Consider the following 42,307-nt stretch of genomic DNA (forward strand, 5'->3'; position numbering starts at 1 on the left):
CGGGCGGATTAGCGATATCGACGAAGGTGAACGGAATGGCTTCAAATGCGCAGGCCAGCATGGCGGCCGCCGCATCCAGTTGCTTGTGGCCGTAAATCATCACGCAGTGTGGCTTGTGCTGTTGCAGCGCCTGCCGTATGCCTTCCACCCGGTATCCCAACTGCGCGAAGGTATAGCTGCCGCCGTCGTTGATGATGGCGAGGCGCTGCGGATGCTCCCGCATCCCGCTCTGGATAGGATTAAGAACTGACGAAAACATAGCGTTTGCCTTTATCGAGCGCTTGCTGCGTGACGCGCCGGCGGTCGAGCTTACTGTTGTGGTTGAGCGCGGCGTGGTCCACCGGATACCAGAATTTGGGCACCATATAGAGCGGAAAATAGCGGCGCAGGTAGTCCGCCAGCGCCGGCAAAATATCCGGCTGACTGGACAGAATAAACGCCTGTAGACCCTGGGGCGTATTGTGTAATAGCCACGGGGTGACGATGGCATCCTGTACCTGCGGATGTTCCCGCAGCGCGTTTTCGATGTCGTCGAGAGCGATGCGGTAACCCTGAATTTTTAATTCGCTGTCTTCCCGTCCGTGAAAATAGAGCAGGTTATTGCGCAGCGAGCCGATATCGCCGGTGCGGTAGCGCCGCGTGCCGTCCGGGTCGATACTAAACCGCGATGCCTGAGCCGGCGACGCGTTCAGGTAGCCTTCGCTGACCGCCGGGCCGGTAATGACGATTTCCCCGCGCTCGCTGTCTGCCGGGGCATCAATGTGCAGGATGACGCCGGGGCGAACATAACCCAGCGGCAGCGGCGTATCGTCATCCAGCATGTCCGGCGTGATGTCGCAGGCGGTCACGGCGACCGTGCACTCCGTCGGGCCGTAGGTATTGACGATACGGCAGCCCGGAAACGCTCGCCACAGCGCGCCGACCAGCTCTTTTGTCAGGACTTCGCCGCAAAAGATAAACGTGTTCAATTGCGGCAGGTTGTCGTGACGGAACGCGCGATCCCGCAGATAACTTCGGGTTAGCGACGGTGTGCTGACCCAGGTTTGCACGCCGGTATCGGCGTGGCGGGCGATCATTTTGCGGGTATTGATGACGTCGCGGTAGTCGAGTACCGAAATCGGTTGGCGATAATGCCATGCCAGCCACAGCTCGTACTGGGCGACGTCGAAGCAGTAGCGAATATTGCCGCTGATAGGGCCGGGGGCGGGAAAAGCGTCCGCGGCCCAGCGCACGAAGTGCGCCAGATTGGCGTAGCTCACCTGGATGCCTTTGGGCGCGCCGGTGGTGCCGGAAGAGAACATGATATAAGCGATGCCGTTGACGGCGTTCCGGCCGAACGCCAGCCCCATCTGGTGACAGTGTTCAGCCAGTCGGGCGGCAGGCCGGTTGTCAGCCGGATCAATATCATCGGCCCCTGTCACCGTCAGCGACGGGATGCCGATTTCGGGTGCCGTCCGGTCGGTGGCGTTGAGGAGCAACCCTGCCTGAATGCTGCCGGCGATAAAACGCAGGCGTTCGTCGGTATTATCGGTTTCCACCGGCACCACCGGGTGACCTGTCAACAGGCAAGCCCACCAGGCAATCAGACATGCCGGGTGTTTGTGCCCGAACAGTATGACCGGTGCCGGTTGACGACGCCCGCCGGCGATATGTCGCGCCTGTAGTTGATCCGCCAGCGCCAGTGCGCCGAGGTACAACTGGTGGTACGTCAGCGAACCTTCAATGTGATGGCAGGCGGGGGTATGCACACCGTCGAACCGTGCCAACAAGGTGGTCAGGTATTGCCACGAGGCGATCATACACAAGGTACGCCAGGCTCCCGTTGCGAGTGAATAAAACGACCGAGCGAATCAATGGTACTGAGCTGCTGGCTGTCCAGCGTCACCGGATCGATGGATAACCCCTCTATCATCTCCTCCAGATACATCATCAGTTCGATGAAAATGCCGCTTTCGAATCCTAAATCCCGTTCCAGATCGGTATGTGGATGCAGTTCCGACAGGTCATCCGTTTCCAGCACCATGCCGATCGCCGTGACGATCTTCGGGTAGTAAAAGTCCGGGTCGTAGCCGGTTATCGGGGTGTAAGCAGTATCACATGACATCGGCGTTACTCCATTAAGCCGGGTTGCGCAGAAGCCTGCATCGTCGTGCCGGCCATCAGTTGCTCTTGCAGCAGAGAACGGTTGATCTTGCCGTTCGGGGTCAGGGGGAGCTGGGGCATCAGCCGGAAACGGTGGGGCACCATATACGATTCCATCTGGGTTTTACTCCAGCGCGCCAGCGCTTTTTCGTTCAGATCGCCGCGGGTTACCACGCAGGCGATGATTTCATCACCGTAGATCGGGTGCGGTACGCCGATTACCGCTGCCTGCACCACCTGCGGATGACGGTTGAGTACGGCTTCCACCTCTTTCGGTGCGACTTTTTCACCGCAGCTTTTTAGCATTTCATCCTGACGGCCGACGAAATAGAGCAGCCCCTGTTCATCCAGCCGACAGATATCGCCGGTGTACAGCACTTTCTCACCCGGTAGCAGGCCGGGACGCAGTTTCTCAGCGCTCTTTTCTTCATTGCGCCAGTAACCGCACATCACGGTTGCGCCGCGGATGACCAGCTCGCCGGTGGCGTTGCGGGTCTGCCGTTGCCCGTTGTCATCCACCACCCAGAGTTCGGTGTCGGGGATAGCGATGCCGACGCTTTGCGGGTGGGTGGCAAGGTATTCCGGCGGCAGATAGGTACAACGGTGGCACTCGGTCAACCCATACATCGAGTAGATGCGTGCCTGTGGGAAAATATGGCGTAACTGATCAATATCGTTGATATGCAGCGCCGCGGCGGTATTGGTGACGGTGCGGATGGCGCTGAAGTTATAGCGGGAAGCCAGTGGCGCAATCAGACGCAGCATGGTCGGTACGAGCGGCAGCACGGTCGCACGCAACGTGACCATGCGTTGCAGCGACAGCAGCGGCCGCCGAAAATCGGGCTCCACGATCAACGTGCACTGCGCCAGCGCCGACATAATGACCTGATACAAACCGTAGTCGAAGCTCATCGGAATGAACGACATAATGCGATCGTCGTCGCGCAGTTGCAGGTAACCGGCCACCGAACTGGCGGCGGTAATCATATTGCGGCGGCTGAGCATCACCCCTTTGGGATGGCCGGTAGAGCCGGACGTGTAGAGAATACACGCCAGATCAAGATCGATGCCCGTCGTCTTGCGCTCGCATTCGGCAGCGATGCGATACGGTTCATCGGCCAATACGGCCATGACATCACCGCTAAAACAGATGCGGGTACGACGGTTGTATTGCTGCCAGTGTTCGCTGGCCTGTGCGATGTTGATTTCGTCCGCCAGCGCGTGGTGGGTTATCAGTAATCGGCAACCGGCATTATCCACCAGCCAACTCAGTTTGGCCGCTTTGGTTTCCGGGTTCAGCGGAATGAAGATGGCGCCCAGATACTGCAACGCCCAGAAATACAGCACGAACGTCAGTGAGTTTGGCAGGTAGACGATCACCCGATCTCCCTTTTCCACCCCTTTTTCCCGCAGATAATCCGCCAACTGGCGGGCTTGCAGACGCAACATAAACCAACTGACTTCGCGATCGGTATCAATGATGGCGGTTTTATTCGCCGCTTCTTTGGCTGCCCGGTCAAGCCAGGCGGTCAGGTGGGTAATGTTCGTCATAGGCATCCTTATCAGGTACAGGAAGGAAGAAGAGGGCGCGGCCGGGCATCGTGCGGTTGGTAACGCAATACGCAGACGGTGAGATGGCGCTTTTCCGGCACGGCTAACAGGTAACGTTGCCCCGGCTCCGCATGTTGTTTCAGGTAGACGAATGGGGCGGCGCACAACAATGAGGCCGGCACATTCGCCAGACGAAGTTCGGGGAATGCGCCTTGCAGCGCGGTGACCAGCGACGGGCGAGCCAGTAACGTCAAGGGTAATGCATCCGTCATCGGCAAGCGTGAGAGCAATTGCCGCAGGGTCGCCGCCAGATCGCCCTGCTCCGCGTAAGGCTGGCGATAATACCCTTCAAATACCAGCCCGATGGCCTCATCGGCCGGACGTTTTTCCATTCGTATCAGGCAGCAGTTCTTTTGAGGATGCGCCTGGGCCAACTGTTCGCTGGGGTACGGCGCCACATCCTGATCGGCAATCATCAGCAATGCTTCGCGCCGGTTGTCGTCACCGGCCAGATAGTCATCGATGGTGTGCAGTGCGAACAAGGGCGCCGCCAGCCCACGATCCGACACCGACAGCCCGAACGCGTGGCGAGCATCGCAGGCATGGATCAACGCATTAGAGACGGCGCAGCCGAGATCGCTGTCCGGGGTCCAGTGGGCGAATACCACTAAATCAAGTTGCTGTAATGTGCCGCGCGCCTGCAATTCAGGCAACAGCGTCTGCATCATGGTGCTAAAGCTGTAACGGCCGCTATTTAGCCAGCGGGTCAACAGGGCGTTGTCCGGTTCTCCCATTTCGCCATGAGAGCGAAAAAAAGCGCGCAGGTAATCCGCCATCAGATCCTGATTAGGATGCGGCGCCGGTAATACGGCGTCGTTCTCGGGCGCGAAAGTGCGCCATACCAGGTCATCCGGCTGGATACACAACGTCATGGTTCATCTCCGTGCCAGAGATCGACCGGTTGCTGACGGGCCAGCCACTGCGCAGTGGTTTCCGGCTGGCGAATCTGAATCAGGCGGCGTCCATCCACCATCGCTTCCGCCGGATAACCGAAGCTGAGAAATGCGCCGGGAGAGGCGGTTAACCCGTATGCACCCGAGTGGGTGATGCCGATCAGGTCGTTAACCTCCAGCATCGGCAGCAGCACATTGTCGCCCAGCAGGTCGGTAGGGGTGCATAACGGGCCGCTGACCTGATAAGGCTGTAACGGCCGCGATTGGTTATCGCCCACTCGCAGCAGCGGAAAGTTTTTACGCAGCATACTGTTCAACCCCGCCGCGGCACTATGGCAATTAGCGCCGCCGTCGCAGATAGCGAATGTTTTTCCGCCGGCGGTTTTCAGGTTATTCACCCGGGTGACGAACAGACCGGCTTCCGCCACCAGATAACGTCCCAATTCGATAATGATCTGCGTCGTGGCGGCCTGACGGCGGAAATCCGCCATGACTGGTGCCATTGCTTCGCCCAGCGAGGGCAAATCTAACGGTGTTTCCTTGGGAAAATAGGGGACGCCAAAGCCGCCGCCAACATCGATAAAATCCAGCGCTAACTGGTGTTGATCACGCAGATTCAGCGCCATTTGTAGAATATTGCGGGTGTTATCGGCGATAGCCTGAGCATTAAGGATGCGGGTGCCCAGATAAACATGAAAACCGCGCAGGGCAACGGCAGGCCAGCGATGCAGGCAGGGCAGCACGGTTTGCAGCGTATCGAGCGTCATGCCGAACTGGGTGGGTTTACCGCTCATCACCAGCCGGGCGTGTTCGCTGCTGAAGTCTGGATTAATGCGCAGCGCTACCGTTTGTATCGTACCGGCTTGTGCGGCCAGCCGGTTAATTGTCTCCAGCTCGGCGACCGATTCCACGACAATTGCCCGGATGCCGCAATCAATAGCCCGCGCCAAGGCCGGTACGGATTTTCCCGGCCCGACATACAGAATATGTTGCGGTAGTACGCCCGCTGCCAGCGCCGTATCGAGTTCCGCCGGTGAGCAGACCTCACATCCCGCCCCTTGTTCCACCAGCGTTTTCACCACCGACAGGTTCGGATTCGCCTTCAGGGAATAATAAACCGCGGTATCGGCAGGCAGTTGCTGATAGAGCTGCTGAAGCTGGCGGCGCAACTGCCGGGTGCTGTAGACATAGAAGGGGGTACCGATACGGTCGGCAATATCGGTAATCGACACCTCTTCTATATAGCCGTTCGCAAAGAGTGCTTCAGGCTGGATCAAGGGGTGAACAGCGTCAGCCATGGGGAAGCCGCTCGCGCAGGTAACGCGTCAGACTGGTCAGGTTCTGGAAAGCCTCAAACACACGATCGTCCGTCAGATTGAACAGGTCGCCGGTCAGGTGGTAAGTCGTTTCACAGTGATCGCTGAGAACGGCAATCAGGCTGACGATATTGATGGAATCCAGCAGCCCCTCTTCACCAAACAGTGAAGCTCCCTGAAAGATCTCGGTGATACGGCCGTTATCGACGCCAATCGCGGTGAGTTTTTCACGCAGGAGGGTGTGCAACGTCTCATCGTCATGATGGGTAATTACCGGATATTCCATTCTACTCCCCTTATCTTTATCTCTGACGGGAGTATAACCAGCGTTTTATTCGGGCGTTTTGTTTGAAATTGCACGCGAATCGACGTCGTTGTGAGCGAGTCTTCAGACAGGCGGCAAAAGACGGATAACTTATTCCGAGAGTTGTATTATCGCGGCTTTTACCTGGCAAATTTGTTCATGGTATTAGCGAGACGCTGGCGTGAAATATCAGACAAGGAATAATCGTGGGGGAAGAGAAAATCACCTTTCTCTCTCCCGTGAACCAGAACAGGAGAGAGAAGGGCTAACAATACAGAATAACGTTATATGCCCTTCATACTTCAAGTTGCAGGTGTGTTGGCTGCGTTCGTTCACCCGAATCACTTACCTCAGTAAGCTCATCGGGATTCACTCACTTGCCGCCTTCCTGCAACTCGAATTATTTTGGGTATAGTTAATGAACTAACAGGTATTTCCCTGGTGTGCGCCAATTTGGCTTTCCGATCTTTAAAATCGACCGGAGGTTTTTATTTTTGTGTTTGATGTTATTTTTTGAAAATTCTAAGGATTTTGTATCGGGAAAGATAGTTAGACTTAGGTATAGGTTGATACTATACTTTCGTGCCGTTATGGTCAGGTTGGGCTGTCGTATGCGATTTTGGGAGAGTTAGATGTCTATATCATTCTCTAACGTTGACTTCATCAATAGCACAATACAAAACTTTATTGACAGGAAGTTAAAAAGTTACGGCGACCTTAAGTACGCCTATTTGATCATGAACAAGAAGAAACCGACGGATGTCGTGATCATTTCCAATTATCCGCCGGAGTGGGTTGATATTTACCGCAGCAATAACTATCAGCATATTGACCCGGTAATACTGACGGCGATTAATAAGATATCTCCCTTCTCCTGGGATGATGACCTGGTTATCAGTTCAAAACTGAAATTCTCCAGAATATTCAACCTTTCCAAAGAATATGACATTGTTAACGGTTATACGTTTGTCTTACATGATCCGGGTAACAATTTGGCGACGCTGTCTTTCATGGTTGAGGAACACCGCAGCAGCGAGCTGGAAGAGATTATTCAGAATAATAGAGACAAGCTGCAAATGCTGTTGATCTCGGCCCATGAAAAGCTCACCTCCCTTCATCGGGAGATGAGCAGAAACAGGCACAATAGTAAACCACAGGAAGCCGATATTTTTTCACAAAGAGAAAATGAAATTCTCTACTGGGCAAGTATGGGAAAAACGTATCAGGAGATTGCGCTTATTCTTGGTATTACCACCAGTACTGTAAAATTTCATATCGGTAATGTCGTGAAAAAACTGGGTGTGCTGAATGCCAAACATGCGATTCGACTTGGCGTTGAAATGAACCTGATCAAGCCAGTGGAACCAGTAAAGGCAAGGTCTTAAGCTGTTCGGACTCCGCGTTCGTCATTTGTGTTATGCGTTCAATCAGCGCATGTCGGCTTTCATCGTCAGCGGGCAAGTGCAGCAGATAAATACGCTCTTGTTTTTCCGATAACCCTTGCTGGATGATGGATATACGCCAGCCTGAACGTTTTAACAAGGTTAGCATCGGGTGGCTGACAATGGTGAGTATCCCATCGTAGCGACATTTTCTGGCGTAATTGATCATGGCAAGGAATAGCGTCAGACAGGCCGGGTTACGGGTACCAATCAAATTTCTTACCCGGTCACGATCAACGAAGAAGCGGCTGGATTCGATATAATTACCTTCAGGGATTTTGAGATTATCGAAATAAGAGAAGAATGTGCCGGTAATCATGTTGGGATACTGCATTTCGATAAATCTGACGCTACAAATAACTTTTCCTTCTTTGATACCTAAAAGATAGGTTGTCTTTTCATTATCATACTCGTCAAACTCCATCCCGTTAATACAGTTAACAGCCCAGTCCAGACGGTCCTTAAATGTATCTTTGCGTAATGTAAACACCTCATCCAGCTTGTTATTTGACATTAAACTAAAACTCACATCAAATATTTCTAACATTTGTCCTCCTGTTATCACTTTTATGTCTTTTGGCATGGAAGTTTGTCTGATGGTATATATGGTAACGTTTTTACCACTTACTTTTCCAGCGTGATTATTTTCATCCGTTTAGGAAACTTTGGGGTTTGTTCGTTGACATTCCATTTCCTTTTTTATCTTACGCCGCGACCAGGTAATCTGTTTTTATTACATAATGTATGCCCGACTCGTTGAACGGTAATTCACAAAAGTCATTATTATTCTGGTAATGGTGTGAATGCTTCCTGCGTGATGCGCACGTATTGTGTTATCGGAGATAGGGGAAGCAAGAGCGTGATGGCCGCCCCCCGATACGCACGGCAGGGATTAAGGTAATAAGTTCCATGAACATCTCTTACTACCCCGGTGGCGTTTCTCTGGCCTCTCTGCGTATATAAGGTGCGTTGGCCTATCAGGGAAGACGCACTCTTTCCTCAGCATGTTGCTCTCCTCAGCATGTTGCTCTCTTCAGTGACCGTTAGCTTTATTAACACTCCTTGTTCAGCATCGGCCTGATCGGATGCAAAAAAGTGATGTCGGTAACGTGATGAAAAAAAATAGTTTTCATCTTCCTGGCATAGGAATGTGATATGGATCGCACTTTTTGTGAAATGCGATATAGTTACTATAGTGATAATTGACTTGTCATTTACGAACCCATCAACAACGAAAACGTAAAAAAGGAAACCACCATGAATATGAAAGCTATCTTTACTGCCATCGCACTGAGCACTCTGTCTGTCGGCGCTTTTGCTGCAACTGAAATCCAATACCCGCAGGGCCAGGAAATGGGGAGTGTCTCCGCCAGTGCCAACACGCTCGACAGCCTGCAGGCTAAACTGGCTGCGAAAGCCGATGCCGCTGGTGCCAAGTCGTTCCAGATAACCGCTGTTCAGGGTAACGACACACTGCACGGCAACGCTGTTCTGTATAAATAATGTGACTGATGAGGTTGGGAAACATTTCTTTCCCCTTCCTCAATGATCATCATCAATCATCACCCTCCCTGTGTCTGTTTTTTATGCTGTTGTTAACCGGGCTTCGGCCCGGTTTTTTTATGGGTGCAAGCCGGTAACATTGTGTTGAGGGTGGTTTCAGACGTGGTGCAGAGAAAACGATTCGGGGGGCACACCCGGTGGAAAACCAGGCAAAAAGATGAGAATACCGGGCAAGGGGCTGAAACAGATAAAAAAACGGCTCCGAAACGGAGCCGTGGTATGCCGGGACGGGAGTGGAATCAGGCCTGGCCTTTGGCTTCAGCCGCTGCTTTGACGATGACCGCGAACGCATCGGCTTTCAGCGATGCGCCGCCCACCAGAGCGCCGTCGATATCCGGCTGGGTGAACAGCTCGGCTGCATTGGCGGCGTTGACCGAACCACCGTACTGAATGATCACTTGCTCAGCGACCGCCGCGTCCTGTTTAGCTATGTGGTCGCGGATGAATTTATGCACTGCCTGCGCCTGCGCCGGGGTGGCGGACTTGCCGGTGCCGATGGCCCATACCGGTTCATAGGCAATAACGGTATTTTCGAACGCTTGCGCACCCAGCGAGTTCAGCACGGCATCCAACTGACGTGCGCAGACGGCTTCGGTCTGGCCCGCTTCATTCTCGGCTTCGGTTTCACCGATGCACAGTACCGGAATCAGGCCGGTTTCTTTCAGCACGGCGAATTTTTTGGCGATGAATTCGTCGCTTTCGTGATGATAGGTGCGGCGTTCGGAGTGGCCGATAATGATGTACTTGGCGCCGATGTCTTTCAGCATGGCGGCGGAGGTTTCACCGGTGAAGGCGCCGGCAAGATTGACGTCGACGTTTTGGGCACCCAGTACAATACGGCTACCTGCCAGCAGGTGTTTTGCCTGATCCAGATAAATGGCTGGCGGCGCGATGGCTACGTCGCAACCGGTGACGGTGCTCAGTTCGTTGCGCAGGCCGGCGATCAGTTCGTGAACCATGCTGGTACTGCCGTTCAGCTTCCAGTTGCCCATGACTAAGGGGTGTCGCATCTTGTTTCCTCCAGGCGAATTGCCAGTTAATCAATGCATGGCTGCGTCAGGCAGCCAATCTGACGATGATACAAAACTGACGATAGTATAGAGTCGAAATGGCCCGGTGGCTCTGTTTTTCGTGCCTAATTCTCGATGCGATCACGAATCAGATAGTGTTAGCTTAATCGGTTCAACAGCGAAGGTTAGCCCTTTTTCTCCATGATCCGCTACAACATAGCGTAATGCTCCCTCAGTTTGCTGGTAAAAGCGCTGACCTTTGCCTTTTTCCAGCAAGGTCTCGATTTTTTTCAGACTTTGCTCGTTGGTTAACGACGGCATAAACGTGCGAACCAGTGCGGCCATGTAGCTGATGGCCTGCTTGCGTCGCCCGCTTTGGTCAGGGTCTTTCAGCTTGGGGATCCAGGTAATCTGCATGGTTTTGATCTTGCCGGTACCTTTTTCCAGAGCGGTAGAGGAGTACAGATGGTCGTTGATGCGGCTGGCTGCTCGCGTCAGGTTAGGTGAGTCGTCGCCGGTATCGACGACCCGGTATTCACTAATCGGCAATGAGGGATTGCTCAGATTATAGTGAGTGCGAAACTGGACGATGTTCATGTCGAACGTGGGGGAGCCAGCCAACAGGTAAGGCGCAGCGGTCGGGTTTTTGGGCTGGAACAGGCTGTCACTCCTGGCGAGCAGGGGACAGAGTAGGCCAGACAGGCAACAAACAATCAACAGGGCATTTTTCATCATCAATTCATTAGTATCGTCACTTACCGTTGGCATACTGTGTGATTAAAACGGGATTCGGGATCGATTGTCAAAACGTGCGGTAAAAAACACGGCCTGACTTAAGGTAAACTCGCGCCCGTAGAACCGTATTCGGGGATAAAAAGTGATGACGATACAACAATGGTGCTTTTCGTTTCGTGGCCGTGTTGGCCGCCGGGATTTCTGGTTAGGGATGGTGATCGTGCTGGCGCTGATAGTGGGATTGTTCGTGTTGGCCGGCACCGGCTGGCTGGAAACACAGAAAGCGGCGTTCATGCTGGTGGTGCTGTTATGGCCGCTGACGGCGATACTGGTTAAGCGATTACATGATCGCAATAAAAGCGGCTGGTGGGCGTTGGCGCTGGTGTTGGCCTGGATGCTGGGTAACGGTAATTGGGCAATGCTGCCGCCGCTCGGCCAGTGGGGCGTGGGGCGTTTTCTGCCGACGCTGATTGCCGTGATGATGTTGCTGGATTGCGGCGCGTTCGGCGGTACGACGGGCGCAAACCGTTTCGGACCAGCGGCGGAACCGTTGCGGCTCCGCGCTTCCTGAATCCAGCCCGTGGTTACCAGTAGTGCTCGCTGGTCATATGACCGGGGCGACGGCGCAGGTGTTTGCTCATCTGCCGTGTGTCTTTGAGCAACTGCTGGGTATCCCGCACCATCTGCGGGTTGCCGCACAACATCACGTGGCTGGTCGCCGCGTCTAGCGGCAGGCCGACCGCCGCTTCCAGCGTGCCGTTTTCAATTAACGCCGGCACGCGGCCGATGAGCGAACCAGGCGGTTCCTCGCGGCTGACCACCGTCTGGATGCGCAATTTGCCGTCATAGCGCTGTTCCAACTGTTGCATCAGCGGCAGATAACTCAGATCGCGGGCGAAGCGGGCGGCATGTACCAGCACAATATGTTTAAACCGCTCCAGGCCGCGCCCTTCCTGCAGAATCGACAGGTACGGGCCAATGGCGGTGCCGGTCGCCAGCATCCATAGGGTGTCGCAGTCCGGGATCTCGTCGAGCACGAAGAAACCGGCGGCTTCCTGTGTCACCAGCACCTCATCGCCCGGCTGGCAGCGATGCAGATGCGGGCTGAGCTTGCCGTTCGGCACATTGACCAGATAGAACTCCAGCAGGTTATCGCTGGGGGCGTTGACGTAAGAATAAGCGCGCTGAACCCGCTCGCCGTCCAGTTCCAGTGCCAGTTTGGCGAACTGCCCGGCGGTAAACGGTGCCACCGGCGCTTCCAGCCGCAGACTGAATAAGTTTTCCGTCCAGTGTTCAACCTGAATAACGTTGCCGGTCACCCACTCTGCCATGGTTCTCTGCTCCTGTTTTGATCTCTCGGGCCTCACAAGGCTACATGCAGCCAAACCTTACGATACGCGATCTGTTAACAACAGTGAAACAATTCGTGCCCTCCGAGGCTACAGCAGAAAGTCGTGCAGCGCTTGATCCTTGCGGTCCAGATAGTGGGTGGAGCTGATGCGGCGGATGGTACGCGACTTACCACGAATCAGCAGCGTTTCAGTGGTCGCGATATTACCGCGGCGTGAGATACCGTTGAGCAGGTCGCCCTTGGTGATGCCGGTGGCGGAAAATATCACGTTGTCGTTACGCGCCATATCGCCCAACGCCAGCACCTTACCTGCTTCGATACCCATCTCACGGCAGCGCGCCAGTTCCTGCTCGCCCAACCGGCGGTTTTCCGCATTGTCTTCCTTCACCTGATGACGAGCCAGCAGGCGTCCTTGCATATCGCCGTCCAGCGCGCGGATTACGGCGGCGGAGATAACGCCTTCCGGCGCGCCGCCGATGCCGTAGAGCACGTCGACTTCGCTTTCCGGCATACAGGTCAGAATAGACGCCGCCACGTCGCCGTCAGGAATAGCGAAGACTTTTACCCCCCACTGCTGCATATCCGTGATGACCTGGTCGTGACGCGGTTTAGCCAGCGTGATGACGGTCAATTCACTCAGCGGTTTGCCCAGTCGTTGTGCAATACGCTTCAGGTTATCTTCCAGCGGCTGATCGAGGTCGATGACCCCTTTGGCCTGTGGGCCGACAATCAGCTTTTCCATATACATGTCGGGGGCGTGCAGGAAGGCGCCCTGTTCACCCACCGCCAGCACCGCCAGCGCATTAGCCTGCCCCATGGCGGTCATGCGGGTGCCTTCGATAGGATCAACCGCGATGTCCACTGCGTCGCCGTGGCCGGTGCCCACTTGCTCGCCGATGTAGAGCATCGGGGCTTCGTCGATTTCACCTTCGCCGATGACAATCCGGCCGTTGATGTCGACCTGATTGAGCATGATGCGCATCGCCTGTACCGCGGCGTTGTCGGCGGCGTTCTTATCGCCGCGTCCCAGCCATTTGTAACCGGCCAGTGCAGCTGCTTCTGTCACGCGGGAGAATTCGATGGCTAATTCACGTTTCATGGATACCTGTCCTGAACGGGGAGTAAGGAATAGTCGGGGCATTATGGTAACACAGGCGTAATGGCGGACGAGGGAGCGAGGGGCGGGAAAAAGGGCGCGATAGCCGCGCCCGATCAAGGATAGCGATGATTTTATTCGTCGTGGTCTTCCCACGCCCGTGCGCGTGCTACCGCTTTCTGCCAGCCGCGATAGCGGAAGTTGCGTTCCACGGTTTCGATGCTGGGGCGGAATTCACGCTCAATGGTGGCTTTGCTCTTCACTTCGTCCAGATCATTCCAGAAGCCGGTGGCCAGGCCGGCCAGGAATGCGGCGCCCAACGCGGTGGACTCGCGTACTTGCGGACGCTCTACGCGCGTACCCAGAATGTCGGACTGGAACTGCATCAGGAAGTTGTTGGCGACGGCGCCGCCGTCCACGCGCAGCGACTGCAGGCGGGTATCGGCGTCGGCCTGCATCGCGTCCAGCACGTCGCGGGTTTGGTAGGCGATGGATTCCAGCGTGGCGCGGATGATGTGATTGGCGTTAGCGCCGCGGGTCAGGCCGAAAATCGCACCGCGGGCGTATGGGTCCCAGTAAGGCGCGCCCAGACCGGTAAACGCCGGCACCACGTAGACGCCATTGGTATCTTTCACTTTGGTGGCGAAGTATTCGGAGTCCATCGCATCGCCAATCAGTTTCAGTTCGTCGCGCAGCCATTGGATCGACGCGCCGCCGATGAATACCGCCCCTTCCAGCGCGTAGTTCACTTCGCCACGCGGGCCGCAGGCGATGGTAGTCAACAGGCCGTGTTTAGAACGTACCGCTTCGGTGCCGGTGTTCATCAGCAGGAAGCAGCCGGTGCCGTAGGTGTTTTTAGCCATGCCGGGCTGTACGCACAGCTGGCCGTACAAGGCGGCTTGCTGGTCGCCGGCGATACCGGCGATAGGAATGCGAGTACCGCCTTTTCCGCCGATGTTGGTCTGGCCGTAAATCTCGGAAGACGGGCGTACCTGCGGCAGCATGGCGCGCGGAATGTCCAGCACGTCGAGCATACGTTCGTCCCAGTCCAGTTTATGGATGTTGAACAGCATGGTACGCGAAGCGTTGGTGTAATCGGTGACGTGGACGCGCCCTTGCGTCATCTTCCAGATAAGCCAGGTATCGATAGTGCCGAACAGCAGTTCGCCGCGGCGAGCGCGTTCACGCGATCCTTCTACGTGATCGAGTATCCATTTCACTTTGGTGCCGGAAAAATACGGGTCGACCACCAGACCGGTATTCGCGCGGATGTACTCTTCCAGCCCGTCTTTTTTCAGTTTTTCGCAGATATCGGCGGAACGGCGGCATTGCCACACAATGGCGTTATAAATCGGTTTGCCGGTCTCTTTTTCCCATACCACGGCGGTTTCACGCTGGTTGGTAATACCGATGCCGGCGACTTCGTCGCTGCTGATGCCGGCTTTCGCCAGCACTTCTACCAGCGTGGAGCTTTGGGTGGCCCAGATTTCCATCGGGTCGTGCTCTACCCAGCCCGCTTTGGGGTAAATTTGGGTGAACTCCCGCTGAGATACGCTGACGATGTTGGCGTCATGATCCAGCACAACAGCCCGTGAACTGGTAGTGCCCTGGTCGAGCGCGACGATGTATTTTTTTTCCTGGTTCATAAACGTAATCCTGTTAGCGGAGTAGGGTTAGACCTTACGGGTTTGGGCTGAGGTTGTGGTATCGGTATCTGCATCAATGGCGCAGACATCGCAAGGCAAATTGCGGCCAATCAGGCTGCGATAACCAAATGCGCCCAGACAGGCACCGACGATCGGGCCGAAAATCGGTATCAGTATATAAGGGATGTCACGCCCGCCGGTCAGTGCGATCTTGCCCCAGCCGGCGAGGTAAGCAAACAGCTTCGGACCGGCATCACGCGCCGGATTCATGGCAAACCCGGTCAACGGCCCCATGGACGCGCCAATAACCGCGATCAGAATCCCTATCAACAGCGGTGCCAGCGGCCCGCGCGGAATGCCGTTACCGTCGTCGGTCAGCGCCAGAATCAGACACATCAGGATAGCGGTGATAACGGTTTCCACCAGAAACGCCTGCATCACCGAAATGTGCGGGTTAGGATAAGTGGAGAAGACGCCGGCCAGGTCGAGGCTTTCCACGCTGCCGCGCACCATATTGTGCGTCTGTTCGATATTGTCGAACAGGTTGTGGTAGAGGCCGTAAACCAGTGCCGCCGAGCAGAATGTGCCGGCGACCTGTGAAACGATATAAGGCAGCACTTTGCGGCCATCGAAACAGGCAAACAGCCACAGGGCAATGGTCACCGCCGGATTGAGATGGGCGCCGGAAATCGCGGCGGTCAGGTAGATCGCCATCGCGACGCCCAACCCCCAGATAATGCTTATTTCCCACAGCCCCAGACTGGCGCCGGCCAGTTTCAGAGCCGCGACACAGCCAACGCCAAAGAAAATCAACAGGCCGGTACCGAGAAACTCGGCGACGCACTGGCCTTTAAGGGTAGAAAGTTCAGATTGACTCATAATGCTTGTTCCTGCTTGTAGGCTACAGCATGGTGGTTAACGCAGACTTGTCGAATGGTCTGCGCGTTTTCTGGTCTGTCTCGCGACTCTTAGCGGGTTCACGGCCAGACTCTTTTTGTATTTCGGATGTGAATTTATCGTTAATGTTCGAAAACGAGAAATATCGAAATCAAAATGTGTGTGACGCGTCAAGAAAATGCGCGCATTCGCGTAATTAGACACAAAAGCGTCATATCGCCGCCGGTCAGGTGTTAATCAGGGTGTTAAATTTATTAACATTAGTGTTGTTTAACAATAATTCGGGCGATTTTCAGTCTGTACTGATGGCGTATGGGTAAAAAAGCGGGCAGAGTCACTGTTTTAGCGGCAGTGCGCTGGACACGCCTGATCCGGCTACATACAATTTGGCTGGCGTTTGCGTCCGGTGTTGCCATCGCGGGACGCAAGCCGAGGGCGTGAAACGCCACGAGAGATCTGTTTGTGAAACCGTGCTGGTGAAACATCTGTTCTCGAGATACCGTTGTTCGCGAGATACCGTTCGTGACACACCTGTTCGTGATACATCTGCGTTAACCGGCTGAGGCCGTGCGATCAAAAGGGGTTAGAAGTTATGTCATTTGAAGTGTTTGAGAAGCTGGAAGCGAAAGTTCAGCAGGCGATTGACACGATCACGCTGTTGCAGATGGAAATCGAAGAACTGAAAGAGAAGAACAATTCGTTGTCGCAGGAAGTAGAGAGTATGGCGGGCAACCGTGATGCACTAATGAGCGAGAACGAACAGCTCAAGCAGGAGCAACTGGTATGGCAGGAACGCCTGCGCGCACTGCTGGGTAAAATGGAAGACGTTCAGTAATCGCCGAAGTCAGACAGACGGATGCGCACAGGGCGTCTGTTGACGCCCTTGGGTATGCTGCTGGTTATTCCAGATCCAGCGGATCTTCGGACAGGATAATACCGGTGTTGTCGGCATAGAGATGATCGCCGGAGAAGAAGGTTACGCCGCCGAAATTCACCCGAATATCGGTTTCGCCGATGCCTTCGCTGGCGGCGCCCGCCGGTGTCGCCGCCATCGCCTGAATGCCGATATCCAGTTCCGACAAGTCGTCTACCTGGCGCACCGCGCCGTAGACCACGATGCCTTCCCATTCATTCTGTGTCGCCAGACGCGCCAGTTCGGCATCAACCAGCGCCCGGCGCACGGAACCGCCGCCATCCACCAACAATACGCGTCCGCTGCCGTTTTCTTCCAGCACGTCGAACAGCAGGCCGTTATCCTCAAAGCATTTTACCGTGATGATTTTGCCGCCGAATGAACTACGCCCGCCAAAATTGGAGAAAAGAGGTTCAACCACATTGACCTCTTCATGATAGATATCACACAGTTCGGAAGTATCGTATTTCATAGGAGTAACGTCTATTGCCGCGGAAAGTGTGAGACTGAGTATATCCCTTTCTGTTTGTTGTTGGCAAAATCATCAGCCGCGGCTTTGACCCGCATCAGTAATCGGTCGTGATTTTGCCAATCCATACAAACGCTTTGCCTGTCTAAGGCTAGCTTAGCAGCACACCCACGGCGAACAGCAGGTTGGTCAGCAGCGCGCCTTTCACGGTTTTTTCCAGCATCGGACGCATACTGAACGCGGTGGTTTCACGCATGACGTAGCGGCCTTGTTTCACCAGCAGCGGCAGCGCCAGAATAAACAGCCAGCCGGCCAGAGTATGCAGGTAGAGCATCGCGAAGAGCGCCAGGCACACCGGCGCCGTCATCAGTAGCACCATGTGGTAGCGGCGGGCCTTGTGCGCGCCGAGTCTCACCGCCAGCGTATTTTTGCCGTTTTCCCGATCGCTATCGATATCACGCAGGTTGTTGATATTCAGGACGGCGACGGCCAGCAGGCCGCAAGCCGTCGCGGGTAGGATCACACTGCTGTCGAAATAGCCGGTTTGCAGGTAGTACGAGCCTGCCACGCTGAGCCAGCCGAAGAAGATCAGCACCGAGATATCGCCCAATCCGATATAACCGTACGGCCTGTTGCCGACGGTGTAGGTAATCGCCGCCAGAATCGCCAGCAGACCGAGCGCCAGAAACACCACGATATCTACCGGCTTTTCGCAGGCCAGCGCCACCAATGCGCTGCCGGAAACCGCCGTCAGCAGCACGGTGATCAGCAGTGCCCTGCGCAGTTCCGACAGCGTGATGGCACCGGTCTGGATGCCGCGCAACGGGCCGATACGGTCTTCCTTGTCGCTGCCTTTCACAGCATCGCCGTAGTCGTTGGCCAGATTAGAGAGAATTTGCAACAGGCCGGCGGTAATCAGCGTTAATAGCGCGACGCCCGGCTTAAAGTTGCTGTGCCAGCAGGCGATGACGTTGCCGGTAACAATGGAGGCAAAAGCCAGCGGCAGCGTTTTGGGACGCAGGCTGTCCAGCCAGGCTTGGGTTTTGCTGCTATGTGTCAATTGGGTCATGGTGTTAATAGAATCATGGTATCAATGGGCCATGGAATCAGCCAGGTTGTGACGCGTTCAGTTCAGGAAATAATGCCTTGGTGACGGTAATAAAAATGCCAGTGGGAGGCGTTGGCCTCCCACTGGTTTAGTCATCAGTGCGATCCGTGAGCGGATTATAAGATAAATCGGCTCAGATCTTCATCTGCTACTAACTCATCAAGGTGACTGCGTACGTAATCTGCATCAATCGTCACGGTTTGGCCGCTCATTTCGCTGGCGCCATAGGACACCTCTTCGATCAATCGCTCCAGTACCGTATGCAGGCGACGGGCGCCGATATTCTCGGTACGCTCGTTGACCTGCCAGGCGGCTTCCGCAATACGGCGAATACCGTCGGGCTGGAAGGTGATGTTAACGCCTTCGGTTTCCATCAGCGCCTGATACTGACGGGTCAGCGAGGCGCTGGGTTCGGTCAGAATACGTTCGAAATCTTCAGTGGTCAGCGCTTGTAACTCGACACGAATCGGCAGACGGCCCTGCAATTCCGGGATCAGGTCCGACGGGCTGGCAACCTGGAACGCGCCGGAAGCGATAAACAGGATATGGTCGGTTTTCACCATGCCGTGTTTCGTGGACACCGTGCAACCTTCCACCAGCGGCAGCAGGTCGCGCTGGACGCCTTCACGCGACACGTCCGGGCCGGAGGTATCGCCTCGTTTGCAAATCTTGTCGATTTCATCGATGAACACGATGCCATGCTGTTCCACCGCTTCAATCGCTTGCTGCTTGAGCTCTTCCGGATTGACCAGCTTGGCGGCTTCTTCTTCCACCAGCAGCTTAAAGGCTTCGCGAATCTTGATTTTGCGGCTCTTTTGTTTCTGACCCGCCAGATTCTGGAACATCGATTGCAACTGATTGGTCATCTCTTCCATGCCGGGCGGGGCCATGATTTCAACGCCAACCGGCGCGGCGGCCAGATCGATTTCGATTTCTTTGTCATCTAACTGACCTTCACGCAGTTTCTTGCGAAACGCCTGACGGGCGGCAGACGGTTCGTGACTCTCTTCCGGCTGGCCCCAGTTGTTTTTGGCCGGGGGAATCAGTACGTCCAGAATCCGCTCTTCAGCCAGCTCTTCGGCGCGATAACGGTTTTTCTCTATCGACTGCTGACGCACCATTTTAATAGCGACATCGGCCAGATCACGGATGATGGAGTCCACCTCCTTGCCGACGTATCCCACTTCGGTAAATTTGGTCGCTTCCACCTTGATGAACGGGGCGTTGGCCAGCTTGGCAAGGCGACGGGCGATTTCGGTTTTCCCCACCCCGGTCGGGCCGATCATCAGGATGTTTTTCGGGGTGACTTCATGGCGCAGGTTCTCTTCCAATTGCATACGGCGCCAGCGGTTACGCAAGGCAATCGCCACGGCGCGTTTCGCTTTATGCTGTCCGATGATATAGCTATCAAGCTCGCTGACTATTTCGCGCGGGGTCATTTCAGACATAGTGGGATCCTTACGCCTTGGAGGCTAATTCTTCAATCGTGTGGAACTGGTTGGTGTAGATACAGATATCACCCGCAATGCCCAGTGATTTCTCGACAATTTCCCGGGCGCTTAATTCCGTGTTTTCCAGCAAGGCGCGTGCCGCTGCCTGTGCATAGGGGCCGCCGGAACCGATAGCGATCAGGTCGTTTTCCGGCTGAATCACATCGCCGTTGCCGGTAATGATCAGCGAGGCATTTTCGTCGGCAACGGCCAGCAGTGCTTCCAACCGGCGCAGCATACGGTCGGTACGCCAGTCTTTGGCAAGCTCCACCGCCGCTTTCACCAAATGGCCCTGATGCAATTCCAGCTTGCGCTCAAACAGCTCGAACAGAGTAAAGGCATCGGCGGTGCCGCCGGCGAACCCGGCGATAACCCGGTCGTTGTACAAACGACGTACTTTGCGTACGTTGCCTTTCATTACCGTGTTGCCCAGGGTGGCCTGCCCGTCTCCGCCAATCACCACCTGACCATTACGGCGTACGCTTACAATTGTTGTCACGAGTTTATCCCCGTTACTGAGAAAAAGGCCCCCGCGCGGACGCGGGGCATATTGACGATGAAGATGGGGGAGGGGGGCGGGGTTTTCAACCCCCGCTGGCTAACGGGATGCAGTTGGATTGACCCATGCCTTTGAGTTTTTGTGCCATTTTGTCGGCCACGGCGCGGCTATTGTACGGGCCAAGCATGATCCGGTGCCAACCGCCGCCGCTGGCAATACGAGTTTCGACACCGGCGAATGCCAACTGGGCTCGTATAGATTCGGCAGGTTCCGCCGTTTTGAACGAGCCGCATTGCACCATCCAGCGCTGCTCCTTCTCCGGTTTGCTCTCTGGTTTAGTGTTATCCGTTTTGGCCGTTTCTTTGGCTACCGGCGCAGGCTCGGTTTTGGCAACCTCTTTGCGCGATTCCGCCTGCGCCGGCTTCTGAGCCGTTTGCGTCGGCGTGTTGACGGCCGGCGCGGCATGGTGTTGATTCGCTGGCGGCGCTGCAGTGGTCGTGCGAGGCGTCGCGGGCAGCGTCATCGTATTGGTATTGGGAACGGTCGGCACAACGGTTTGCTGTCTGGATGTATTCAGCGAGCGCGCCGGCATCTGGCTCTGATCGTTGTAAGGCACTTCCGCCAATGTGGTTGGCTGGCGCTTCATGTCCGACTGCATCTGCTCGAGTAGTTGCCGTTGCTCGTCGGTAAGCTGGCCTGCCGACTGAATTTCGCCTCCTGCCGAAGGTTCGGTCGGTGAAACAACGCCAATCTGGCGATTTTCCAGTTCTTTGATATAGCGCCAGCGTTCTTCCGGCTTGGGCGGCAGCCCATTCCCTTTGGTGCCCTGATGCGGCAGAACCGGTGATTCGTCTGGCTTATTGTGGGCGATAAAATAGAGCCCACCGGCAAACGTGACCAGCACGGCAACGGCCAGCGCCACCATTGTTTTGGAGGCGCCCGAGGTCCCTCCTCGTTTACGGCTGGATGTTTTTTTCCGGCGCGTCCCAGAACGTCCCCGGCTGACATAGTCTCGTTGTGCCACAATCGTTTCGTTGCGAAGAAAATAAGTAACAGGTCGCCATGTTACTGAACCCTAAAATGTTTGACCAGCACCTGAATTCTTAAAGCCTGTAACACGCAGGGGTGGCGCGGCGGTACTATCGCGAACGACCAACTGGCTGGACATCAGTTGCGACCCTCGCGGCACCTTGTGCTGCTGCAGTTGAGCCAGCAGTAACAGCATGGCTTCGCGGCCAATATCATAGCGTGGCTGCGCGACGGTGGTTAGTGCCGGAAAGCAGTGGCCGGCTTGCTCGATATCATCGAATCCGACCAGCGACAGGTCACGCGGCACCTCCAGACCCATTCTGCGCGCCTGGGTTAATGCGCCCAGCGCCATGACGTCGCTATGACAGAATATTGCCGTGGGCGGCGTAGGGTGCGACATCAGCCGGTTTAAGCCGCGCGAACCGGTTTCGTAACTGAAATCCCCGTGCACGATGTACTGGTTGTCGACGACCAGCCCGCAACGCCGTAGCGCCTGAATATAACCTTGCAGCCGGTATTCGCTGAGCGGAATCTGTTCCGGCCCGGCGATACAGGCGATGCGCTGGTGCCCCAGTTGGTGGAGATAACTGACGGCCTCAAACGCGGCGGTTAGATTATCAATGTGTACGGTGGGCATATCCAGTTCGGGGGCGAATTCATTCGCCATCACCATCGGAGGAAGGTGGCGACGCTCGTCCTTGCCGGCATCAAACGGCAGTTGTGACCCTAATAGCAGGATGCCGTCGATCTGCCGGGTGGTGATCAGGTCCAGAAAGGTTTTTTCTGTTTTGCGCTGGTGAGCGCAATCGCCGATCAACACCAGATAACCACGTTCCGCGGCGGTTTCCTCAATGCCGCGCAGCATTTCGCTGAAAAAGGGATCACAGATATCGGGAACCAGCGCCAGAATCGTTCTTGATTCATGCCGCCGCAGATTGCGGGCGAGATTTTGTGCAGAGTATCCCACCGTCAGCGCTGCCTGCTCCACTTTCTTGCGGGTGGCGGCCGAGACCTTCTCCGGGGTGGTTAGGGCCCGCGACACCGTTGCAGTGGATACGCCGGCCTGATCGGCAACGTCTTTCATGGTTGCGGGTGAGATGATTTTTTTCTGCTCCAACGCATTTCCTCCTTGCGTCAGCGTTTACTGGCGCTGTAGTCAGGGGGGCCGTTGTTATTATCGGTCGGCCGCCGTTTTACAGAATGTCTGTTCCGCTGTATGGGCAAGTGCGGTTATGTCAGGTATTGGGTGGTGTGCCAACTGCCTGATCAGCATACTGCTTCCGGCATCACTCTTAACAGATTGCGTCCAGGATTTATCGAATAATTTACTTCTGTGCCGCCTGAATTATCGGTTTTTCGGCATTGTTCGCAAAAAACGCCGCCACTGCTGGCATCGGGTATTTCGGCGGCGCAGAATCGGCTCAACTGTCGGTCGGGTCAACGTCCATCACCCATTTCACCTTGCGCGTTTGCGGCAGCGTATCGATCAGCAGCATCGAGTTGCGAATGAGCCGTTGCAGCGTGGCGCGCGATGGGTGTTGCAACAGCAGTTGCCAGCGAAAACGTCCGGCACGTTTCGGCTGCAATGCGGGGACCGGTCCCATCAGCCACAACGCGTCGTCACGCAGCGGGCTGGCTTCCAGCAGATTGCGCAACTGCTGCAGGAACAGGCTGGCCTGCTGATTATCATGATCGTCCGCCCGGAACAACACATGGCTGGTAAACGGCGGCAGGAAGACGCTCTGGCGCTCTTTTAACGTCTGGCCGGCGAAGGCGTCGTAGCCTTGATGTAGCAATGTTTGCAGCAGCGGATGCTCCGGGTGATGCGTTTGCAGTACGACTTCACCCGCTTTGCCTGCGCGCCCGGCGCGCCCGGATACCTGAGTATAGAGCTGGGCGAAGCGTTCGGTAGCGCGAAAGTCGGCGGAGAACAACGCGCTGTCGACATCCAGCAGCGCGACCAGCGTGACGTCGGGGAAATGGTGCCCTTTCGCCAGCATCTGGGTGCCGATCAGGATGCGGGCGCCACCCTGGCGAACCTGCGCCAGTTGCTGTTCCAGCGCACCTTTGCGGCTGGTGGTATCGCGGTCGATTCGGGTGATGGGGGCGTCGGGAAACAGCGCCGGTAATACCTGTTCCAATTGTTCGGTCCCCAGACCTACCGGCACCAGATGGGTGGAGCCGCACTGCGGGCACTGCTGCGGTATCGGGCGTTGGCTGTCGCAATGGTGGCAGCGCATCATCCGCTGATGTTGGTGCAAGGTGTAGTAGCTGTCGCAACGCTGGCACTCGGCGATCCAGCCGCATTCATGGCACAGCACCACCGGCGCGAAACCGCGACGATTCAGGAACAGAATGACCTGATTGTCTTCGGCCAGATGATGGCGGATGCGGTTTATCAACGGCTGCGACAAGCCGCTGGTCAGCGGTAGCCCTTTCAAATCCAACAAGTGTTGCTGCGCCAGTCTGGCATTGCCGGCGCGTTTGCTCAGACGTAGCTGGCGGTATTTGCCAATCTGTACGTTATAGAGCGTTTCCAATGCGGGCGTGGCGGACCCCATCACGATAGGAATATTTTCCTGTCGGGCGCGGAACACCGCCAGATCGCGAGCATGGTAACGCCAGCCTTCCTGTTGCTTGTAAGAGCCGTCGTGCTCTTCGTCGATGACGATCAGCCCCAGCCGGGCAAAGGGGGTAAACAGTGCGGAACGCGTGCCGATCACGATGGCGGATTCACCTTGCCGCGCTCGCAGCCATACCGACAGCCGTTCGCCGTCGTTCAGACCGGAGTGCAGCGCTTCTACCGGGGCGTTGAACCGATCGCGAAAACGGGCGATGGTTTGCGGCGTCAGGCCGATTTCCGGTACTAACACCAAGGCTTGTTTGCCTTGTGCCAGGATATTTTCCAGCACGCTGAGGTAAACCTCGGTTTTGCCGGAACCGGTGATGCCCGCCAGCAGCCAGGCGGCAAAATGGTCATCTTCACTGCGTATGGCGCCGACCGCGGTGGCCTGTTCGGTATTGAGACGCAGGCGTTCGCCCGCGAGGCTGAAAGTATTACGCCAGTCCTGCACGTGCCTGGGCTGCGCGCGCAGCTCGCTCAGTCCTTTTTCGCGTAGCGCCTGCAACGCGGCTTCGGTCAGTTCGGCTTCCGCCACCTGATGACGATAAATTGGCCCCTGTAACAGCGAGGCCAGCGCCTGCTGTTGCTTCGGCGCGCGTTTCAGCGCATTCAGCGGTGTGGCGCGCCCTTGCTCGGTGGCAAACCATTGCCAGAGCGGCGCACTGTGCGCCGGTTTTCCCTGTCGGAGTAAAATCGGCAGGGCGTGAAACAACACTTCACCAAGCGGATAATGATAATACTCCGCCGCCCACAGCAGAATGCGCCACAGGCTGTCAGGAAATAGCGGAGCGTCGTCGAGTACGTCATGCAGCGGTTTGAGTTGTGCCAGCGGCAGTTCGCTGCCGGCGCTCAGCGACGTCACGATGCCGATCATCTTGCGGTTGCCGAAGGGAACGCTTACCCGCACGCCGGCTACCGGTGGCGTCACGCCCGGCGCCAACCGGTAATCAAATGTTCGCGTCAGCGGTACCGGCAAGGCAACCTGAACAACGGGCATGGTCTCTGCGTTCAAATAGGTCATGAAGGTTTTCGGTCGTGCATGAGGGTTTGTCTGCCGTCACGGTACTGTGCGCGAGTACATTGTGCAATCTTGCCGGTGTTGTGTTGACGCGTCGCCGCGATCCCGGCACGGATCCAATTGCATCAGGTGGTTAATTTCTGTATGATCCGCCGCCTTTGTACCTTGTGGTATGAAGAACATTTCACTCAACTTCGTGTGGTGTCTGGCGGAACAGGGCCGGATAGCGACACGGCCTTAAACAGAGGTTTCCCATGAAAGAAGGTATTCACCCGAATTACGTTGAAATTACCGCTACTTGCTCTTGCGGTAACGTCATCAAAACCCGTTCTACCGTTGCTCACGACCTGAACCTGGACGTGTGCGGCGCTTGCCACCCGTTCTTCACCGGCAAGCAGCGTGTGGTTGACACCGGTGGTCGTGTTGAGCGTTTCAACAAACGCTTCAGCGTCCCGGGCACCAAAAAATAACTGGCCTCTGCGCCGGGACGGAAAATCGGCTAACCGGTTTTCTCGTCAAAACAAAGGCACCTGCGGGTGCCTTTGTTGTTTCTGTCGTCCTTTCCCATTAACCGGGCGGTCTGCTCAGTATTCCCATGTATCCGGGTCAATCCCCATTTCACGCATAATCGCTTTGGCGGCCTCAGGAATTTCATCGCCGCGTTCTTTACGCAGGTCATCGTCATTGGGTAAGGGTTGGCCGGTAAAAGCGTGCAGAAACGCTTCGCACAGCAACTCGCTATTGGTTGCGTGACGCAGGTTGTTGACCTGACGACGGGTACGCTCGTCTGTCAGTATCTTCAATACCTTCAAAGGGATAGATACGGTGATCTTCTTAACCTGCTCGCTCTTCTTGCCGTGTTCAGCGTATGGGCTTACATATTCGCCATTCCACTCAGCCATGGGATACCTTAAATATTGATCGTGATAAAAACAGTCACTGCCACAAAACACCATAATTCTAACGATTATTATAGGGATGCTCAATCTATACGCAAAGAAGTTTAGAAGTCCAGATGTATTGACGTCTATATTGTCCGGGTTTACTCTTTAACTTCTCTACTTCAGTCTTCCAGTCAGGAAAAGCACCGATGACGCGTAAACAGGCTACTATCGCAGTCCGCAGTGGGTTAAACAATGACGAGCAGTTCGGTTGCGTTGTTCCCCCGATCCATCTCTCCAGTACCTACAATTTCACCGGTTTTAATGAACCCAGAGCGCATGACTATTCCCGGCGCGGCAACCCGACGCGTGATGTCGTCCAGCGGGCGCTGGCAGAGCTGGAAGGTGGAGCGGGCGCGGTGATGACCAGCAGCGGTATGTCGGCGATTTTGCTGGTTTGTACGGTATTCCTGCGCCCTGGCGATTTATTGGTGGCCCCGCATGATTGCTATGGCGGCAGTTATCGTCTGTTTGACAGCCTGAGCAAACGCGGCGCTTTTCGGGTGAAATTCGTCGATCAGGGCAATGAGGCCGACCTGAAGGCGGCGTTGGCGGAAAAACCGAAACTGGTGCTGGTGGAAAGCCCCAGCAACCCATTGCTGCGCGTCGTGGATATCGCCGCTATCTGTCAGGCCGCGCGTGAAGTGGGGGCGGTGAGCGTGGTGGATAACACCTTCCTGAGCCCGGCGTTGCAAAATCCGCTGACGCTGGGGGCGGACCTGGTGGTGCATTCCTGTACTAAATATCTTAACGGTCATTCCGACGTGGTGGCGGGAGCGGTGATTGCCCGTGACCCGGCGGTGGTGACGGATCTGGCCTGGTGGGCCAACAATATTGGCGTGACCGGGGCGGCTTTTGACAGCTACCTGTTGCTGCGCGGTCTGCGTACCCTGTCCCCGCGTATGGCGATGGCGCAGAAGAATGCACTGCAAATTGTGGAGTATTTACGGCATCAGCCACTGGTCAAGGCGTTGTATCATCCTTCTTTGCCCGGGAATGCCGGTCATGAGATCGCCTGTCGGCAGCAGTCTGGTTTTGGCGCGATGTTGAGTTTTGAGCTGGATGGCGATGAAGATACCCTGCGTCGCTTTCTGTCCGCGCTGGATCTGTTCACGCTGGCGGAATCGTTGGGCGGCGTGGAGAGCCTGATTTCTCACGCAGCTACCATGACTCACGCCGGCATGGCGCCGCAAGCACGCGCCGCCGCCGGTATCTCGGAGACGTTATTGCGTATTTCTGTCGGGATTGAAGACGGCGACGATTTGGTCGCTTCTCTGGACAGAGCATTTCAGGCAGCAGCCAAGAGGTAACAATGAGTGCGTTAGGGATAGCAGCGGCCGTGAAGGGACGGCAACTGCACAAATTCGGCGGTAGCAGCCTGGCTGATGTGAAATGTTATCAGCGTGTCGCCGGCATCATGGCCAATTACAGCCAGGCTGGCGATTTAATGGTGGTATCGGCGGCAGGCAGCACCACCAATCAGCTCATTAGCTGGTTGAACCTCAGCCAGTCGGATCGGATTTCCGCTCATCAGGTACAGCAATCGCTACGTCGTTATCAAAGCGAGCTGATTTCCGGTTTGCTGCCGGCTGAAACGGCAGCACCGCTTATTAATGAATTCATTCGCGATCTGGAACGTCTGGCGGCGTTGCTGGATGGCAAGATGACTGAGGCAACGTATGCCGAAGTGGTCGGGCATGGTGAAATCTGGTCAGCCCGCCTGATGGCGGCGGTCCTGAATCAGAAAAACCTGCCGGCGGCCTGGCTGGATGCTCGCACCTTCCTGCGCGCTGAGCGTGCGGCGCAACCGCAAGTCGATGAAGGCCGCTCCTGGCCGCTATTGCAGCAACTGCTGACCCAACATGCCGGGCAGCGTTTGGTCATCACCGGTTTTATCAGTAGCAACGAGGTGGGCGAAACCGTTCTGCTGGGGCGTAACGGCAGTGACTATTCCGCCACGCAGATTGGTGCGCTGGCCGGTGCCGAGCGCGTGACTATCTGGAGTGATGTGGCGGGTGTTTACAGCGCCGACCCACGTAAGGTTAAAGACGCCTGCCTGTTGCCGTTGCTGCGGTTGGATGAAGCCAGCGAGCTGGCTCGTCTGGCGGCGCCGGTACTCCATGCCCGTACCCTGCAGCCGGTTTCCGGCAGTGATATCGACCTGCAACTACGTTGCAGCTACCAGCCTGAGCAAGGGTCGACCCGTATTGAGCGCGTACTGGCCTCCGGCACCGGCGCCAAGATCGTCACCAGTCACGATGATGTTTGCCTGATTGAGATCGGTGTATCGGTGGATCACGATTTCGCCCGTATGCACAAAGACGTCGAACAACTGCTGCAAAAATCTCAAATCCGGCCGCTGGCGCTCGGCGTACATCAGGACCGCAACCTGCTGCAACTGTGTTACACCTCGGAAGTGGTGCACAGCGCCTGGCAAGTGCTGGAACAGGCGGCGCTGCCGGTATCGCTGCATCTGCGCGAAGGGCTGGCGCTGGTGGCGCTGGTGGGAGCCGGTGTTTGCCGTAACCCGTTGCATAGCCATCGTTTTTACCAGCAACTGCGTGACCAGCCGATCGAGTTTGTCTGGCAGGCGGAAGACGAGATCAGCCTGGTGGCGGTGCTGCGCGTCGGCCCGACCGAGCATTTGGTGCGTGGTCTGCATCATTCTCTGTTCCGGGCGGAAAAACGCATCGGCCTGGTGCTGTTTGGTAAAGGCAATATCGGTTCACGCTGGCTGGAACTGTTCGCCCGTGAGCAGAGCCTGATTTCGGCGCGCACCGGTTTTGAGTTCACGCTGGCGGGCGTGGTGGACAGTTCCCGCAGCCTGCTGGATTACGAAGGGCTGGATGCCGGCCGCGTGCTGGCCTTCTTTGGCGACGAAGCGCAAGAGCGTGACGACGATGAGCTGTTCCTGTGGATGCGAGCCCATCCGTATGACGATTTGGTGGTGCTGGATGTTACCGCCAGCCAGTCGGTTGCCGATCTCTATCTGGATTTCGCCAGCTATGGTTTCCATGTGATCAGCGCCAACAAACTGGCGGGCGCGTCCGGCGGCGATAATTACCGCCAGATCCGCGACGCGTTCGCCAAAACCGGGCGTCACTGGTTGTACAACGCCACCGTTGGCGCCGGGTTGCCGGTGAATTATGCGGTGCGGGACTTGCGTGAAAGCGGCGACAGCATTCTGGCTATCAGCGGCATCTTCTCCGGTACGCTGTCATGGCTGTTCTTGCAGTTTGACGGCACGGTGCCTTTTACCGAACTGGTGGACCAAGCCTGGCAGCAAGGATTGACCGAGCCGGACCCGCGCGTTGATCTTTCCGGCCAGGATGTGATGCGCAAGCTGGTTATCCTGGCGCGCGAAGCCGGTTACGAGATCGAACCTAATCAGGTACGGGTGGAGTCGCTGGTGCCTGCCGGATGCGAGAACGGCTCGGTGGATCAGTTCTTTGAAGACGGTGAGCCGCTGAATCAGCAGATGTTGCAACGGCTGGAGGCTGCCAACGAGATGGGGCTGGTGCTGCGCTATGTCGCCCGCTTCGATGTCAACGGCAAGGCGCGCGTAGGCGTAGAGGCCGTGCGGGCGGATCATCCGCTGGCGGCGTTGTTGCCGTGCGATAATGTGTTCGCCATCGAAAGCCGCTGGTATCGCGATAACCCGCTGGTGATTCGTGGGCCGGGTGCCGGCCGTGATGTGACGGCAGGGGCGATTCAGTCGGATCTCAACCGTCTGGCGCAACTGCTGTGATCATTTCTGGCGGCGCTGCCTGCTCTGCCATCATCTGAGGATTACCACTGAAGCCCGCAACAGCGGGCTTCAGTGTCTGGAGTCGGAGATAACGGTTTCGTGTTCCTGACGATTAGCGGCAACGTTTCCTTGTCGCCGCGTCTACATCTTGTTGTGGCGGAACAGGGCTAATCAGAACAACGAGACGATGACCTTGCCGCGCGCCTGTCTGGACATCAGCCGAGCCCAGGCCTCATCGAACGCCTCAAGCGGCACATTGCGGTCAATGACGACCTTCATGCCTTGTTCGGCTATCGTTTCAGTGAGTTCACCCAGTTGGTCAGCATAAGGCTTGGCGTAAAAAATAGTGGCGGTGACGCCGTGCGCTTCGGCGGTCGTTTCGTCCGGCGGCATCGCGGTGGAGACCAGTCGGCCGCCAGTGCGCAGGACTTTATAAGAACGGGTTTGTGTCTCGCCGCCGACCAGGTCGAGCACGACATCCACACCGGAGATTTCAGTGGTGAAATCTTGCGCCTTGTAATCGATCACTTTATCTGCGCCCAGACTGTGCGCCAGTGCCAGACCATCGCCAGAGGCGGTGGCGATGACGTGTGCCCCCGCTTTGTGCGCGAACTGGATGGCGAAAGTACCTACGCCTCCGGCACCGGCATGGATCAATACGGTTTCCCCGGCTTTCAGGCCAGCGGTGGAAAACAACGCGTGCCACGCCGTGATGCCGGCAGTCGGAATAGCGGCTCCCTCGGCGGCCGACAGGCTCGACGGCAATGGTGCGCAGGCGCTGGCGGGTACGGCTGCGAATTCAGCCAGCCCGCCGCTGATGCCGGCATCAGACCAGGCGATCACCCGGTCGCCGCTTTTCCATTGGCTGACGGCGGAACCGACGCGCTCGATCGTACCGGCGAAGTCGGTACCCAACGTGATCGGTAGCTCAATATCGAAAAAGTGCTGGGCAAAACCTGATACCACCAGCGTATCGAGCGGGTTGAGCGCGGCGGCCTGAACGCGTATCAGCACCTGGTCGGCGGCGATATCGGGCACGGGGGATTCTTTGATGGCAGGCATGTCGTTGAAATGGTGAATGCGTATGGCTTTCATCGTTTATGCTCCAAAGGTGAGTGATACGAAGACGCGAAGGTCTTCTGCGAAGTTGTTGTGACAGGTACGGCGATCCCCAGATATTTCGTATGTAACCGGAGCCTGACCATTTAAGCCGGGAAAAGTCCGCGGCACGGGCACCGTCTCCTGACAAGTGCGAAGCAGATTTGCAGGAAGAGACGTTCCCGTGTATGGATTATCCGTTCTGGCTGTCGTGTTCTCGTGGTGGTTGTACCGCTACGCCGTAGAGAAAGGTATGGACGGCGCTACTCACGATGTCGTCGATCTCGGTGTCCGAAAGTGGGGGATGTACCAGGCCGACAATTGCGCGTAGCTTCACGTCACTGGACGTCATGCTAATGAACTTTTCGGCCAGCACGCGGGCCGGGAGCCGAGTGCTGATTTTACTCGCCGGTTTTGCCTGGTGGGCTGCGATCCAGGTTGCCAGTTTGTCGAGGATTTTAAGATAACTGGCCGCCAGCATCGCCTGGGCGATTTCCGGGAAGCGATTGCCTTCGTTGGTCAAAATCCGGTGTACGGCCAGCGTACGAGGCGACAGCGCGGTGCGTACCAGTTCACGCCCGAAAGTGGGCAACACCTCGTCAGGCTCACGTCCTTCTATCGTGAATTGATCCAGCGGTTTCGCCATCTCTTCACACACATGGAGCATGGCCGCGTGAAATAACCCTTCTTTACCGCCGAAGTGGCTATAAATGTTGCGGCGCGAACCACCGACGCGGGCTATCAGATCATCAACGGCAACCGTGTCGAACCCATGTTCCAGAAACTGTTCAGCCGCGACAACAATCAGGTCATGAATCCGTTGCGCACCTTTGGCTGTGCGGTGTGTGGGGGCAGTCTGTGGTGCCATGTGTATTGCTCACTTTTTGCGTCATTTATGTATGGTAATGTACCATACCATTTGAGGGTGGCAAGTATGCTATTTGTGCTGGATGACGATGCCGGCGTCCGTTATGTCGATAGCCGTTTCTTACAAATTGAGCGCACCGGTGGCAAGGGATACGCTTTTTGCCGATACTGAATCTGTATTCCTTACAGTTTATGGGTATTTCTTGGTGATAAGCATGATGATGCGTGATTCACGATCATGAATTTCCTTCATCTTGCATGAACAAACATCAGCATTTATCACGCTGAAAAGCGTTGACTCTTTAAGCGGATTCGGTCATTTTCTATATAGACGTCTAAACGTATAGACGTTTGTAGAAAATAACGATGATAATGGCGAATCGAGGTAAGGATATGAGCTTTTTCCACGCGAACCATCAGGAAGCGCTTAACCAGAATCTGGCGGAATTGCAGGGCCGGATTAACGTTTCCTTTGAGTTTTTCCCACCGCGTACCAGCGAGATGGAAGAAACGCTGTGGAACTCGATTGACCGCCTCAGCAGCCTGAAACCCAAATTCGTGTCGGTGACCTATGGCGCCAATTCCGGCGAACGTGACCGCACCCACAGCATTATTAAAGGCATCAAGGAACGTACCGGTTTGGAAGCTGCGCCGCACCTGACCTGTATCGATGCGTCCCGCGATGAATTGAAAGCCATTGCCCAGGACTACTGGCAGAGCGGCATCCGCCACATCGTCGCCCTGCGCGGTGACTTGCCGCCGGGCGCGGGTAAACCGGAGATGTACGCTTCTGATCTGGTCACCTTGCTCAAGGAAGTGGGGGATTTTGATATTTCGGTCGCGGCTTATCCTGAAGTTCATCCGGAAGCGAAAAGCGCGCAAGCGGATCTGATCAATCTCAAACGTAAGATTGATGCCGGTGCCAGCCGTGCCATCACGCAGTTCTTTTTCGACGTGGAAAGCTATCTGCGTTTTCGCGACCGCTGCGTCACGACCGGTATTGATGTGGAAATCGTACCCGGTATTCTGCCGGTATCGAATTTCAAGCAGTTGCAACGTTTCGCCACCATGACCAACGTACGTGTGCCAAACTGGATGACCGCCATGTTTGAAGGGCTGGATAACGACCCGGAAACCCGCAAGATGGTCGGTGCGTCGATTGCGATGGATATGGTGAAGATCCTCAGCCGTGAGGGTGTGAAAGATTTCCATTTCTATACCCTGAACCGTTCAGAACTGAGTTATGCCATCTGCCATACCTTGGGCGTGCGCCCGGCGACGTTGGCCTGATTTCCTGACCCATTATCATGTCAAACGCCCGCCCGGATATCTCCGGGCGGGCGTTTATGTTTAAGGTGGAAGAAAAAAAGGGCGGGCCGAAGCCCGCCAAAGTTTCGTTGGCTTTATAGAAATTTATGTGGTCAGGAATGTTTCGAGTTCTTCGCTGCCGCCGATATGGCGGCCGCCTATGAATACTTGGGGAACGGTGCTACGTCCGGTCACTGCCCGCAGGCTCACCGTGGTGGCATCTTTACCCAGCATGATTTCTTCGTACTGAATACCGCGATCCTGTAGCAACTGTTTGGCTTTGGCGCAAAACGAGCAGCCGGGTTTGGTAAACAGTGAAACAGATTCCTGAACCTTATAGTGGGGAGCAAGGTACTTCAGCATGGTGTCGGCGTCGGAAACTTCAAACGGGTCGCCCGGCTTGTTGGGTTCAACAAACATTTTCTCCACCATGCCGTGACGAACCAGCATGGAGTAGCGCCAGGAGCGAGGGCCGAAGCCCAGATCCGCTTTTTCGACCAGCATATTCATGGCGCGGGTGAATTCGCCGTTGCCATCGGGAATAAACGTAATATTTTCTGCATCCTGGTCGGCTTTCCAGGCGTTCATCACAAAAGTGTCGTTTACGGATACGCATAACACCGCATCAACGCCAAATTGCTTGAATACCGCAGCCAACTCGTTATAGCGTGGCAAATGACTGGAAGAACAGGTTGGTGTAAAAGCCCCCGGCAGGGAAAAGACGACGACGGTTTTGTTGCTGAAGAGTTCCTCTGTCGTCACGTCAACCCATTGATCCCCTTGGCGGGTATGGAAAGTTACTGACGGAATTTTTTTGCCTTCTTGGCTTACAAACATTTTTCAGTCTCTATTAGTCGAAAAGTTCTGTCTGGCTGAATCCGTCAGTAATCAGGACTCGGTTGTTAGAGACATTATTCATCATCAAAGCTTGATAGGACTAATCGTTCGTTGCTATCCTATCTATCGCTAGGGACTATCATGTTTAGAGGACTCAGGGCATGAATATTCGGGATTTAGAGTATTTGGTGGCGCTGGCGGAGCACCGCCATTTTCGACGCGCAGCAGATTCCTGCCATGTCAGTCAGCCCACTCTGAGTGGTCAGATTCGTAAGCTGGAAGACGAACTGGGCGTGATGCTGCTGGAGAGAACCAGCCGCAAGGTGCTGTTCACTCAGGCGGGGCTGCTGCTGGTGGAGCAAGCCAGAACCGTATTGCGCGAAGTGAAGGTGTTGAAGGAGATGGCCAGCCAGCAGGGCGAAACCATGTCCGGCCCGCTGCATATCGGCCTGATTCCGACCGTCGGCCCTTATCTGCTACCTCAGATTATCCCGATGTTGCATCGTACTTTCCCGAAGCTGGAAATGTACCTGCACGAAGCCCAGACTCATCAGTTGTTGGCCCAGCTCGATAGCGGCAAGCTGGATTGCGCCATTCTGGCGATGGTGAAAGAGTCGGAAGCCTTTATCGAAGTGCCGTTGTTTGATGAGCCGATGAAGCTGGCGATTTATCAGGATCACCCCTGGGCGAATCGCGAGCGGGTCGCGATGTCCGATTTGTCGGGCGAAAAACTGCTGATGCTGGAAGACGGTCACTGCCTGCGCGATCAGGCGATGGGCTTCTGTTTTCAGGCCGGCGCGGATGAAGATACCCATTTTCGCGCCACCAGCCTGGAGACGCTGCGTAACATGGTCGCGGCGGGCAGCGGTATTACGTTACTGCCGTCGCTGGCGGTACCGCAGGAGCGGATACGCGATGGGGTGTGCTATCTGCCTTGCTATAAACCGGAGCCCAAACGCACCATCGCGCTGGTGTATCGTCCGGGCTCGCCGTTACGCGGCCGTTATGAACAACTGGCCGATTCGGTGCGCGAACACATGCAACTTCACATGGAAAAGCTGTCGGCGCAGTCTGCTTAATTAAACAGTCCGCTTAATCAAACAGTTTGTCCGATTAAGCGTCTGTTTTGAGGAAATACGCCGGTTATCAAAATAACCGGTTTAAGCCGTTCAGCGCCGCTACCCGATAGGCTTCCGCCATGGTCGGGTAGTTGAAGGTGGTGTTCACGAAGTACTCAATCGTGTTGCCCTCGCCTTTCTGCTCCATGATGGCCTGGCCGATATGAATAATCTCGGCTGCACGCTCGCCGAAGCAGTGAATACCCAGAATCTGCTTGGTTTCACGATGGAACAGGATTTTCAGGCTACCGACGTTCATTCCCACAATCTGCGCCCGCGCCAGGTGTTTGAACTGGGCGCGGCCCACTTCATACGGCACCTTCATGGCCGTGAGCTCCTGCTCGGTTTTGCCGACGGAACTGATCTCCGGGATAGTGTAAATGCCGGTGGGAATGTCCTCGATCAGATGTGCGCTGGCATCGCCTTTGGTAATGGCTTGCGCGGCGATGCGGCCCTGATCGTAGGCAGCTGATGCCAGACTGGGGTAACCAATCACATCACCCACGGCATAGATATGTGCCTGGGCTGTCTGGTACATGCTGTTCACTTTCAACTGACCGCGACTGTCGGTTTCCAGCCCGACATTTTCCAGCCCCAGCGTTTCAGTGTTGCCGGTACGCCCGTTGGCGTAGAGCAGGCAATCCGCCTTCATCTTTTTACCGGATTTCAGGTGAATGATGACACCGTCGTCCAGCCCTTCGATGCGCTCGAATTCCTCATTGTGGCGAATCACCACGCCATTATTCCAGAAGTGATAGGACAGCGCGTCGGACATCTCCTGATCAAGAAACGCCAGCAGGCGATCACGGGTGTTGATCAAATCGACTTTTACATTGAGTCCCCGGAAGATCGATGCGTATTCGCAGCCGATCACCCCAGCGCCGTAGATGATCACGTGCTGAGGTTCATAATCCAGATCGAGAATAGAATCGCTGTCGTAGATGCGGGGATGGTCGAAGTCTACTCCGCCTGGATGATAAGGCCGTGAACCGGTGGCGATAATAATATTCGCGGCGGTTAGCGTGTCGTGGGTGTCATCCGGGTAATACACCGCGATGGTGTGCGCATCGATAAACCGTGCTTCGCCGGAAAATATTTCGCAGTGATTACGTTCGTAGAAGCCCTGACGCATACGGGTTTGCTGGCCGATCACGCTGTCGGCGTGGCGTAGAATATCGGAGAATGAGGTGCTGATGACACGGGCGTTATCGCTGTAAAGCGGGTTTTGATTGAATTCGATGATACGGCTGACGGCGTGTCGCAACGCTTTGGAAGGAATGGTTCCCCAATGGGTACAACCACCGCCGACGTTGTAATGCCGTTCTATCACGGCAATTTTCGCCCCTTGCTTGGCGAGCCCCATGGCCGCCCCTTCACCACCCGGACCTGAACCAATCACGATGGCATCGTAATCGTATTGCTGTTGTATGGACATGGTAGGAACCACCTGTTTTTATACAAGTTACTAACGCGATTGTAACATCGTCCAGATGATAACCCAATCATCCCTGATATTTGTATGGGAACCCAGGATCACATTTTTACTATGACAAACTTTGGCGCAGTATGTAGCAAGTAAAGTTTGTTATAGTGCTTCCCTTGATTTAAGGAGAGCCGATGACTGCGGGCAGGATAATGGGTGTCAGAGCACAACAAAAAGAACGAACTCGCCGTTCCCTGGTTGAGGCCGCTTTCAGCCAGTTAAGTGCTGAACGTAGTTTTGCCAGCCTGAGTTTGCGTGAGGTAGCCCGTGAAGCAGGGATTGCGCCAACTTCGTTTTATCGCCATTTTCGCGATGTCGATGAACTGGGGCTGACCATGGTGGATGAAAGCGGGCTGATGCTGCGTCAACTGATGCGACAGGCGCGCCAGCGCATCGTCAAAAGCGGCGGCAGTGTGATTAGAACGTCGGTATCGACGTTTATGGAATTCATCGGTAACAATCCCAACGCCTTTCGGCTGCTATTGCGCGAGCGCTCCGGTACGTCAGCTGCGTTCCGTGCTGCGGTAGCGCGTGAAATTCAGCATTTTATCGCTGAACTGGCCGACTATCTTGAAGTCGAAAATCATATTCCGCGCAGTTTCGCGGAAGCACAGTCGGAAGCGATGGTGACGATCGTCTTCAGCGCGGGCGCAGAGGCGCTGGATGTCGATCTCGAGCAACGGCGCCAATTGGAAGAGCGGTTAGTATTGCAACTGCGTATGATTGCCAAGGGCGCTTATTACTGGTATCGCAAAGAGCAGGGTAAAGGGTTTTCTTACCCTGAAGGATAATCAGAGGTAAAGTCATGACAGAGCAGATAAATTCAGAGAAAAGCACGTTGGTGCTGGCAATGGTAGCCGGTTTGTCCGCAAATGGTTCCTTTGTTGCTGTGTTTAGTTCTATCGTGCCGTTTTCCATTTTCCCGCTGATTGCGCTAGTGCTGTCGGTTTACTGCTTGCATCAGCGTTATATGCATCATGCCATGCCTGAAGGAACGCCACTGCTGGCGGCGGGGTGTTTTCTGTTCGGCCTGTTGCTTTACAGTGCGATTGTCCGTGCCGAGTACCCGCAGATAGGTTCCAATTTTGTGCCGTCAATCCTTTGCGTGGTGCTGGCGCTGTGGCTGGTCGTCAAACTGCGGGCCCGCAAGCCCGACAGCAATGACATCAATACGCCTTAATCGATGATGGCGTTACTGGCGTTTTTCCAGTAACACGCCGCATTCCATGTGGTGGGTATAGGGGAACTGGTCAAACAGCGCCAACTGGCTTATCCGGTGCGTTTGACTCAAGGTTTCCAGGTTGGCGCACAGTGTTTCCGGGTTGCAGGAGATGTACAGAATGCGTGGATACGCCTGCACCAGTTTGACTGTGCCGTCATCCAGGCCGCTGCGTGGCGGGTCGACGAAGATAGTTTCGCAGCGATAACCAGCCAGATCGATGCCTTGCAGACGGTTGAACTGGCGTACCCCGTTCATCGCCTGAGTAAACTCTTCCGCCGCCATGCGAATAATCTGCACATTATCAATCTGGTTAGCGGCAATATTGTACTGCGCCGCTGCGACCGACGGCTTGGCGATTTCGGTAGCCAGCACCCGCTCGAAATTGCGTGCCAGCGCCAGTGAGAAATTGCCGTTGCCGCAATACAACTCCAGCAAATCACCCGTCGAGCCTTGTGTTACTGATAACGCCCACTCCAACATCTGAATGTTCATCATGGCATTGGGCTGAGTAAAGCTATTTTCCACCTGACGATAAATCATCTGGCGGCCGGCAACCGGCAGACATTCGTCGACGTAATCCCGATCCAGACAAATTTTGGTTTTCGTCGCACGACCAATCAACTGTAGGGCAAAGCCCTGCGCGCGCAGCTTATCGCACAACTCGCGGGCACGCTGCCGCCACTCGTCATCCAGCGCTTTGTGGTAAAGCAGCGACACGGCAATTTCACCGCTCAGGGTGGAAAGATAATCTAGCTGGAACAGTTTGCGTCGTAGCACCGGCTCGGCGCGCAGTGCATTAAGCAGCACCGGCATCAGACGATTAATCAGCTCGCTGGCAGCCGGAAACTGATCGACCCGGATCCGCTGTTTGGTCTGCTGATCAAACATAATGTGGTACAGATCATCGCCATCATGCCAGATCCGAAACTCCGCCCTCATCCGGTAGTGACTCACCGGCGAGCGGAACACGGCCGGTGCCGGCGCATCGAATGGCGCCATCATGGCACCAAGGCGCCCGGTTTTTTCTTCAAGCTGGGCGTCATATTGGTCGATGGGCAGAATCTCTGGCGTCATGATGGTCTCATCTGAAAAAGCGGCTGGGATAATGTTGCTACAGTGACAGATAGTTGTCAGGGCGCGATTGTAGGGCATCCAGAAGGGATGTCCAGTCTTGCCGTACGGATTCGCTTATCTAAAAATGGAAGTCTAGACATCCACCTGACTCGATCGTAGCATGGGCGTCCGGTCTTGCCTCGCAAGTGAAAAGGGAATCCAGTGTAAATCTGGAGCTGACGCGCAGCGGTAAGGGGAATGGGCAACGATAGTATGATACAGACACTGTCCTGACGGATGGGAAGTCATCGTTGCCATGCCAGTTGATGGCAGCACCCGAGCCCGAAGACCTGCCGGAATACGTCGCAATGTTTCATGGTCATCGCGTGCTATCGATCATGAGGGTGCGGCATCCTGCCAATTCAGTTTGGATGCTTCTTAACATGTTTAATAAAAAAATAACGATGCTGGCGGCGATGATAGCCACGGCTTTTTCAGGATGGGCGCAAGGTAGCGACAACACACAGCAAAATAATAATGACGCGATGGTGGTGACCGCCAACCGTTTTCCCCAACCCATTTCCTCTGTACTGGCTCCCACAACCGTGGTGACGCGTGATGATATTGATCGCTGGCAGTCGAAAAGTTTGACTGATGTGATGCGGCGGTTGCCAGGTGTTGATTTCTACCAGAGTGGTGGGCTGGGGCAATTAAATTCTCTGTTTATTCGCGGTTCTTCTTCAAGTCATGTGTTGGTGCTGATTGATGGTATTAGACTTAATCAGGCTGGCGTCAGCGGTGCTTCCGATATTAGTCAAATCCCGATTTCTTTGGTTCAGAAAGTGGAATATATCCGTGGGCCGCGTTCAGCCGTCTATGGTTCGGATGCGATTGGCGGTGTGGTGAATATCATCACGGCCCGCGAAAAAAAAGGGACAACGTTTTCCTCAGGTATCGGTTCCAATGGGTATCAATCTCATGATGCCTCCACCCAGCAGCAATTGGGCGCGAATACGCTGGCAACCTTTGCTGGGAATTACACCTATACCAGAGGGTTTGATGTTGTTGCCAACCTGCCCGATTCGTTTGGAGACCCTGCCCAGCCTGATCGTGATGGTTTCATGAGCAAAACGGTATACGGTAATGTCGAACATAAGTTCAGTGAGAATGTCAGCGGGTTTGTTCGCGGATACGGCTTTGATAACAGGACTGCGTACGATGGTACTGCCAGCTTCAATCGGCCGGAGGCATTTCCTGATACCAGGAAGCTCTATAGCCAATCCTGGGATAGCGGACTCCGTTACCATCAGGATATTTGGTCATCTCAACTGATTACCAGTTACAGCCATAGCAAAGACTATAACTATGATCCGCGTTTTGGTCGTTCTGATATTTCCGCAACGCTGGATGATATCCAACAGTACAACGTTCAGTGGGGCAACAGTGTTCAGGTAGGAAAGGGCAATGTCGGCGCGGGTGTTGACTGGCAGAAACAAACCACTGAACCTGGCACAAACTTTATCGCTAATGGCTATGAACTACGTAATACCGGTATTTATACCACCGCGTTACAGGCATTCGGCCCGGTAACTCTTGAAGGGGCACTGCGCAGCGATGACAGTTCCCAGTTTGGTCAACATACCACCTGGCAGAGCAGTGCTGCGTGGGAATTCGTTGATGGTTATCGTTTGCTGGCATCTTATGGAACAGGCTATAAGTCACCAACAATCAGCCAGCTTTACGGGTCGTTTTCTGGAAATGCTAACCTTAAACCTGAAGAAAGTAAGCAGTGGGAAGGTGGTGTTGAAGGTTTGACGGGGCCGGTGAACTGGCATGTGTCAGCATATCGTAACGATGTGGATAATTTAATCCAGAGCGGCAGTGCGCCAACTTTCGCGAATGTGAATGTAGGCCGTGCCCGCTTACAAGGCGTTGAGGCGACGGCATCATTTGATACCGGGTTTGTGTCACATAAATTGTCTTACGATTATTTGGATCCACGCGATCTCGATACCAACCAAATATTGACCCGACGAGCCAGACAACAATTTAAATATGATTTGGACTGGCAATTCAACGATCTGGACTGGACGGTAACTTATCACTATCTGGGCGAACGTTATGACCAGAACTTCAATACCACGCCGGTAGAGAGAGTGAAGCTGGCTGGGGTGAGTTTGTGGGATATCGCTGCATCATATCCCGTCACCTCACATCTGACAGTTCGTGCTAGAATAGCCAACCTGTTTGATAAGAATTATGAGACGGTATATGGCTACCGAACTGCAGGGCGAGAATATTATCTCACCGGAAGCTATAGTTTCTGATTTACCCGCCCGCCCCACGGTCCTGGTGTTTGATTCCGGGGTGGGTGGTTTGTCCGTTTATGATGAAGTTCGCAAATTGCTGCCGGACTTACATTATATCTACGCTTTTGATAATGAGGCTTTTCCCTACGGGGAAAAGCCTGAGCAATTCATTATCGAGCGCGTGCTTTCTATTGTTGATGCGGTAGAAAAGCAGCATCCCTTATCTTTAGTGATTATTGCCTGCAATACTGCCAGTACTATTTCACTGCCCGCATTGCGTGAGCGTTTTGATTTCCCGGTTGTCGGGGTCGTTCCTGCGGTAAAACCCGCGGCGAAGCTTACCCGAAACGGTATAGTTGGATTGTTGGCAACCCGGGCGACAGTACAGCGTTCTTATACTCATGAACTGATTTCTCGTTTTGCGCATGACTGCCAGATTTTGCTATTAGGTTCTGCCGAATTGGTTGAGTTTGCCGAGGCAAAATTACAAGGAGAATCCGTCTCTGAGGAGGTATTGCGCAAAATTCTGCGTCCGTGGCTGAAGTTAGCAGAGCCGCCGGATACCGTTGTGTTAGGGTGTACGCATTTCCCGTTATTAGCGGAAGAGTTGCAGCGCGTGTTACCGGATGGCACACGACTGGTGGATTCGGGCTCGGCAATTGCACGCAGAACTGCATGGTTAATCGAGCATTTGGATAATCCTAAATGCTCAACAGAGAAAAACCTGGCTTATTGCCTGTCGATCACTCCTAAAGTTGCGGCGCTTTGGCCGGTTTTACGCCGTTATGGTTTTAATTCACTTGAAAAATTGCCGTTGGCACCGGTGGGTGAGTGAATATTGAGCGGTCGAAATTATTTTTGAAATTAGTGCTTGTCAGCGACGAAGAAGTCCCTATAATGCGCCTCCACTGACACGGCAACGGCGAAACGCCTGCGCGGTTTCAGTAAGAAATCAGGCGCATATCGCTTGACTTCTTTTCGGGAAAGCATAATATATGCGACCCGCGGCCACATTAAGTGGCCCTGCTCTTTAACAATCAATCAGACAATCTGTGTGGGCACTCGCAGGACGCTTCACTAAAAAATTAGTGAAAGTCTTGAAGAGTGACAACAGTTAATTCATTACGAATAAACAGTAAATTCTTTGAGCACCGTTTTCTTCGGAAAA

40 protein-coding genes and 1 riboswitch (1 of these 41 only partly in view) are annotated in these 42,307 nt (G+C 55.1%); of the genes, 13 read left to right on the plus strand and 27 right to left on the minus strand.

Going from position 1 to position 42,307, the window contains the following annotated elements; translation table 11 throughout:
* The 7 genes in view from FDP13_RS08945 to FDP13_RS08975 are tightly spaced (at most 11 nt apart) and all read right to left on the minus strand, a layout consistent with a single transcriptional unit that may run on beyond the window.
* Positions 1–259 carry the beginning of an AMP-binding protein gene (locus FDP13_RS08945; RefSeq protein WP_143839250.1) on the minus strand. It extends 1,268 nt beyond the left edge of the window, so the window shows 259 of its 1,527 coding nt (coding positions 1–259); it begins with the start codon at positions 257–259; its stop codon lies off the left edge, out of view.
* Positions 240–1,799, minus strand: coding sequence for an AMP-binding protein (locus tag FDP13_RS08950; protein WP_143839251.1), 1,560 nt, complete (start codon positions 1,797–1,799; stop codon positions 240–242). Before FDP13_RS08950 ends, FDP13_RS08945 begins: the two co-directional genes overlap by 20 nt.
* A complete protein-coding gene (locus FDP13_RS08955; RefSeq protein WP_033577099.1) occupies positions 1,796–2,104 on the minus strand; it encodes an acyl carrier protein in 309 nt (102 codons plus the stop codon). The genes FDP13_RS08950 and FDP13_RS08955 overlap by 4 nt, the downstream gene beginning before the upstream one ends.
* 5 nt (positions 2,105–2,109) lie before the next feature.
* On the minus strand, positions 2,110–3,693 hold the full coding sequence (locus tag FDP13_RS08960) for a class I adenylate-forming enzyme family protein (RefSeq protein ID WP_143839252.1): 1,584 nt from the start codon (positions 3,691–3,693) through the stop codon (positions 2,110–2,112).
* Positions 3,694–3,704: 11 nt separating this feature from the next.
* The gene (locus FDP13_RS08965; RefSeq protein WP_143839253.1) at positions 3,705–4,625 is read right to left on the minus strand and encodes a hypothetical protein; all 921 of its coding nucleotides are present in this window, start codon (positions 4,623–4,625) and stop codon (positions 3,705–3,707) included.
* Complete coding sequence (locus tag FDP13_RS08970) at positions 4,622–5,944, minus strand: type III PLP-dependent enzyme (RefSeq protein ID WP_012767881.1); 1,323 nt, start codon at positions 5,942–5,944, stop codon at positions 4,622–4,624. The genes FDP13_RS08965 and FDP13_RS08970 overlap by 4 nt, the downstream gene beginning before the upstream one ends.
* Entirely contained in the window at positions 5,937–6,248 is a 312-nt protein-coding gene (locus tag FDP13_RS08975; RefSeq protein ID WP_012767882.1) for a hypothetical protein, read from the minus strand. The genes FDP13_RS08970 and FDP13_RS08975 overlap by 8 nt, the downstream gene beginning before the upstream one ends.
* A 650-nt stretch (positions 6,249–6,898) precedes the next feature.
* Between FDP13_RS08975 and FDP13_RS08980 the strand changes: the two genes are divergently transcribed.
* On the plus strand, positions 6,899–7,651 hold the full coding sequence (locus FDP13_RS08980) for a LuxR family transcriptional regulator (protein ID WP_012767883.1): 753 nt from the start codon (positions 6,899–6,901) through the stop codon (positions 7,649–7,651).
* Here the strand turns inward: FDP13_RS08980 and FDP13_RS08985 are convergent.
* Positions 7,617–8,255, minus strand: a complete 639-nt coding sequence (locus FDP13_RS08985; protein WP_012767884.1) for an acyl-homoserine-lactone synthase — start codon at positions 8,253–8,255, stop codon at positions 7,617–7,619. The genes FDP13_RS08980 and FDP13_RS08985 overlap by 35 nt on opposite strands.
* A 710-nt stretch (positions 8,256–8,965) precedes the next feature.
* On the opposite strand from FDP13_RS08985, the gene FDP13_RS08990 reads away from it, so the two are divergent.
* Positions 8,966–9,211, plus strand: a complete 246-nt coding sequence (locus FDP13_RS08990) for a YdgH/BhsA/McbA-like domain containing protein (protein WP_012767885.1) — start codon at positions 8,966–8,968, stop codon at positions 9,209–9,211.
* Positions 9,212–9,510: 299 nt separating this feature from the next.
* Here FDP13_RS08990 and tpiA read toward each other — a convergent pair whose 3' ends face one another.
* Positions 9,511–10,281, minus strand: a complete 771-nt coding sequence (gene tpiA, locus FDP13_RS08995) for a triose-phosphate isomerase (protein WP_012767886.1) — start codon at positions 10,279–10,281, stop codon at positions 9,511–9,513.
* 141 nt (positions 10,282–10,422) lie between these two features.
* Positions 10,423–11,016, minus strand: a complete 594-nt coding sequence (locus FDP13_RS09000; RefSeq protein WP_027710599.1) for a YiiQ family protein — start codon at positions 11,014–11,016, stop codon at positions 10,423–10,425.
* A gap of 145 nt (positions 11,017–11,161) precedes the next feature.
* On the opposite strand from FDP13_RS09000, the gene FDP13_RS09005 reads away from it, so the two are divergent.
* Complete coding sequence (locus FDP13_RS09005; RefSeq protein WP_012767888.1) at positions 11,162–11,587, plus strand: DUF805 domain-containing protein; 426 nt, start codon at positions 11,162–11,164, stop codon at positions 11,585–11,587.
* Positions 11,588–11,600: 13 nt separating this feature from the next.
* Here the strand turns inward: FDP13_RS09005 and fpr are convergent, their stop codons facing one another.
* The 4 genes from fpr to FDP13_RS09025 all read right to left on the minus strand — a co-directional run bounded on the left by fpr (position 11,601) and on the right by FDP13_RS09025 (position 15,988).
* Positions 11,601–12,347, minus strand: coding sequence for a ferredoxin--NADP(+) reductase (gene fpr / locus FDP13_RS09010; protein ID WP_027710601.1), 747 nt, complete (start codon positions 12,345–12,347; stop codon positions 11,601–11,603).
* Positions 12,348–12,455: 108 nt separating this feature from the next.
* Positions 12,456–13,466 carry a class II fructose-bisphosphatase gene (glpX, locus tag FDP13_RS09015; RefSeq protein WP_033577105.1) on the minus strand — a complete coding sequence of 337 codons (1,011 nt, stop codon included), beginning with the start codon at positions 13,464–13,466 and terminating at the stop codon, positions 12,456–12,458.
* 131 nt (positions 13,467–13,597) lie between these two features.
* Positions 13,598–15,109: a glycerol kinase GlpK gene (gene glpK, locus FDP13_RS09020; RefSeq protein WP_012767891.1), complete on the minus strand. Its 1,512-nt coding sequence runs from the start codon at positions 15,107–15,109 to the stop codon at positions 13,598–13,600.
* 27 nt (positions 15,110–15,136) lie between these two features.
* Positions 15,137–15,988, minus strand: a complete 852-nt coding sequence (locus tag FDP13_RS09025; protein ID WP_143839254.1) for an MIP/aquaporin family protein — start codon at positions 15,986–15,988, stop codon at positions 15,137–15,139.
* A 610-nt stretch (positions 15,989–16,598) separates the two neighbouring features.
* Here FDP13_RS09025 and zapB point away from each other — a divergent pair.
* Positions 16,599–16,841: a cell division protein ZapB gene (zapB, locus tag FDP13_RS09030; RefSeq protein ID WP_012767893.1), complete on the plus strand. Its 243-nt coding sequence runs from the start codon at positions 16,599–16,601 to the stop codon at positions 16,839–16,841.
* 64 nt (positions 16,842–16,905) lie between these two features.
* Here the strand turns inward: zapB and rraA are convergent, their stop codons facing one another.
* The 7 genes from rraA to priA all read right to left on the minus strand — a co-directional run bounded on the left by rraA (position 16,906) and on the right by priA (position 25,134).
* A complete protein-coding gene (gene rraA / locus FDP13_RS09035; protein ID WP_012767894.1) occupies positions 16,906–17,391 on the minus strand; it encodes a ribonuclease E activity regulator RraA in 486 nt (161 codons plus the stop codon).
* Between the two features lie 148 nt (positions 17,392–17,539).
* Positions 17,540–18,457 (minus strand): 1,4-dihydroxy-2-naphthoate polyprenyltransferase, encoded by a 918-nt coding sequence (locus tag FDP13_RS09040; protein WP_012767895.1) that lies wholly within the window; start codon positions 18,455–18,457, stop codon positions 17,540–17,542.
* A gap of 155 nt (positions 18,458–18,612) precedes the next feature.
* The gene (gene hslU, locus FDP13_RS09045) at positions 18,613–19,944 is read right to left on the minus strand and encodes an HslU--HslV peptidase ATPase subunit (RefSeq protein WP_012767896.1); all 1,332 of its coding nucleotides are present in this window, start codon (positions 19,942–19,944) and stop codon (positions 18,613–18,615) included.
* Positions 19,945–19,954: 10 nt separating this feature from the next.
* Complete coding sequence (gene hslV / locus FDP13_RS09050) at positions 19,955–20,485, minus strand: ATP-dependent protease subunit HslV (RefSeq protein WP_012767897.1); 531 nt, start codon at positions 20,483–20,485, stop codon at positions 19,955–19,957.
* An 85-nt stretch (positions 20,486–20,570) separates the two neighbouring features.
* Positions 20,571–21,509, minus strand: coding sequence for a cell division protein FtsN (gene ftsN / locus FDP13_RS09055; RefSeq protein ID WP_143839255.1), 939 nt, complete (start codon positions 21,507–21,509; stop codon positions 20,571–20,573).
* 51 nt (positions 21,510–21,560) lie between these two features.
* Positions 21,561–22,631: a DNA-binding transcriptional regulator CytR gene (cytR, locus tag FDP13_RS09060; protein ID WP_012767899.1), complete on the minus strand. Its 1,071-nt coding sequence runs from the start codon at positions 22,629–22,631 to the stop codon at positions 21,561–21,563.
* Positions 22,632–22,935: 304 nt separating this feature from the next.
* On the minus strand, positions 22,936–25,134 hold the full coding sequence (gene priA, locus FDP13_RS09065; protein ID WP_143839267.1) for a primosomal protein N': 2,199 nt from the start codon (positions 25,132–25,134) through the stop codon (positions 22,936–22,938).
* A gap of 275 nt (positions 25,135–25,409) precedes the next feature.
* Between priA and rpmE the strand changes: the two genes are divergently transcribed.
* Positions 25,410–25,625 carry a 50S ribosomal protein L31 gene (rpmE, locus tag FDP13_RS09070; protein ID WP_012767901.1) on the plus strand — a complete coding sequence of 72 codons (216 nt, stop codon included), beginning with the start codon at positions 25,410–25,412 and terminating at the stop codon, positions 25,623–25,625.
* Positions 25,626–25,739: 114 nt separating this feature from the next.
* On the opposite strand, the gene metJ is transcribed toward rpmE, so the two are convergent.
* Positions 25,740–26,057, minus strand: coding sequence for a met regulon transcriptional regulator MetJ (gene metJ, locus FDP13_RS09075; protein ID WP_012767902.1), 318 nt, complete (start codon positions 26,055–26,057; stop codon positions 25,740–25,742).
* 188 nt (positions 26,058–26,245) lie between these two features.
* Here metJ and metB point away from each other — a divergent pair, with 188 nt between their 5' ends.
* Both metB and FDP13_RS09085 read left to right on the plus strand, forming a co-directional pair.
* Positions 26,246–27,406 carry a cystathionine gamma-synthase gene (gene metB / locus FDP13_RS09080; RefSeq protein WP_033577108.1) on the plus strand — a complete coding sequence of 387 codons (1,161 nt, stop codon included), beginning with the start codon at positions 26,246–26,248 and terminating at the stop codon, positions 27,404–27,406.
* Between the two features lie 2 nt (positions 27,407–27,408).
* On the plus strand, positions 27,409–29,844 hold the full coding sequence (locus FDP13_RS09085) for a bifunctional aspartate kinase/homoserine dehydrogenase II (RefSeq protein WP_143839256.1): 2,436 nt from the start codon (positions 27,409–27,411) through the stop codon (positions 29,842–29,844).
* A 171-nt stretch (positions 29,845–30,015) separates the two neighbouring features.
* Here FDP13_RS09085 and FDP13_RS09090 read toward each other — a convergent pair whose 3' ends face one another.
* Both FDP13_RS09090 and FDP13_RS09095 read right to left on the minus strand, forming a co-directional pair.
* Positions 30,016–30,939, minus strand: a complete 924-nt coding sequence (locus FDP13_RS09090; RefSeq protein ID WP_143839257.1) for an NADP-dependent oxidoreductase — start codon at positions 30,937–30,939, stop codon at positions 30,016–30,018.
* 196 nt (positions 30,940–31,135) lie between these two features.
* Positions 31,136–31,810 (minus strand): TetR/AcrR family transcriptional regulator, encoded by a 675-nt coding sequence (locus FDP13_RS09095; protein WP_012767906.1) that lies wholly within the window; start codon positions 31,808–31,810, stop codon positions 31,136–31,138.
* A 392-nt stretch (positions 31,811–32,202) separates the two neighbouring features.
* Between FDP13_RS09095 and metF the strand changes: the two genes are divergently transcribed.
* Complete coding sequence (gene metF, locus FDP13_RS09100) at positions 32,203–33,099, plus strand: methylenetetrahydrofolate reductase (protein ID WP_012767908.1); 897 nt, start codon at positions 32,203–32,205, stop codon at positions 33,097–33,099.
* A 123-nt stretch (positions 33,100–33,222) separates the two neighbouring features.
* On the opposite strand, the gene FDP13_RS09105 is transcribed toward metF, so the two are convergent.
* Positions 33,223–33,954, minus strand: coding sequence for a glutathione peroxidase (locus FDP13_RS09105; RefSeq protein ID WP_012767909.1), 732 nt, complete (start codon positions 33,952–33,954; stop codon positions 33,223–33,225).
* 161 nt (positions 33,955–34,115) lie between these two features.
* Between FDP13_RS09105 and oxyR the strand changes: the two genes are divergently transcribed.
* The gene (oxyR, locus tag FDP13_RS09110) at positions 34,116–35,033 is read left to right on the plus strand and encodes a DNA-binding transcriptional regulator OxyR (protein WP_012767910.1); all 918 of its coding nucleotides are present in this window, start codon (positions 34,116–34,118) and stop codon (positions 35,031–35,033) included.
* A gap of 67 nt (positions 35,034–35,100) precedes the next feature.
* Here oxyR and sthA read toward each other — a convergent pair whose 3' ends face one another.
* Positions 35,101–36,501, minus strand: coding sequence for a Si-specific NAD(P)(+) transhydrogenase (sthA, locus tag FDP13_RS09115; protein WP_050516148.1), 1,401 nt, complete (start codon positions 36,499–36,501; stop codon positions 35,101–35,103).
* A gap of 206 nt (positions 36,502–36,707) precedes the next feature.
* Here sthA and fabR point away from each other — a divergent pair, with 206 nt between their 5' ends.
* Positions 36,708–37,346, plus strand: coding sequence for an HTH-type transcriptional repressor FabR (fabR, locus tag FDP13_RS09120; RefSeq protein WP_027710614.1), 639 nt, complete (start codon positions 36,708–36,710; stop codon positions 37,344–37,346).
* A gap of 14 nt (positions 37,347–37,360) precedes the next feature.
* Positions 37,361–37,735 (plus strand): YijD family membrane protein, encoded by a 375-nt coding sequence (locus FDP13_RS09125; RefSeq protein WP_012767913.1) that lies wholly within the window; start codon positions 37,361–37,363, stop codon positions 37,733–37,735.
* A gap of 12 nt (positions 37,736–37,747) precedes the next feature.
* Here FDP13_RS09125 and trmA read toward each other — a convergent pair whose 3' ends face one another.
* On the minus strand, positions 37,748–38,851 hold the full coding sequence (trmA, locus tag FDP13_RS09130; protein ID WP_143839258.1) for a tRNA (uridine(54)-C5)-methyltransferase TrmA: 1,104 nt from the start codon (positions 38,849–38,851) through the stop codon (positions 37,748–37,750).
* 152 nt (positions 38,852–39,003) lie between these two features.
* Positions 39,004–39,203, plus strand: a riboswitch (cobalamin riboswitch).
* 70 nt (positions 39,204–39,273) lie between these two features.
* Here trmA and btuB point away from each other — a divergent pair.
* Together btuB and murI are read left to right on the plus strand one after the other, a co-directional pair.
* A complete protein-coding gene (gene btuB / locus FDP13_RS09135) occupies positions 39,274–41,157 on the plus strand; it encodes a TonB-dependent vitamin B12 receptor BtuB (RefSeq protein ID WP_143839259.1) in 1,884 nt (627 codons plus the stop codon).
* Positions 41,102–41,974, plus strand: coding sequence for a glutamate racemase (murI, locus tag FDP13_RS09140; RefSeq protein WP_143839260.1), 873 nt, complete (start codon positions 41,102–41,104; stop codon positions 41,972–41,974). Before btuB ends, murI begins: the two co-directional genes overlap by 56 nt.
* The last annotated feature ends 333 nt before the right edge of the window (positions 41,975–42,307 follow it).

This window comes from Dickeya sp. ws52, assembly GCF_007210685.1.
GTDB classification, from domain to species: domain Bacteria; phylum Pseudomonadota; class Gammaproteobacteria; order Enterobacterales; family Enterobacteriaceae; genus Dickeya; species Dickeya chrysanthemi.

Excerpts from the sequence above, each read along its gene's own strand:
- FDP13_RS08950 (WP_143839251.1), bottom strand. The coding sequence starts at position 1,799 with ATGATCGCCTCGTGGCAATACCTGACCACCTTGTTGGCACGGTTCGAC.
- FDP13_RS08955 (WP_033577099.1), bottom strand. The coding sequence starts at position 2,104 with ATGTCATGTGATACTGCTTACACCCCGATAACCGGCTACGACCCGGAC.
- FDP13_RS08960 (WP_143839252.1), bottom strand. The coding sequence starts at position 3,693 with ATGACGAACATTACCCACCTGACCGCCTGGCTTGACCGGGCAGCCAAA.
- FDP13_RS08965 (WP_143839253.1), bottom strand. The coding sequence starts at position 4,625 with ATGACGTTGTGTATCCAGCCGGATGACCTGGTATGGCGCACTTTCGCG.
- FDP13_RS08970 (WP_012767881.1), bottom strand. The coding sequence starts at position 5,944 with ATGGCTGACGCTGTTCACCCCTTGATCCAGCCTGAAGCACTCTTTGCG.
- FDP13_RS08975 (WP_012767882.1), bottom strand. The coding sequence starts at position 6,248 with ATGGAATATCCGGTAATTACCCATCATGACGATGAGACGTTGCACACC.
- FDP13_RS08980 (WP_012767883.1), top strand. The coding sequence starts at position 6,899 with ATGTCTATATCATTCTCTAACGTTGACTTCATCAATAGCACAATACAA.
- FDP13_RS08985 (WP_012767884.1), bottom strand. The coding sequence starts at position 8,255 with ATGTTAGAAATATTTGATGTGAGTTTTAGTTTAATGTCAAATAACAAG.
- FDP13_RS08990 (WP_012767885.1), top strand. The coding sequence starts at position 8,966 with ATGAATATGAAAGCTATCTTTACTGCCATCGCACTGAGCACTCTGTCT.
- tpiA (WP_012767886.1), bottom strand. The coding sequence starts at position 10,281 with ATGCGACACCCCTTAGTCATGGGCAACTGGAAGCTGAACGGCAGTACC.
- FDP13_RS09000 (WP_027710599.1), bottom strand. The coding sequence starts at position 11,016 with ATGATGAAAAATGCCCTGTTGATTGTTTGTTGCCTGTCTGGCCTACTC.
- FDP13_RS09005 (WP_012767888.1), top strand. The coding sequence starts at position 11,162 with ATGACGATACAACAATGGTGCTTTTCGTTTCGTGGCCGTGTTGGCCGC.
- fpr (WP_027710601.1), bottom strand. The coding sequence starts at position 12,347 with ATGGCAGAGTGGGTGACCGGCAACGTTATTCAGGTTGAACACTGGACG.
- glpX (WP_033577105.1), bottom strand. The coding sequence starts at position 13,466 with ATGAAACGTGAATTAGCCATCGAATTCTCCCGCGTGACAGAAGCAGCT.
- glpK (WP_012767891.1), bottom strand. The coding sequence starts at position 15,109 with ATGAACCAGGAAAAAAAATACATCGTCGCGCTCGACCAGGGCACTACC.
- FDP13_RS09025 (WP_143839254.1), bottom strand. The coding sequence starts at position 15,988 with ATGAGTCAATCTGAACTTTCTACCCTTAAAGGCCAGTGCGTCGCCGAG.
- zapB (WP_012767893.1), top strand. The coding sequence starts at position 16,599 with ATGTCATTTGAAGTGTTTGAGAAGCTGGAAGCGAAAGTTCAGCAGGCG.
- rraA (WP_012767894.1), bottom strand. The coding sequence starts at position 17,391 with ATGAAATACGATACTTCCGAACTGTGTGATATCTATCATGAAGAGGTC.
- FDP13_RS09040 (WP_012767895.1), bottom strand. The coding sequence starts at position 18,457 with ATGACCCAATTGACACATAGCAGCAAAACCCAAGCCTGGCTGGACAGC.
- hslU (WP_012767896.1), bottom strand. The coding sequence starts at position 19,944 with ATGTCTGAAATGACCCCGCGCGAAATAGTCAGCGAGCTTGATAGCTAT.
- priA (WP_143839267.1), bottom strand. The coding sequence starts at position 25,134 with ATGCCCGTTGTTCAGGTTGCCTTGCCGGTACCGCTGACGCGAACATTT.
- rpmE (WP_012767901.1), top strand. The coding sequence starts at position 25,410 with ATGAAAGAAGGTATTCACCCGAATTACGTTGAAATTACCGCTACTTGC.
- metJ (WP_012767902.1), bottom strand. The coding sequence starts at position 26,057 with ATGGCTGAGTGGAATGGCGAATATGTAAGCCCATACGCTGAACACGGC.
- metB (WP_033577108.1), top strand. The coding sequence starts at position 26,246 with ATGACGCGTAAACAGGCTACTATCGCAGTCCGCAGTGGGTTAAACAAT.
- FDP13_RS09085 (WP_143839256.1), top strand. The coding sequence starts at position 27,409 with ATGAGTGCGTTAGGGATAGCAGCGGCCGTGAAGGGACGGCAACTGCAC.
- FDP13_RS09090 (WP_143839257.1), bottom strand. The coding sequence starts at position 30,939 with ATGAAAGCCATACGCATTCACCATTTCAACGACATGCCTGCCATCAAA.
- FDP13_RS09095 (WP_012767906.1), bottom strand. The coding sequence starts at position 31,810 with ATGGCACCACAGACTGCCCCCACACACCGCACAGCCAAAGGTGCGCAA.
- metF (WP_012767908.1), top strand. The coding sequence starts at position 32,203 with ATGAGCTTTTTCCACGCGAACCATCAGGAAGCGCTTAACCAGAATCTG.
- FDP13_RS09105 (WP_012767909.1), bottom strand. The coding sequence starts at position 33,954 with ATGTTTGTAAGCCAAGAAGGCAAAAAAATTCCGTCAGTAACTTTCCAT.
- oxyR (WP_012767910.1), top strand. The coding sequence starts at position 34,116 with ATGAATATTCGGGATTTAGAGTATTTGGTGGCGCTGGCGGAGCACCGC.
- fabR (WP_027710614.1), top strand. The coding sequence starts at position 36,708 with ATGGGTGTCAGAGCACAACAAAAAGAACGAACTCGCCGTTCCCTGGTT.
- FDP13_RS09125 (WP_012767913.1), top strand. The coding sequence starts at position 37,361 with ATGACAGAGCAGATAAATTCAGAGAAAAGCACGTTGGTGCTGGCAATG.
- trmA (WP_143839258.1), bottom strand. The coding sequence starts at position 38,851 with ATGACGCCAGAGATTCTGCCCATCGACCAATATGACGCCCAGCTTGAA.
- btuB (WP_143839259.1), top strand. The coding sequence starts at position 39,274 with ATGTTTAATAAAAAAATAACGATGCTGGCGGCGATGATAGCCACGGCT.
- murI (WP_143839260.1), top strand. The coding sequence starts at position 41,102 with ATGGCTACCGAACTGCAGGGCGAGAATATTATCTCACCGGAAGCTATA.